The sequence below is a fragment of the Microbacterium sp. Root280D1 genome, from assembly GCF_001428975.1.
Classification (GTDB): domain Bacteria; phylum Actinomycetota; class Actinomycetes; order Actinomycetales; family Microbacteriaceae; genus Microbacterium.
Window position 1 is genome coordinate 220,739 of the sequence record NZ_LMJK01000001.1, and the last position, 56,658, is coordinate 277,396.

At 66.4% G+C, this 56,658-nt stretch carries 54 protein-coding genes and 2 tRNA genes (2 of these 56 only partly in view); 24 read left to right on the top strand and 32 right to left on the bottom strand.

The features are described from left to right. The 4 genes from ASE34_RS01170 to ASE34_RS01185 all read right to left on the bottom strand — a co-directional run. Positions 1-1,436: the 5' portion of an aldehyde dehydrogenase family protein gene (locus ASE34_RS01170; RefSeq protein WP_053098219.1), read on the bottom strand. 115 nt of this gene lie to the left of the window's left edge; 1,436 of the gene's 1,551 nt are visible here — the first part of the coding sequence; it begins with the start codon at positions 1,434-1,436; its stop codon lies off the left edge, out of view. A gap of 137 nt (positions 1,437-1,573) precedes the next feature. Further along, on the bottom strand, positions 1,574-2,899 hold the full coding sequence (locus ASE34_RS01175) for a transcriptional regulator (RefSeq protein ID WP_056275638.1): 1,326 nt from the start codon (positions 2,897-2,899) through the stop codon (positions 1,574-1,576). Positions 2,900-3,115: 216 nt separating this feature from the next. After that, complete coding sequence (locus tag ASE34_RS01180) at positions 3,116-4,543, bottom strand: CCA tRNA nucleotidyltransferase (RefSeq protein ID WP_056275640.1); 1,428 nt, start codon at positions 4,541-4,543, stop codon at positions 3,116-3,118. A 61-nt stretch (positions 4,544-4,604) separates the two neighbouring features. Further along, positions 4,605-4,898 (bottom strand): hypothetical protein, encoded by a 294-nt coding sequence (locus ASE34_RS01185; RefSeq protein ID WP_056275643.1) that lies wholly within the window; start codon positions 4,896-4,898, stop codon positions 4,605-4,607. A gap of 79 nt (positions 4,899-4,977) precedes the next feature. Here ASE34_RS01185 and ASE34_RS01190 point away from each other — a divergent pair, with 79 nt between their 5' ends. After that, positions 4,978-6,738: an alkaline phosphatase family protein gene (locus ASE34_RS01190; RefSeq protein WP_056275647.1), complete on the top strand. Its 1,761-nt coding sequence runs from the start codon at positions 4,978-4,980 to the stop codon at positions 6,736-6,738. 168 nt (positions 6,739-6,906) lie between these two features. Here ASE34_RS01190 and ASE34_RS01195 read toward each other — a convergent pair whose 3' ends face one another. The 3 genes from ASE34_RS01195 to ASE34_RS01205 are packed head-to-tail and all read right to left on the bottom strand — an operon-like array spanning position 6,907 to position 10,007. Continuing rightward, positions 6,907-7,338 (bottom strand): carboxypeptidase-like regulatory domain-containing protein, encoded by a 432-nt coding sequence (locus ASE34_RS01195; protein ID WP_056275651.1) that lies wholly within the window; start codon positions 7,336-7,338, stop codon positions 6,907-6,909. 31 nt (positions 7,339-7,369) lie between these two features. Then, entirely contained in the window at positions 7,370-8,410 is a 1,041-nt protein-coding gene (locus ASE34_RS01200) for an LLM class flavin-dependent oxidoreductase (RefSeq protein WP_056275654.1), read from the bottom strand. A gap of 40 nt (positions 8,411-8,450) precedes the next feature. Beyond that, positions 8,451-10,007, bottom strand: coding sequence for a methyltransferase (locus tag ASE34_RS01205; RefSeq protein WP_082586456.1), 1,557 nt, complete (start codon positions 10,005-10,007; stop codon positions 8,451-8,453). A gap of 74 nt (positions 10,008-10,081) precedes the next feature. Here ASE34_RS01205 and ASE34_RS01210 point away from each other — a divergent pair, with 74 nt between their 5' ends. The 4 genes from ASE34_RS01210 (at position 10,082) to trxA (ending at position 15,331) form a co-directional block, all read left to right on the top strand. Beyond that, on the top strand, positions 10,082-12,265 hold the full coding sequence (locus ASE34_RS01210) for a DUF6049 family protein (RefSeq protein WP_056275663.1): 2,184 nt from the start codon (positions 10,082-10,084) through the stop codon (positions 12,263-12,265). Further along, complete coding sequence (murJ, locus tag ASE34_RS01215) at positions 12,258-13,877, top strand: murein biosynthesis integral membrane protein MurJ (RefSeq protein ID WP_056275665.1); 1,620 nt, start codon at positions 12,258-12,260, stop codon at positions 13,875-13,877. The genes ASE34_RS01210 and murJ overlap by 8 nt, the downstream gene beginning before the upstream one ends. An 88-nt stretch (positions 13,878-13,965) precedes the next feature. Continuing rightward, on the top strand, positions 13,966-14,940 hold the full coding sequence (gene trxB / locus ASE34_RS01220) for a thioredoxin-disulfide reductase (protein WP_056277582.1): 975 nt from the start codon (positions 13,966-13,968) through the stop codon (positions 14,938-14,940). Positions 14,941-15,007: 67 nt separating this feature from the next. Then, positions 15,008-15,331: a thioredoxin gene (gene trxA, locus ASE34_RS01225; protein ID WP_042541543.1), complete on the top strand. Its 324-nt coding sequence runs from the start codon at positions 15,008-15,010 to the stop codon at positions 15,329-15,331. Between the two features lie 90 nt (positions 15,332-15,421). On the opposite strand, the gene ASE34_RS01230 is transcribed toward trxA, so the two are convergent. The 12 genes from ASE34_RS01230 to rpmH all read right to left on the bottom strand — a co-directional run bounded on the left by ASE34_RS01230 (position 15,422) and on the right by rpmH (position 26,507). Beyond that, positions 15,422-15,940 (bottom strand): GrpB family protein, encoded by a 519-nt coding sequence (locus tag ASE34_RS01230; RefSeq protein ID WP_056275668.1) that lies wholly within the window; start codon positions 15,938-15,940, stop codon positions 15,422-15,424. A gap of 18 nt (positions 15,941-15,958) precedes the next feature. Then, the gene (locus ASE34_RS01235) at positions 15,959-16,294 is read right to left on the bottom strand and encodes a hypothetical protein (RefSeq protein WP_053098229.1); all 336 of its coding nucleotides are present in this window, start codon (positions 16,292-16,294) and stop codon (positions 15,959-15,961) included. A gap of 9 nt (positions 16,295-16,303) precedes the next feature. Beyond that, positions 16,304-17,752 carry a sugar porter family MFS transporter gene (locus ASE34_RS01240; RefSeq protein WP_053098230.1) on the bottom strand — a complete coding sequence of 483 codons (1,449 nt, stop codon included), beginning with the start codon at positions 17,750-17,752 and terminating at the stop codon, positions 16,304-16,306. A 61-nt stretch (positions 17,753-17,813) separates the two neighbouring features. Beyond that, on the bottom strand, positions 17,814-18,782 hold the full coding sequence (locus ASE34_RS01245) for a ParB/RepB/Spo0J family partition protein (RefSeq protein WP_082586457.1): 969 nt from the start codon (positions 18,780-18,782) through the stop codon (positions 17,814-17,816). Next, positions 18,782-19,657, bottom strand: coding sequence for a ParA family protein (locus ASE34_RS01250; RefSeq protein ID WP_321163929.1), 876 nt, complete (start codon positions 19,655-19,657; stop codon positions 18,782-18,784). The genes ASE34_RS01245 and ASE34_RS01250 overlap by 1 nt, the downstream gene beginning before the upstream one ends. A 587-nt stretch (positions 19,658-20,244) precedes the next feature. Beyond that, the gene (locus tag ASE34_RS01255) at positions 20,245-20,688 is read right to left on the bottom strand and encodes an AAA family ATPase (protein ID WP_056275676.1); all 444 of its coding nucleotides are present in this window, start codon (positions 20,686-20,688) and stop codon (positions 20,245-20,247) included. A 2,763-nt stretch (positions 20,689-23,451) separates the two neighbouring features. Next, complete coding sequence (gene rsmG, locus ASE34_RS01260) at positions 23,452-24,072, bottom strand: 16S rRNA (guanine(527)-N(7))-methyltransferase RsmG (protein ID WP_056275678.1); 621 nt, start codon at positions 24,070-24,072, stop codon at positions 23,452-23,454. Positions 24,073-24,109: 37 nt separating this feature from the next. Continuing rightward, positions 24,110-24,604, bottom strand: coding sequence for a protein jag (locus ASE34_RS01265; protein WP_056275682.1), 495 nt, complete (start codon positions 24,602-24,604; stop codon positions 24,110-24,112). Further along, positions 24,601-25,671 (bottom strand): membrane protein insertase YidC, encoded by a 1,071-nt coding sequence (yidC, locus tag ASE34_RS01270; protein ID WP_056275685.1) that lies wholly within the window; start codon positions 25,669-25,671, stop codon positions 24,601-24,603. The genes ASE34_RS01265 and yidC overlap by 4 nt, the downstream gene beginning before the upstream one ends. A gap of 3 nt (positions 25,672-25,674) precedes the next feature. Next, complete coding sequence (gene yidD / locus ASE34_RS01275) at positions 25,675-26,025, bottom strand: membrane protein insertion efficiency factor YidD (RefSeq protein ID WP_056275688.1); 351 nt, start codon at positions 26,023-26,025, stop codon at positions 25,675-25,677. Then, the gene (gene rnpA / locus ASE34_RS01280; protein ID WP_072592158.1) at positions 26,022-26,363 is read right to left on the bottom strand and encodes a ribonuclease P protein component; all 342 of its coding nucleotides are present in this window, start codon (positions 26,361-26,363) and stop codon (positions 26,022-26,024) included. The genes yidD and rnpA overlap by 4 nt, the downstream gene beginning before the upstream one ends. 6 nt (positions 26,364-26,369) lie before the next feature. Then, complete coding sequence (gene rpmH, locus ASE34_RS01285; protein WP_022889115.1) at positions 26,370-26,507, bottom strand: 50S ribosomal protein L34; 138 nt, start codon at positions 26,505-26,507, stop codon at positions 26,370-26,372. Positions 26,508-26,825: 318 nt separating this feature from the next. Between rpmH and dnaA the strand changes: the two genes are divergently transcribed. The 13 genes from dnaA (at position 26,826) to ASE34_RS01350 (ending at position 40,565) form a co-directional block, all read left to right on the top strand. Beyond that, a complete protein-coding gene (dnaA, locus tag ASE34_RS01290; RefSeq protein ID WP_053098239.1) occupies positions 26,826-28,217 on the top strand; it encodes a chromosomal replication initiator protein DnaA in 1,392 nt (463 codons plus the stop codon). A 495-nt stretch (positions 28,218-28,712) separates the two neighbouring features. Continuing rightward, positions 28,713-29,855 (top strand): DNA polymerase III subunit beta, encoded by a 1,143-nt coding sequence (gene dnaN, locus ASE34_RS01295; protein WP_053098240.1) that lies wholly within the window; start codon positions 28,713-28,715, stop codon positions 29,853-29,855. Between the two features lie 63 nt (positions 29,856-29,918). Beyond that, a complete protein-coding gene (gene recF, locus ASE34_RS01300) occupies positions 29,919-31,079 on the top strand; it encodes a DNA replication/repair protein RecF (protein WP_056275690.1) in 1,161 nt (386 codons plus the stop codon). Further along, on the top strand, positions 31,072-31,575 hold the full coding sequence (locus tag ASE34_RS01305) for a DUF721 domain-containing protein (protein WP_056275693.1): 504 nt from the start codon (positions 31,072-31,074) through the stop codon (positions 31,573-31,575). Before recF ends, ASE34_RS01305 begins: the two co-directional genes overlap by 8 nt. A 118-nt stretch (positions 31,576-31,693) precedes the next feature. Continuing rightward, positions 31,694-33,763, top strand: a complete 2,070-nt coding sequence (gyrB, locus tag ASE34_RS01310; RefSeq protein WP_171821963.1) for a DNA topoisomerase (ATP-hydrolyzing) subunit B — start codon at positions 31,694-31,696, stop codon at positions 33,761-33,763. Between the two features lie 51 nt (positions 33,764-33,814). Then, on the top strand, positions 33,815-36,376 hold the full coding sequence (gyrA, locus tag ASE34_RS01315) for a DNA gyrase subunit A (protein ID WP_053098243.1): 2,562 nt from the start codon (positions 33,815-33,817) through the stop codon (positions 36,374-36,376). Further along, complete coding sequence (locus ASE34_RS01320; RefSeq protein ID WP_053098244.1) at positions 36,373-36,777, top strand: DUF3566 domain-containing protein; 405 nt, start codon at positions 36,373-36,375, stop codon at positions 36,775-36,777. Before gyrA ends, ASE34_RS01320 begins: the two co-directional genes overlap by 4 nt. Before the next feature lie 136 nt (positions 36,778-36,913). Further along, complete coding sequence (locus ASE34_RS01325) at positions 36,914-38,182, top strand: sensor histidine kinase (protein ID WP_056275695.1); 1,269 nt, start codon at positions 36,914-36,916, stop codon at positions 38,180-38,182. After that, positions 38,170-38,856 carry a LuxR C-terminal-related transcriptional regulator gene (locus tag ASE34_RS01330; RefSeq protein ID WP_056275698.1) on the top strand — a complete coding sequence of 229 codons (687 nt, stop codon included), beginning with the start codon at positions 38,170-38,172 and terminating at the stop codon, positions 38,854-38,856. Before ASE34_RS01325 ends, ASE34_RS01330 begins: the two co-directional genes overlap by 13 nt. Further along, entirely contained in the window at positions 38,853-39,794 is a 942-nt protein-coding gene (locus ASE34_RS01335; RefSeq protein WP_235567404.1) for a DUF4097 family beta strand repeat-containing protein, read from the top strand. The genes ASE34_RS01330 and ASE34_RS01335 overlap by 4 nt, the downstream gene beginning before the upstream one ends. A gap of 85 nt (positions 39,795-39,879) precedes the next feature. Continuing rightward, a tRNA-Ile gene (locus ASE34_RS01340) sits at positions 39,880-39,953 on the top strand. A gap of 26 nt (positions 39,954-39,979) precedes the next feature. Continuing rightward, a tRNA-Ala gene (locus tag ASE34_RS01345) sits at positions 39,980-40,052 on the top strand. Positions 40,053-40,283: 231 nt separating this feature from the next. Continuing rightward, positions 40,284-40,565, top strand: a complete 282-nt coding sequence (locus ASE34_RS01350; RefSeq protein ID WP_056275701.1) for a hypothetical protein — start codon at positions 40,284-40,286, stop codon at positions 40,563-40,565. 22 nt (positions 40,566-40,587) lie between these two features. Here ASE34_RS01350 and ASE34_RS01355 read toward each other — a convergent pair whose 3' ends face one another. The 3 genes from ASE34_RS01355 to ASE34_RS01365 all read right to left on the bottom strand — a co-directional run bounded on the left by ASE34_RS01355 (position 40,588) and on the right by ASE34_RS01365 (position 42,881). Further along, entirely contained in the window at positions 40,588-41,118 is a 531-nt protein-coding gene (locus tag ASE34_RS01355) for a DUF3253 domain-containing protein (protein ID WP_056275704.1), read from the bottom strand. A gap of 154 nt (positions 41,119-41,272) precedes the next feature. Further along, on the bottom strand, positions 41,273-42,388 hold the full coding sequence (locus ASE34_RS01360; RefSeq protein WP_082586524.1) for a M24 family metallopeptidase: 1,116 nt from the start codon (positions 42,386-42,388) through the stop codon (positions 41,273-41,275). A gap of 43 nt (positions 42,389-42,431) precedes the next feature. Continuing rightward, positions 42,432-42,881 (bottom strand): DUF1801 domain-containing protein, encoded by a 450-nt coding sequence (locus ASE34_RS01365; protein ID WP_056275709.1) that lies wholly within the window; start codon positions 42,879-42,881, stop codon positions 42,432-42,434. 189 nt (positions 42,882-43,070) lie between these two features. On the opposite strand from ASE34_RS01365, the gene ASE34_RS01370 reads away from it, so the two are divergent. Further along, positions 43,071-43,493, top strand: coding sequence for an NUDIX hydrolase (locus tag ASE34_RS01370; RefSeq protein WP_053098257.1), 423 nt, complete (start codon positions 43,071-43,073; stop codon positions 43,491-43,493). Position 43,494: 1 nt separating this feature from the next. Here the strand turns inward: ASE34_RS01370 and ASE34_RS01375 are convergent, their stop codons facing one another. Together ASE34_RS01375 and ASE34_RS01380 are read right to left on the bottom strand one after the other, a co-directional pair. After that, positions 43,495-43,956 carry an aminoacyl-tRNA deacylase gene (locus ASE34_RS01375; RefSeq protein WP_053098258.1) on the bottom strand — a complete coding sequence of 154 codons (462 nt, stop codon included), beginning with the start codon at positions 43,954-43,956 and terminating at the stop codon, positions 43,495-43,497. A 50-nt stretch (positions 43,957-44,006) separates the two neighbouring features. Next, on the bottom strand, positions 44,007-44,507 hold the full coding sequence (locus ASE34_RS01380; protein WP_053098260.1) for a hypothetical protein: 501 nt from the start codon (positions 44,505-44,507) through the stop codon (positions 44,007-44,009). Positions 44,508-44,652: 145 nt separating this feature from the next. Between ASE34_RS01380 and ASE34_RS01385 the strand changes: the two genes are divergently transcribed. Further along, the gene (locus tag ASE34_RS01385) at positions 44,653-45,210 is read left to right on the top strand and encodes a peptidylprolyl isomerase (RefSeq protein ID WP_053098262.1); all 558 of its coding nucleotides are present in this window, start codon (positions 44,653-44,655) and stop codon (positions 45,208-45,210) included. Positions 45,211-45,231: 21 nt separating this feature from the next. Beyond that, positions 45,232-46,134 carry a rhomboid family intramembrane serine protease gene (locus ASE34_RS01390; protein ID WP_056275712.1) on the top strand — a complete coding sequence of 301 codons (903 nt, stop codon included), beginning with the start codon at positions 45,232-45,234 and terminating at the stop codon, positions 46,132-46,134. 145 nt (positions 46,135-46,279) lie between these two features. Here the strand turns inward: ASE34_RS01390 and ASE34_RS01395 are convergent, their stop codons facing one another. Then, the gene (locus ASE34_RS01395; RefSeq protein ID WP_042541028.1) at positions 46,280-46,519 is read right to left on the bottom strand and encodes a cell division protein CrgA; all 240 of its coding nucleotides are present in this window, start codon (positions 46,517-46,519) and stop codon (positions 46,280-46,282) included. Between the two features lie 86 nt (positions 46,520-46,605). Between ASE34_RS01395 and ASE34_RS01400 the strand changes: the two genes are divergently transcribed. Genes ASE34_RS01400 through ASE34_RS01405 form a run of 3 tightly spaced genes read left to right on the top strand, consistent with a single transcriptional unit; the run spans position 46,606 to position 48,242 of the window. Next, positions 46,606-47,400: a class E sortase gene (locus tag ASE34_RS01400; RefSeq protein WP_056275716.1), complete on the top strand. Its 795-nt coding sequence runs from the start codon at positions 46,606-46,608 to the stop codon at positions 47,398-47,400. A gap of 21 nt (positions 47,401-47,421) precedes the next feature. Further along, complete coding sequence (locus ASE34_RS17950; RefSeq protein WP_167947501.1) at positions 47,422-47,577, top strand: hypothetical protein; 156 nt, start codon at positions 47,422-47,424, stop codon at positions 47,575-47,577. Further along, a complete protein-coding gene (locus ASE34_RS01405; protein WP_056275719.1) occupies positions 47,574-48,242 on the top strand; it encodes an anthranilate synthase component II in 669 nt (222 codons plus the stop codon). The genes ASE34_RS17950 and ASE34_RS01405 overlap by 4 nt, the downstream gene beginning before the upstream one ends. On the opposite strand, the gene pknB is transcribed toward ASE34_RS01405, so the two are convergent. The 7 genes in view from pknB to ASE34_RS01440 are tightly spaced (at most 54 nt apart) and all read right to left on the bottom strand, a layout consistent with a single transcriptional unit that may run on beyond the window. Beyond that, a complete protein-coding gene (gene pknB, locus ASE34_RS01410) occupies positions 48,221-49,915 on the bottom strand; it encodes a Stk1 family PASTA domain-containing Ser/Thr kinase (RefSeq protein WP_053098267.1) in 1,695 nt (564 codons plus the stop codon). The genes ASE34_RS01405 and pknB overlap by 22 nt on opposite strands. Positions 49,916-49,969: 54 nt before the next feature. Next, a complete protein-coding gene (locus ASE34_RS01415) occupies positions 49,970-51,721 on the bottom strand; it encodes a protein kinase domain-containing protein (protein WP_082586459.1) in 1,752 nt (583 codons plus the stop codon). After that, entirely contained in the window at positions 51,718-53,172 is a 1,455-nt protein-coding gene (locus tag ASE34_RS01420) for a peptidoglycan D,D-transpeptidase FtsI family protein (RefSeq protein WP_056275724.1), read from the bottom strand. The genes ASE34_RS01415 and ASE34_RS01420 overlap by 4 nt, the downstream gene beginning before the upstream one ends. 1 nt (position 53,173) lies before the next feature. After that, on the bottom strand, positions 53,174-54,559 hold the full coding sequence (locus ASE34_RS01425) for an FtsW/RodA/SpoVE family cell cycle protein (protein ID WP_053098270.1): 1,386 nt from the start codon (positions 54,557-54,559) through the stop codon (positions 53,174-53,176). Next, positions 54,556-55,851: a PP2C family protein-serine/threonine phosphatase gene (locus tag ASE34_RS01430; protein WP_053098271.1), complete on the bottom strand. Its 1,296-nt coding sequence runs from the start codon at positions 55,849-55,851 to the stop codon at positions 54,556-54,558. Before ASE34_RS01430 ends, ASE34_RS01425 begins: the two co-directional genes overlap by 4 nt. Positions 55,852-55,858: 7 nt before the next feature. Then, positions 55,859-56,389, bottom strand: a complete 531-nt coding sequence (locus ASE34_RS01435; protein WP_053098272.1) for an FHA domain-containing protein — start codon at positions 56,387-56,389, stop codon at positions 55,859-55,861. Continuing rightward, positions 56,386-56,658, bottom strand: partial view of an FhaA domain-containing protein gene (locus ASE34_RS01440; RefSeq protein WP_053098273.1) — the 3' end only. Its footprint extends 456 nt past the window's final position; only the last 273 of its 729 coding nucleotides appear in the window; its start codon lies off the right edge, out of view — the gene reads right to left on this strand; its stop codon occupies positions 56,386-56,388. Before ASE34_RS01440 ends, ASE34_RS01435 begins: the two co-directional genes overlap by 4 nt.

Sequence of the window (56,658 nt, forward strand, 5' to 3'; positions counted from 1 at the left end):
CCGAACGCCGCATGCGCCGGGTACTGGTGGTAGGTGTTCGTCCAGACACGACCGGCCTCGATCGCCCGTCCCGCGCGATAGGCGGTGTCGCCGCTGCGGCTCCACACTCCCGCACCCAGTCCGTAGAGGGTGTCGTTCGCGATCGAGATCGCATCGTCGAAGTCATCGAACGAGGTGACCGAGAGCACCGGGCCGAAGATCTCCTCCTGGAAGATGCGCATGTCGTTCGTGCCCTCGAACACGGTCGGCGCAACGTAGAAACCTTCGCTGAGGTCGCCGCCGAGATCGACGCGGTCGCCACCCGTGAGCAGTCGCGCGCCTCCCTGCTTGCCGATGTCGATGTAGCTGAGGATCTTCTCCAGCTGATCGTTCGATGCCTGCGCGCCGATCATCGTGGCCGGATCCAGCGGGTTTCCCTGCACGACCCTGCCGACGCGTTCGAGGCCGTCGGCGAGGAAGCCGTCGTAGATCGAGCGCTGGATGAGCGCCCGCGAGGGGCAGGTGCAGACCTCTCCCTGGTTGAGAGCGAACATCGTGAAGCCCTCGAGCGCCTTGTCGTAGAACGGGTCGGCAGTGTCGCGGGCGACGTCCTCGAAGAACACGTTCGGGCTCTTGCCTCCCAGCTCCAGCGTGACCGGAATGAGGTTCTGCGACGCGTACTGCATGATCAGACGCCCCGTCGTGGTCTCACCCGTGAACGCGACCTTGCGGATGCGCTTGTGCTGCGCGAGCGGTGCACCCGCCTCGATGCCGAAGCCGTTCACGATGTTCACGACGCCGGCGGGCAGCAGATCGCCGATGATGTCGAAGAGGAACAGCAGGGATGCCGGCGTCTGCTCGGCCGGCTTGATGACGACGCAGTTGCCTGCGGCGAGCGCCGGCGCGAGTTTCCACACGGCCATGAGGATCGGGAAGTTCCACGGGATGATCTGTCCGACCACGCCGAGCGGCTCGTGGAAGTGATACGCGACGGTGTTCTCGTCGAGCTGGCTGATGCCGCCCTCCTGCGCCCGGAGCACTCCGGCGAAATAACGGAAGTGATCGACAGCGAGTGGGATGTCGGCGGCGAGCGTCTCGCGCACGGGCTTCCCGTTCTCCCAGGTCTCGGCGACGGCGATCTCCTCGAGATGCTGTTCGATGCGGTCGGCGATCCTGTTGAGGATCACGGAGCGCTCCGCGGGGCTGGTCTTGCCCCAGCTGGCGAAGGCCTTCCAGGCGACGTCGACCGCGCGGTCGATGTCCTCGACGGTGCCGCGGCCCACCTCGGTGAAGGGCTTGCCGTTGACGGGGCTCACGTTGTCGAAGAACTGGCCCTTGACGGGATCCACGAACTCTCCGCCGATGTAATGGCCGTACCGCGGACGGTAGGTAGCGAGGGCGCCCGGCTGACCGGGAGCGGCGTAGGCGGTGGACACGTCTTCTTCGACGATGGTCATCGGGACTCCTTCGACGGGCCGCGGCGTCGGTGCTGCGGGCTGTGTCTCGAAGGTAGGTCGGCAGAGGTTGCGCCCCGATGCGCAACGTTGCGGATGGTTGCACGCCGTCGCGAGATGTCCGAGACAGACCGGACGGTTCAGCTCTCCTCGATGCGTTCGATGCGGGCGACGAGCCCGGCGCGCTTCGGCGAGCGCGCCGGAAGCATCTCCAGTGCGAGGCGCAGGGCCGCGGCATCGCTCTGTCCCTCCGGGATCTCGGCGTACTCCAGGAGGACGTCGAGGCTTGCCTCCGACAGCATCGTCTCGCGCAGCGCCGCTCTGACGGACTCGCGGAACTCCTCGACTCCCGGCGATGTGGATTCGGGAAGGACCGGACCTCGGTATGCGGTGAGGGCGACCCGATGGGCACCTCGGTCGAGCAGCGAGAGGACGTCGTGCGCGTCCGTCTCGAGCACCACCGGCAGTCGATACGGCCGCGACTCGGGGACGAGGCTGGGGGCGTGCTTCTCGAGCACCTTGCGCAGACGCACCATCTCCGGCCGCAGCGTGTCGGCCGACGCGTCCGGTCCGTAGACGAGTTCGCTGAGTCTCTCGGCCGACAGCCCCTGGCGATGCACGGCGAGCATCAGGAGGATCGCGGCATGACGAGCGCTGAGCTCGATCACGGATTCCTCGAGTTCTGTCTCGGTCTCGAGGCGCGCACGATCGCGTCCCAGGACGTGCAGCGTCGCCCGGGTCGTGGGCTTGGCTCGCGAGGAGATGGTGATCGGACGATGCGACTCGCTGCGGGCCCGCAGTCTCGACACGAGCAACTCCGACTCGACCGCGCGCGCTGTCGCATCGACCAGCAGCCTGGCCTGCATCGAGACGACCTCGTCTCCTCCGGTGATGTCGATGACCCCGAGGACACGCCGCGTCTCGGGGTCTCGCACCGGAGCCGCCGTGCACGACCACGGATGCACCAGCCTGTTGTAGTGCTCAGCACCGCGGATCTGCACCGACTGTCCGAGCGCCAGCGCTGTGCCGGGAGCTGTCGTGCCGACGGCGTCCTCGGCCCAGTTCGCGCCGGCCACGAAGCCCATGCCCTCGGTGAGCGATTGCAGCTTGCGATCGCCTTCGATCCACAGCAGCCGTCCGGCCTGATCTCCGACGGCGACGACGACACCGGAGTCCCCCTCGGTTCCCGGCAGCAGCAGGGCTCGGATCATGTCCATCGCGGACGCGAGCGGATGCGCGAGTCGATAGGCCTCGAGCTCTTCGCTCACGAGTTCGATCTGCGGGGCCCCTTCGGGGCCGACGCGCCCTCGCCAGGATCGCACCCACGATTCGCGGACGAGAGGTCGCACCTCCTGCAGGCGCTTGTCATCGAGATTGCCGGCGATGAGCTCTTCGTGTGCACGCTCGATCAGAAGACGAGAGGCCTCAGGCGGCCCTTCACGTGACACCTGCCACGACGCGACCACGGGCGTCTCCGATCGTCGATGGTGGAGCGTTACCTCAGTGTAGGAGCCGGATGCCGTCGGCGGTACCCGCGATATTCCGGTCACGCGTTCCGGGTGCAGGCTTTCGCACAGGCCGCCGAGGTCGCCGAACCGGAAGAGTGACGAGTCGTCCTGGGGGATCCCCATGGGGATGCCCGCGCCCGACCGCCGCATCGCTGTCGATGCGGCTCGATCGGCTCAGACCCGGGCTGCCCACCATTCACGGAGCCGCTGCTCGGCGGCATCCGCTCCGATGACGCCTTCGTCGAGGCGCAGCTCGAGCAGGAACTTGTAGGCCTCGCCGACCTCACGACCGGGCGAGATGCCGAGGATCTTCTGGATCTGGTTGCCGTCGAGCTCGGGCCGGATGGAGTCGAGCTCCTCCTGCTCGCGCAACGCCGCGATGCGCGATTCGATGTCGTCGTAGGCAGACGCCAGTCGTCCGGCCTTGCGCTTGTTGCGCGTCGTGACGTCGGCGCGGGTGAGGATGTGCAGCCGCTCGAGCAGGTCGCCGGCGTCGCGCACGTAGCGCCGCACCGCGGCATCCGTCCACGCGCCCTCGGCGTATCCGAAGAACCGCAGATGCAGCTCGATCAGCGTCGATACCGACTCGGTCGTGTCGGTGTCGAAGCGCAACGACTGCAGGCGCTTGCGTGCCATGCGCGCCCCGACGACGTCGTGATGGTGGAAGGTGACGACTCCGCCGTCCTCCAGCTTGCGGGTGCGGGGCTTGCCGATGTCGTGCAGCAGCGCCGCGATCCGCAGGGCCACATCGGGCTCGGCACCGGGGTGACGCGAATGCTCGAGCGAGATCGCCTGGCGGAGGACCGTGAGGGAGTGCTCGTAGACATCCTTGTGATGATGATGCTCGTCGACCTCTAGTCGCAGCGCACTCACCTCTGGCAGGAACTCCTCCATCAGACCGGTGTCGACCAGCACGCGGATGCCGCGCACCGGGTCATCCGTCTGCATCAGCCGCACGAGCTCCGATTGGATGCGCTCGGGACTCACGATCTCGAGGGTGGCGCGCAGCTGCGTGATCGCGTCGGCGGTGTCATCGTCGATCCGGAAGCCGAGCTGGGCGCTGAAGCGCGCGGCGCGGAGCATGCGCAGCGGGTCATCGCCGAACGAGACCTGAGGGTCGGCCGGGGTGCGCAGTACCCCGGCGACGAGGTCTTCGACTCCCCCGGTGGGGTCGACGAGCGTGATGGCCGGCACCAGCAGAGCCATGGCGTTGACGGTGAAGTCGCGTCGGTGCAGATCCGCGTCGATCGTGTCGCCGAACTCGACGGTGGGCTTGCGGGTCACACCGTCGTAGCTGTCTGCGCGATAGGTCGTGACCTCGACCTGCTCACCCTGCACACGCGCGCCGATCGTGCCGAACGCCCGTCCGATGTCCCACTGGGCCGTCGAGATCGGCTTCACGATGCGCAGGATGTCGTCCGGCATCGCATTCGTCGTGAAGTCGAGATCGTGGGTCGGCCTGCCGAGCAGCGCATCGCGCACGGGCCCCCCGACGACGGCGAGGTCGAAGCCCGCCTTCTCGAAAGCCTCCGCGAGGGTGCGGACGACCGGATTCTCGGCGAGCGCGCCGAGACGGGCGAGGCCGTCAGCCATGTTGAGCATGGGTTCCAGCGTACCGGGGTACGGGTGTCACCCGCGGGTCGCAGTCCCCGTCGAGCGGACGTCAGAACAGCGGGTTCTCACCCTTGGCCTGCGCGACCGCGCGAACTCGCGCCTGCACGAGCCGCACGAGGAGCGTGCTCAACAGGAACCCGCCGACGACGGCGACAGCGACGATGAACCAGATCCCGATCTCGGGATCGATCAGCTCGAAGCCGTAGATCGCGACAACGAGCAGAAGCAGCACCGGCCCCTCGATCAGCGCGAATGTCACGAACAGCCGCGTCTGACGGCGGCCGAAATCGGCGTTCACGGCACGGACGCGCGATTCGATCGACGACTCACCTGCGTAGCTCATGCCCCCACGCTACCGGCGTCGAATCGCCTCACAGTCCCCGCTCTCGTGCTCGGCATCGCCCGAGTCCTAGGATCGGCACGTGGCCGCAGAAGCGAACGAGTCCCCCTCAGCGCCTGACACGTCCCGGCGCGGGTTCCTCAAGATGGGCGGCGCCGCACTGGCCGGCGTCGTGGTCGGCGGCGCGGCTGGCGCTGCGATCGGCGCGAACGTCGCGAACCAGCGGAAGGGTTTCGCCACTGAACCTGATCCGTTCGCCGCACTGACTCCCCGCAGCGAACCCGGATTCGATCATCTCGTCGTGGTGATGGGTGAGAACCGCTCGTTCGACAACCTGCTCGGGTACCTCTACTCGAAGGAGTCGCTTCCGACAGGCGAGAAGTTCGAGGGTCTCGCGTTCGGGACGCACAGCAACACGGCATCCGACGGCACGGTCGTCGACGCGCACGTCTACACCGGCGACACCGACCGGATCATGAGCCTGCCCGATCCCGATCCGGGCGAGGAGTACCCTCACGTCAACACGCAGATCTTCGGCACCGTCGACCCGAAGGACAACGCCGACCTGTTCGTCGACCAGATGACGGCCCCCTTCAACGCACCCACCCACGGCGAGAAGGCGACGATGTCGGGGTTCCTCGAGGACTACATCATCAACTTCCGCCGTCTGCGCAAGGGCGTCGAGCCGGCCCCCGACGAGGCCGCGCACATCATGGGGTCCTTCTCGCCCGAGATGCTCCCTGTGCTCTCGACCCTCGCAGCGGAGTTCGCGGTGTTCGACCACTGGTACGCCGGGGTGCCGTCGCAGACGTTCTGCAACCGGTCGTTCTTCCACGCGTCGACGTCGCACGGCTTCGTCACGAACCAGGCCGGCGGCGGGTACCGCAAGTGGCTCGATGCGCCCGCGGCCCCGACGGTGTTCAACCGTCTGGAAGACGAGAAGGTCAGCTGGAAGATCTACATCGACAAGCTCCAGCTGGTGTCGTTCACCGGGATGCTGCACGCTGCCGTGCTGGAGAAGTACTGGCGCACCGAGCACTTCGGCACGATGGAGGACTTCTACGCCGATGCGAAGAACGGCACCCTTCCGGCGTATGCGTTCATCGAGCCGCGCATGGTCTACGACCACAACGACTTCCACCCGCCGTTCGGGTCGCCCCGTGAGAGCGAGGTCGACGGCGAAGCGGTCTACGACAGCGCCATCTCGGACGTCCGGGCCGGCGATCGGCTGATCCACGACATCTACGAGGCGGTGCGCACGAGTGCGTCGCCGCAGGGGTCGAACGCCGTCAACACCCTGCTGCTCATCACGTTCGACGAGCACGGCGGATGCTACGACCACGTGCCTCCGCCCGCGGCGACGAAGCCCACGAAAGACACCGGGGCGGGTGAGATGGGCTTCACGTTCGATCGACTCGGATGCCGAGTGCCCGCCATCGCCGTGTCGGCCTATACGAAGCGCGGCACGATCGTCCACGACGAGATGCACCACGGATCCGTCACGGCCACCCTCTCGCGGCTGCACGGATTGAAGCCGCTCAACGACCGCGACCAGTCGGCGAACACACTGTTCACCGCTGTGAACCTCGACGCACCCCGGCATCCGGCCGACTGGCCCGTGACCACGCCCGCCTACACGCCGCCGAATCCCGAGCAGCGCGAGCCGAAGCCCGGTGAGGCCGACCAGATGAAGCCGCTCACCCCACCCGCCCGCGGGCTGCTCGGGCTGCTCCTCGCCAAGTACGGCAAGCCGGGTGAGCCGGAGCCCGAGACGTTCGCCGACGCCTATCGCCTGCTGCACGAGCACGGCGACGAGCTGTTCGGGCCCGCGAAGGGTTCCTGATCTCGGGGGGTGGCTGCGGCCGTCGGCATCGCGCCGACAAGCACTGCGACGAGGACGATGGCTCCGGCCAGGAATCCGCTCTTGGGCGCTCGCATGCGGCCAGGCTATCGATATATCGGCTCGCCGTTCGAGGAAAAAGAAGGGCGGATGCAGTTCGCATCCGCCCCTTCATCCGCCGTTGCGGTCGATCGTCAGACCGGATCTCCCTGCACGGGACCCTCGGTGTTCGGCTTCCAGCCCTCCCGCAGCCGTCACGACGAAGGTGGCCGTCGCCGGACCGATGATCGTGCGGCCCTCCGGAGCGGTGATCGTCAGGTCATACGTGTCCGGCGGCAGGTCGACGATTGCGTAGGCGCCGCTGGCGTCGGTGGTCACCTCCTGCGAGATGTCGTCCGATTCCACCGTGAGGACCACGCCGGCCAGAGGGTCGCCCTCGTCCGTGAGCACCGCGCCCGAGATCGATCCCGGGCGGGCGAGCTCGAAGTCGATGCCCGCGAGGTCGTCCGTGGTGAGCTCTTCGGTGCGAGTCGTCGGTCCGGTTGCGATGTACCAGCGTGATCGTGATCTCGTACTCTCCCGCCGGGCGGATGCAGTTCGCATCCGCCCCTTCATCCGCCGTTGCGGTCGATCGTCAGACCGGATCTCCCTGCACGGGACCCTCGGTGTTCGGCTTCCAGCCATGGGTCGCGAACGCCTCGAGCACGTGGAGGTTGTATGCCGGCCCCAGCTGGTTCGGGATCGTCAGCAACAGAGTGTCTGCCGACATGACGGCCTCGTCAGCCAAGAGCTGCTGGATCAGCACGTCGGGTTCGGCCGCATACGTCTTGCCGAAGGTCGAGCGGAAGCCGTCGATGATGCCGATCTGGTCGGCGTTCTCCTCGCTGCGCAGACCGAAGTACGCCCTGTCCATGTCCGAGACGAGCGGGAACACGCTGCGGCTCACCGAGACGCGAGGTGCTCCGGTGTGTCCTGCCTCCTTGTAGGCGGAACGGAACAGGTCGATCTGCTCGCGCTGCAGCTGATGGAACGGCACTCCGGTCGCCTCGGTGAGCAGGGTCGAACTCATCATGTTGAGACCCTTGCGGCCGGTCTCCTCCGCGGTGGCGCGGGAACCCGAGCCCCACCAGATGTGGTCGCGCAGGGTGGGCGACTGGGGCTCGATCGCGAGGTATCGGCCGGCTCCCACCATGCGGGGGTCGCCGGGGGCGAGACCCTCGCCGTCGATCGCACGGAGGAAGAGGTCGAACTTCTCGCGAGCGATGACACTGCCCCGCTCGGGGTCCTCCTCGTCGTGGAACCCGAAGGTCTCGTATCCGCGCAGAGCCGTCTCGGGTGACCCGCGGCTCACGCCGAGCGCGATGCGACCGTCGGCGATCAGGTCGAGTGCCGCCGCCTCCTCAGCGAACTGGAACGGGTTCTCGTACCTCATGTCGATCACGCCGGTGCCGACCTCGATGCGCTTCGTACGCGCAGCCATGGCTGACAGCAGCGGCATGGGCGACGCCGCCTGGCGAGCCCAGTGGTGCACGCGCACAGAGGCGCCGTTCACGCCGATCTCGTCGGCACCCTCCGCGATCTCGATGGTCTGCTTCAGCATGTCCCCCGCAGTGCGGGTCGCCGAACCGGGCACGTCTGCATAGTGCCCGAAGGAGAGGAATCCGAAAGCCTTCATGGTGTATTCGAACGCATATATGCGAGCGGGTATTCCTGCATCACTCCCCCGGGATCAGCAGACCGTCGAGCACGAGCTGGCGGATGCGGGGCTCGAGGTCGGCCCACAGGTCGACGAGCGGCACCTCGAACAGGTCGGCCAGAGCTGCGACGATCTGCATCACCGTGAGCTCGCCGTCGCAGGCCCCGACGAGAGCGGCGAGCGCCGGGTCGACCGCGATGGTCCGTGCGAAGCCACCGCCCTGACGCAGTTCGATGATGCTCGGATCGTCGTTGCCCGGAAGCAGATGTCGTGCCTCGGTGACATCCGGAGCGACGATCAGCGTCGTAGGCAGTCCTTCTGCGAGCACGTCGTGCGCCGCGAGACCCGAACGCAGCGCCCCGCCCACGTTCGAGACGGGCTGTGCGACGCGCTCGAGACGACGCAGGGGCGCTCCGCCGCCCGCCGGCCGCCGCACCAGGATGTAGCCGAATCCGACGGCGGTGACGCCACGCGCGGCGAAGTCATCGAGCCATGCGGTGAGCAGCGGGGTGAACGCGGCATCGCGGGGCGTCGTGCCTCCGTCTCGGATCCACAGCTCTGCGTAGCCCAGCGGCGACAGCTCTTCGCGCTGGATGACCCACAGATCGAGGTCGCCAGGAACCCACGACGAGAGGCGATCGAGACCCGCGCGTCCACTCAGCGATGCCTGGCCACCGCACGACTCCCAGTTGCCGAGCAGCTGTGCCACGCCTCCCGGGGTCAGGAAAGACGGAACCGCACGGAGGAACTGCTCGACGAGCGCGTCACCGACGAGTCCCCCGTCGCGATACTCGTACTCGGGGACCCCTTCCGCGCGCGGGGTGATCACGAAAGGCGGGTTCGACACGATCAGGTCGAACGCCTCTCCCCCGACCGGCTCGAACATGCTGCCCAATCGGAACTCGATGTTCGAGACGCCGTTCAGCTGGGCATTCAACTCGGCATAGGCGAGCGCTCGCGCCGAGATGTCCGTGGCGACGACGGATCCTGCGTGACGAGCGACGAGCAGTGCCTGGATGCCGCATCCGGTGCCGAGATCGAGGGCACGGTCGACCTCGATCGGCATGATGACCTCGGCGAGCGTGCGGGAGGCGCCGCCGACTCCGAGCACGTGATCCGCGGGCAGCGCTCCGTCGAGCGCCACCTCGTCGAGGTCGCTGGCGATCCACCATTCGCCGATCCCGTCGGCGTCGACGAACGACTGGGGACGCAGCAGCGCAGTGGGGATCACCTCGTCGCCCTCGATCCTCGCGAGGCCGAGGGCCACGAGGCCGTCTGCTCCGAGTCTCGGGAGAGCCGTCGTCACCGCGGCGATCGGCTGCGGCATCCCGAGCACCAACAGCCTGCCGAGAGTCGCGAGCACACCGTCGTCACCGGCGATCGCGCGCAGGATCGGCTCGCGCATGCCTCTGGCCAGCGCGTCGTCCTCCTCCTCGCCCCACAGGCGACGGAGCGGCTCCGAGCGGAGATCCGCGGCGTCGAGATCTGCGGCGAGCGCGGTGCTGCGGAGCGGATCGGGCGTGGGGGCGAGGGTGTCGGACACGGCCGTCACTCTACGCGTCTTCAGGGTTCTCATTCAGCCAGCGGCCTAGAATCACAAGGTCACCACTCACGAGCAGCCTGGGATCCCGGCGTTCGAGGAAGACCTTCATGACCGCGACCATCTTCGAGAACGGCCTCCGCACGCGCCTGCAGCGCCTGGCGCGCGGGTCCGTCATCTCGGCGATCGTACTCGGCCTGGTCAGCACGGGCGCAGGCAGCGCGGTCGCAGCCGCCGATGACGAGTCAGAGGCGTCCTCCGTCGAGCTCCTGTTGTCGGCGGGGGTGCGCGGAACGGTCGCCCCTGGCACAGCGACGACGGCCTCGATCACCGTGCAGAACGACGCGAAGTCCGAACTCTCCGCCGGACGAGTCACTCTGGAGATCAACCGCACTCCGCTCGCGGACGAAGCCTCGGTCACGACGTGGCTGAATGACTCCGACGCCACAGGGGGTTTCGACCAGCTCGGAACCGACACCGTCGCACCGGTCGACGCCGAGACCTCCGCGACCACGAGCCTCTTCCTCCCTCCCGAAGTTCTCGGCGACCTCGCACCGGGTGTGTACCCGCTGCGCGCGACGCTCAGCGGAGCGCAGAACGAGGGTCAGGATGCCGCGCGAACGGTGACGTCGACATCCGTGCTCGTGGTGACCGCTGCCGCGAATCCGCCCGTCGCCGTGATGGTGCCGATCACGGCGACGCCCTCCGACGGCGCCCTTCTCACCGCGGACGAGCTCAGCGCTCTCACCGCGCCCGACGGCGCACTCACCGCGACGATCGAGGGTGTCCGAGGGACGTCCGCGACCCTGGCGATCGACCCGGCGATCCCCGCCGCCATCCGCGTGCTCGGCTCTTCGGCGCCGCAGAGCGCGCGCGAGTGGCTGCGACTTCTCGACGCTCTGCCCAACGAGCGGTTCTCTCTGCAGTTCGGCGATGCCGACGCCACCACACAGGCGCAGGCGGGTCTTCCGGGACTGCTGCAGCCCACGACGCTCGCGCCGTTCCTCACCCTCAGCAGCTTCACCGAGCCTCCGGACGAGACCCCCACCGCGACTCCCGCGCCGACTCCCGCCTCGCTGCCGACGGATGGCAGCGCACCGACTCCCGTGCCGACACCGAGTGATGAGCCGAGCCCTCAGCCCACCGACGGTCCGGTGCTGCCCGACGATGCGCAGCTCATGGCCGTCGAGGGGTCGACCCCCGGCATTCTGTGGCCCCGCAGCGATGTCTCCGCCGCCGATCTCGACACGTTCTCGACGTACCTGAGCGGCGGCGCGGTCACTGTCCTCTCCTCTGCAGCGGTCGGCGGTGCGGTCGGCGCGCACGCCGCGATCGATTCGCACAGCGTGCTGGTCGCCGTGGATGCCGCATCGGATGCTCTGTCGCAGGCGGCGAGCGAAGACGACGACGCCGCCCGTCAGCAGTCGCTGGCCGGGGCGAGCGCTTATCTCGCCCTGTCGGCTCAGGCGAGTCCGACGACGCCGCTTCTGATCGGACTCGACCGCGACGAGACCCGCACCGCTGATGCGCTCAGAGAGGCCGTCTCATCGGTCGACTCCCTCGGGTTCGGTCTCTCGGAGGTTCTCGCGATCCCGGCGACACCGTCGACCCTCTCGACCGAGCCCGACCCGGCACGAGCCACGGCCCTGCAGGGGATGCTCGACAGCGAGGTCGTGCTCGGCGAGTTCTCCACGATCCTCGACGACAGCCAGCTTCTGCTGAGCCCCAAGCGCATCCAGATCATGCGGGCGACCGCGGTCGGCCTGACGGACAAGGGCTTCTCAGAGGCCGTCGCCGACGTGAACGAGCTGACGACCGAGACGCTGAACGCGGTCGACATCCCTCCGGCGAGCACCATCCAGCTGCTCTCCGCCAACGCCGACCTCCCGTTCTCGGTGCGCAACGACCTGCCGTGGCCGGTGAACATCGAGCTCACGGTGAAGCCGAGCGACCCGCGCCTCGAGGTGCAGTCCGTCACGCCGTGGACGATCCAGCCCGGCACGACGACGAGGGTGAAGGTCCCCGTGTCGGCCCGAGTGGGCAGTGGCGAGGTCACCCTGACGCTGTCGCTCTCGAGCCCCACCGGTGTGCCGATCAGCCAGCCCGAGCGCGTGCGCGTCTCGGTGCGGGCCGAATGGGAGACCATCGGGCTCGCCGCATTCGGCGGTCTGATCGTGCTGCTGCTCGGTCTCGGCATCATCCGCACCGTCCGACGCCGGCGGCGTGAAGCCCTCGCCGGCGACGAAGAACAGACGACCTCCTCACCGGATGCCGTCGAGGAGCTGAATGAGTAGTCTCGGCCGCGCCAGCGCACTGATCGGGGCCGGAACGCTCATCTCGCGCGTCACCGGGCTCCTGCGAACCATCGTCCTCGTCGGCGTGATCGGCTCGGTCGGTGCGGGCGCCGCAGACGCCTTCGCGATCGCGAATCAACTGCCGAACAACGTCTTCTCGCTCATCTCGGTGGGCGTGCTGACGGCCGTGATCATCCCGCAGATCGTCAAGGCGACAGCGGATGCCGACGGTGGCAACGCCTTCATCTCGAAGCTCTTCACGCTCGGCACCGTCGTGCTGGTCGTCATCACGGGTATCGCCACGATCGCCGCGCCCTGGCTCGTGTGGCTCTACGCCGGCAAGGAGGGTTCCGCGGAGTTCCTCGCGCTCGCGACGGCGTTCGCGTACTGGTGCATGCCGCAGATCCTCTTCTACGGGCTCTACGCGCTGCTGGGCGAGGCGCTCAACGCACGGCGGATCTTCGGGCCCTTCACCTGGGCGCCGGTCGTCAACAACATCGTGTCGATCGCAGGCTTCCTCGTCGTGGGAGCGCTGTTCGGCGGCCCGCTCACCCGGGTCTCCGACTGGACTCCCGAGATGATCGCCGCTCTCGGTGGAACGGCCACGCTCGGCATCGTGATCCAGGCCGCGATCCTTCTGATCTTCTGGCGCCGCACGGGTCTCGCGCTCCGCCCCGACTTCCGTTGGCGCGGCGTCGGACTCGGCAACGTCGGACGGCTCGCCGGATGGACGTTCCTCATGGCGCTGACGAGCCTCGGCGCCGGACTCGTGCAGACCCAGATCCTCACCGAAGCCTCCGGACGAGGCGCGTCCGTCGCCACCTTCCAGTACGCCTGGCTGATCTTCATGCTCCCGTACTCGATCATCGTGCTGTCGATCGGCACGCCCTACTTCACGCAGATCAGCGAGCACGCGGCGGCCGGCAGACATGCCGAGGTCCGCGCAGACATCGCCCAGAGCATCCGCACCCTGCTCTTCTTCATCGCCGTCGCCGTCGCCGCGGTCGCCGCGGCAGCGATTCCCGCCTCGAGAGTCTTCACCAACCAGGCGTCGCACGCCGAAGAAGCGGCGCTGGTGCTGCTCGCCTTCCTCGTATGCCTGGTTCCGCTGACGATCCTCTTCATCGTGCAACGCACGTTCTACGCCTACGGCGACACCCGCACGCCCTTCTGGTTCACGCTGTTCCAGTGCGGTCTCGTGGTCGTCACCGCTCTGGTCGCGCAGTGGCTGCTCGCCGCCGAGATCATCGAGGTGACCATGCTGGCCGCAGCCATCGCGCTGGGCCAGTCGATCGCGAGCACCCTGCAGATGATCGTGGCCAGCTGGCTGCTGAACCGGAAGATCGGCGGACTCCAGATCCGCACCTGGATGACCGCTGTCGTCCGCTACGCCGTCGCTGCCGTTCCTGCCGGGTTCGCCGGGTGGGGCGTCTTCCTGCTGCTCGGCGGTCCGACCGGGTGGACCACGTCCGACAAGATCCAGGGAGCCATCGGCACCTGCATCATCGGCCTCGCCGTCGTGGTCGTCTACATCGGCATCCTGGCTGTCCTGCGCGCTCCGGAGCTCAAGGTCGCGAGCGGCATGCTGCGGCGTTTCCTGCCGGGCCGCTGAGCCACCTCGCGCGGGAATGTCGCGCGGTTACCATTGGTTGAAGCAGTCGAACGTCTTTCGGCGTCTCAGCATCTACGACGGAGAGCACATGCGTCAGGTCATCATCATCGGTTCCGGTCCCGCCGGATTCACCGCCGCCATCTACGCGGCGCGCGCGAACCTCAAGCCGCTGCTCATCGCGAGCACGGTCGAGGTCGGCGGAGAGCTGATGAACACCACCGAGGTCGAGAACTACCCCGGCTTCCCCGAGGGCATCCAGGGCCCCGAGCTCATGGCGAAGTTCCAGGAGCAGGCTGAGAAGTTCGGCACCGAGGTCGTCTATGACGACGTCACCGAGCTCGACCTCGCCGGCCCCGTCAAGAAGGTCACCCTCGGCAGCGGGACGGTGCACGAGGCCCAGTCGCTGATCTACGCGACCGGCTCCGCCTATCGCAAGCTCGGCATCGAGGGCGAAGAGCGCCTGTCGGGCTACGGCGTCTCGTGGTGCGCCACCTGCGACGGCTTCTTCTTCCGCGAGAAGACGATCGCCGTCGTCGGCGGCGGCGACTCGGCGATGGAAGAGGCCACGTTCCTCACCCGCTTCGCCGAGAAGGTCTACGTCATCCACCGCAAGGACACCCTGCGCGCCTCGAAGATCATGCAGGAGCGGGCCTTCGCGAACGAGAAGATCGAGTTCGTGTGGAACAGCGAGGTCGCCGAGATCCTCGGTGGCGACTCCGTCACGGGCGTGCAGCTGCGCAACACGGTCGACGGCACGCTGAGCGACCTCGCGCTCGACGGCCTGTTCATCGCGATCGGCAACGACCCGCGCACGCACCTCGTGCACGACAAGCTCGAGCTGACCGCCGAGGGCACCATCTGGGTCGACGGCCGTTCGTCCGTCACCTCGGTCCCCGGTGTGTTCGCCGCCGGCGACGTGATCGACCCCACCTACCGTCAGGCCATCACGGCCGCTGGCTCGGGCACGGTCGCCGCTCTCGACGCCGAGCACTTCCTGGCGGACCTCGAAGACGCCTCGGTCGAGTTCCCGGCCGCAGAAGCCGCTGAGATCATCACCGCCTGAGCGGACGGGAACACTTTCACCTCGCCCGCTGTTGTAGCAGGCGAACCTCGAATCAAGGAGAACTCTGATGAGTGCAAAGGCTACGAGCCAGGCGACCTGGGAGCAGGACGTTCTGCAGGCCGAAGGTCCCGTCCTCGTGGACTTCTGGGCCGAGTGGTGCGGACCGTGTCGTATGGTCGCCCCCGTTCTGGACCAGATCCAGGCGGACAACCCCGACAAGATCACCATCCTCAAGCTGAACGTGGACGAGAACCCGCAGCTGGCGATGAAGTACCAGATCACCTCGATCCCCGCGATGAAGGTGTTCCAGGGCGGTGAGGTCAAGACGACCATCATCGGCGCCAAGCCGAAGCCGGCCCTCGAGCAGGACCTCGCGGCTTTCATCGGCTGATCCTGCAGTCTTCAGGGCCGTCACTCCTCCGGGTGGCGGCCCTTTCTCGTACCCAGCCGCTTCCGTCCCCATTCCTGAGACGAGAGCCGACTACTTGTCGGAGATCCGCACCGGAGGAAGTCCTCGAGACGCTCGAGCGCGGTCGACGAGCTCTTGGATGATGGGGGACTTCGCGGCGTTGTAGGTCGTCCTCCCCCTCGCCTGGGCGGCGACGGCGTCGCACTTCGCATGCGAGTAGCGATCGGCATCCTCCGGATGCTCCAGAAGCCAGTCCCGCAGGATGCGCTGGTGCACCGCATCCCACTCCTCCTCGACGAAGAAGTGCGCGATCGCGATCCGCACGCCGTCAGATTCGCGGATCATGACCGGGTGCGTGCGCACAGCGCTGCCCGGGCGCCATCCTGCGGCTTCCAGAGCGGCCCTGCGCGCGTCGAAGTCGCTGCGATCGACGATGCGGACGGCCAGGTCGATGATCGGCTTCGCGCGCATGCCGGGGATCGCCGTCGATCCGATGTGCTCGATCAGCCAATCCGCGTCCGCGACCGCGTGAATCTCAGCGGCGAACGCCTCGAACTGGTTCGGCCACTCCGGGTCGTAGGAGACGAGCATTCGCGGCACAATAGCTGCCTAGGAGGCGTCGGCGACGGACGGGTCCCAGCGTCGATGCCGCTGCTTCTCGTCGAGAAGGCCCCAGACCGCCGGCGTGAGCTCGGGGTACTCCAGCGCGATCTGGCGCAGCACCCGGTAGTGCCGAGCCGCGTTCGGTCGCACACCGTCGTTCGCGGTGATGTTGTCGGCTCGCAGCAGGTAGACGACGAGCTCATCGACGCTCGGCAGCTCCTCCATGAACTCCCACGGATCTTCCCCGCCGAGGAGCCTCTCCTGGATGAGCACGGCGAGTTCGTCCGACGCTTCTGCTCTCAGCACTTCGAGGCTGGCGCGGCGCGGAACTGACTCGGTCATGCTTCCAGCCTACGTCGCCCTGCGGGTGCCCCGGCGCTCCACCTTCAGCTCGTCCGTCATCTCCTCGAGCTCGCGTCCCTTGGTCTCGGGCACCTTGAAGTACACGAAGAAGAACGACAGCAGCGCGAAGAACGCGTAGAAGCCGTAGGCGAAGGTGAGGCCGATCTCGGCGAACACAGGGAAGGTGGTCGAGATGAAGAAGTTCGCTGCCCACTGGGCTGCTGCCGCGACCGCGAGTGCGCCGGCGCGGATCGAGTTCGGGAAGATCTCTCCCAGAAGGACCCAGACGAGCGGACCCCAGGTGGCACCGAAGAAGACCACGAAGCCGTTCGCGCAGATGAGGGCGACGGTCGCCCAGGGGTCAGGCAGGGTCGCTGTGCCCTCGGCGTTCAGCTCACCGAACGAGAAGGCGAGCGCCATGAGGCCCAGCGTCACCGTCATACCCACAGAGCCGACGAGAAGCATGATGCGTCGGCCGACCTTGTCGACCAGCAGGATCGCGATGATGGTCACCACGATGTTCGTCACCGACGTGATGACGGAAGTCAGCAGGGCACTCGACTCATCGAAGCCGACGGACTGCCACAGTGTCGTCGAGTAGTAGAAGATGACGTTGATGCCGACGAACTGCTGGAACACGGAGAGCAGGATGCCGACCCACACGATCGGCTTGAGCCCCAGACGACTGCCCCGCAGGTCGCTCAGCGACTCCTTGCGCTCGGTGTCGATGGTGCTGGTGATCTCCTGGATCTTCGCGTCGACGTCAACGGCCCCCGTGACCGTCTCGAGCACCTGGGACGCGCCTTTCAGATCGCCCTTGCGCACGAGATATCGCGGCGATTCGGGCAGACGGAACGACATGATCCCGTAGACGAGTGCGGGCACCGCCTCGATGATGAACATCCATCTCCAGGCGGTGAGTCCCCACAGAGGCTGGTCTGCGGCACCCGCGAGGCCCGCCAGCCACGCGTCGGAGAGCAGAGCGGCGAAGATTCCGGTGACGATGGCGAGCTGCTGCAGAGAGCCCAGTCGACCTCGCACCCGGGCAGGCGAGACCTCGGCGATGTATGCGGGAGCGATGACGGATGCCGCACCGACACCGAGACCACCCACCACTCGCCAGATGATGAGGTCGACGACACTGAACGCGAGTCCCGAGCCGATGGCGGAGACGAAGAACATCGCCGCCGCGAAGACCATCACGGGGATTCGCCCGCGTTTGTTCGCAATCGGTCCTGCGAACCACGCACCGACGGCGCACCCGATCAGGGCCGACGACACCGCGAAGCCCTTGAGCCCGACCCCGAGGTCGAACCCCGAGACGTTCCCCGCGAGAGCATCGACGGCGCCGTTGATCACGGCGGTATCGAATCCGAAGAGGAAGCCACCGAGTGCTGCGGCGATACTCACCGCGATGACGCGGCGTTGGAACTTCACTGGACTCGCTGCTCCGGACATGACTCCCCCTCATCGACGAGATGTCGAGAGTCTACGACCGCTCAGGGGTCGAGCGGCGGTATCACGCCGGACCGTACCCCGATTCGCCCAATTCACCGAGGATGCGGTTCAGATCCTGAATCGATGCGAAATCAATGATGACCTGGCCTTTTCGAGCGCCCAGCGACACCTTGACGCGAGTGTTGAGCCGATCGCCGAGGTTGCCGGCCACCTCGTCGAGGTATGCCCGTCGAGCGCCCGGAGTCGGCTTCGCCGTCCGGCCGGGTGCTGCCGGCTCCGTCTTCGCAGCGACCTCGGTCGCGCGCACCGACAGGTCCTCGTTCACGACCTTGTCGGCGAGACGCTGCATGGCCTCGGGTGAGTCCAGGCTGAGGATCGCGCGAGCGTGTCCAGCCGTCAGCACCCCCGCCGCCACACGCTGCTGCACGGGAACGGGGAGCTTGAGCAGACGGATCGTATTGCTGATCTGAGGGCGCGACCGACCGATCCGCGTGGCGAGCTCTTCCTGGGTGATCCCGAAGTCCTCGAGCAGCTGCTGGTATGCCGAGGCCTCTTCGAGCGGATTCAGCTCGGAGCGGTGCAGGTTCTCGAGCAGAGCATCGCGCAGGAGATCTTCGTCGGCAGTCTCGCGGACGATCGCCGGGATCTTCTCGAGGCCCGCCTCCCGCGCGGCGCGGGTGCGCCGCTCCCCCATGATCAGCTCATACTCGCCGTCGCTGTTCTTGCGAACGACCACCGGCTGCAGAACGCCGAACTCACGCACGCTGTGCACGAGCTCTGCGAGGTCCTCGGGATTGAAGTGCGTGCGCGGCTGACGCGGGTTCGGCACGATCTTCTGCGGATCGACCTCGACGAGGTGGATGCCGGGAACGACCTCGAGGTCGCCTTCTGCTGCGGGCTGGTCACTGGTCTGCTCCGTCGCCGGACGCAGGTTGGCTCCGGGGAAGAACACATCCACGGGACGCTCGGACTGATCAGCCGTCGGGATGAGGGCTCCGATGCCCCGACCCAGTCCAGTGCGCTTCGCCATCATTTCTCCTTGCTCTGCGTCGCCGTCCGCGACGCGATCTCGACAGCGGCCTCGCGATACGCGACGGCGCCGGCGGATTGCCCATCGTAGGCGATCACGGTCTGACCGAAACTCGGTGCCTCCGACACCCGCACGGAACGCGGGATGACGGTGTCGAGCACCTGTTCGGGGAAGTGTGTGCGGACCTCGTCCGCCACCTGCTGCGCGAGTCGCGTGCGTCCGTCGAACATCGTCAGCAGGATCGTGGAGAGGTGCAGTCCGGGATTCAGGTGCTTCTGGATCATCTGGATGCTGCCGAGCAGTTGACTCAGACCCTCGAGCGCGTAGTACTCGCACTGGATGGGGATGAAGACCTCGTTCGCCGCGGTGAAGGCGTTGATCGTGAGCAGCCCGAGCGACGGAGGGCAGTCGATGATGACGAAGTCCATACGGTTGTCGACGAGATACTCCTCGAGCGCCCGTCGCAGTCGATGCTCCCGTGCGACCTGCGCGACGATTTCGATCTCTGCGCCGGCGAGATGGATGGTGCTCGGTGCGCAGAAGAGGTTCTCGTCCTCGGGACTCTGCTGCACGATGTCAGCGAGCGGGGTGTCTTCGATCAGGACGTCATAGACGCTCGGAGTCTCGGCGTTGTGCGGCACTCCGAGCGCGGTCGAGGCGTTGCCCTGGGGGTCGAGATCGATCACAAGGACCCGTGCTCCGAGACCCGCGAGTGCAGAGGCGACATTGACGGCGCTCGTGGTCTTACCTACGCCGCCCTTCTGGTTGGAGACCGTCAGGATGCGGGTGTCTCCGGCGAAGTCGATGGACACGGTCTCGAGTGCTCTGCGTCGTGCGGAGAGGTCGGCGAGTTCCCGCGCGAGGGGCGTATCCATCCCGAAAGAGTCCTTCGGTGATGCCTTTTCGGGCTGTTTCACGTGAAACATCCACTCCTTTCGGGGCCGTGTTCCACTCTAATCGCTGCGGCAGACGTTGCCTTCTCGAATCCTTACTGAGTCGTGCAGGCCGGTGATAACTCGTCCGGACGTGCCGTTGCGGAGAGAGTGGCACTTTCGCCTTCTGGCCTGGGTGTTCATTGTGCCGTTGGACGTTCTGACGCACCGGAGATAGGGGTACACGCATGGAGGGACGACGTCCACGCACTGCACCATCTGTCGCGCCGGCGACAAGTTCGTGTCGGTCATTTCGTGGGCGTGAGGAGAGGGGAGGTCTCTGTGCTCGGCCCACACGGATGTCCTGCCCTCTGTGAAAGAGGCTGTCCAAGAGCGGCTTACGGGACTCGACGAGTCTCCGTCGCTGAGGCCCCTCGTTTCGGGGAGACCGACCGGTCGCACAGAACTCGTCAGCGTCCTTCACACCACTATCGCGTGGAACCGGATCCTCCCCCGGTGCGCCGAGGTCCGTGGTGACGGTCGACAGCCGCATGGTTTCACGTGAAACATCTGACGCACCTCGGCCTCGGTCAAGATCGTAGAAGCTGCTCGATCCGGTCGACAACGGCGGTCAGCGGTTGAGTTGCGTCGATCTCGCAGGTGGATGTCGCCCGCAGTAGCGGCTCCACGGTTTCGAGGTTCGTGCGAATCTCGTCTTGCTGCACCGTCGTCGAGCCGTAGGGATTCGAAGATCGCCGACGAACACGATCGAGCATCACCGAAATCGGCGCTGACAGGAGGACCACGTGGTCGAAGCGGTCGTAGAAGGCACCCTGATTCGACACCGTGCCAGACACGATGACTTCGGTGCTCTCCCCGAGTAGCGCACCCATCAAGACCTCGTCCCACAGTCCCGACTCGGTTGTCCATGGTCCATAATCGGTGTCGACGACGGAGTATCCCCGCTCCCCCAGTACCTGCAGCGCGCTGGACTTGCCGACGCCAGACATCCCAGTGATGAGCATGCGCACCATGCATTCACCATATCGATGTTTCACGTGGAACATCGCCGACGTGAGTGACAGGAGCGTTCTACCCGGACCGCGTGCAGGCGGACTAAAGTGCCTCCGCGTCCAGAGCTGCTCCGGCTAGCCGAGCGGTAGCAGGCCCCCACTCTTGCTTCGGGTTCTACGCTGGCTCCAGCCGGTGCATCACCGTGAGCGGCGAGGGGCTTCACTCCGCTGCGTAATCGCCTGCGCTCATTGCCTCAGGGTCGTCTCACCAGTGAACCTCACCCCCGAGGTCACCCACGCGTGAATCACCTAGTCGTCACAGACGCATCGCGCACGCCACGCACGGCTTCAGACAGCCCAGCCAAGTCGATTGACAAAGGGTAGCGCCGTGATCGCGTGAGACCGACCATTCGGGACGGAGCCCCACCCATCTCATCGCGACCTCAGCGGCGTTTCATGTGAAACATCTCCTCAGACGGGCACTAACGAAGTACGTCGTTCGCATGCTGCACAGCTATCAAGGATTGGGCCAAGGCGCGTCGACGGCCTCGGCTCTTCGCTGCAAGCATCGCTCTAGAGTCAGCTCGCCCACCTTGGGTCCAGTGAGGATCTAGTGCGTGGCGTCGATCCGCAAAGGAACCGCAGGCGCGAAACAACACTCGCGGTGTTTCACGTGAAACGTTCGTCCACAGAGTCCCGTCTGCTCTTCCCTTGCGTCATACTGACGGCAAGTCAGCACGAGCCAGGCCCACCGGCTGGCCACATTTGCCGAGCTCGGGTGGTGCACGGATCCGCCCCTGAACTGGGATTTATCCGAGAACCCCGCCCGCGACCGCCGCAACAGACCTCGGGGTGCACCTCGCTGGCATCCGCAGCAGGGGCATCAGCAGCGACCGCGTGCGTCCCATTGCGGGTAGCCCTCCAGAGCGCTGCTGCTCGGGCTCTCGGTGCGATACCGAGCCTCGCGCCAGCTCACGAGTTCTGTCGTGCAAACCGGGGACCGCCGCTTCTCGGGCCAAGAATCCCCGCACCTTCGAGACGCCCGATGACTCGTCACATCAATGAGCTAGCGACTGTCTCGCGAGCGGGGCTTCGCAAACTACTCACTGGGATCGTGACGCGATCACTAGTCTTTGAAACCGTCCACCCGACCGTGTACGGGCACCCAGCAACGACGCGCCACTAGCGCGCCCTCAATCGCCCACGTCGCGGCCGGCCCCGAGACCCTCCCCCTGTTCCTGCTATCGCGCGGTCGCGATCATCCGAAGCCATCACGACCCGCCGCTCGATGTTTCACGTGAAACACTTGTGCCTGCCGCATAGCGCGACGCGGTCGGTCCGAGGAGAGATGTCCATTCGTGCCAGGAAGGCTTCTCGCTCACTCAAGACATGCTGCGAAGAACCCCGGTGAGACTGAGCAGGGTGTTGCCAGGTCACCCTGTCGTCCGGATGTTGTCAGCGGCAGCGGGTCATAGCTGCTGCCTGACAGGTTCCGCCGCGATGCCCCCGAGTGAAAGTTCCAGTTATGTTCGGCGCCCCACCACGCCTGGAGCAGACGGTCCCGCTCCTCGGCGCCATGATCTGGTTGTCAGCTCGCAACGCTCCCCCGGCGGATGGTGTGGACCGGGATGACACCCGTAGCCACGCCAAGGGCACCGCGATCCGTTCCGTGGCAGCGACACAACGATTGTTTCACGTGAAACATACGACTCCCGGGTGGACCGGCTCGCCTGTTCACAAGCTCTGAGTGCCGCACGTGGGTTCCACCACGCGCGGACCTCACTCAGTAGTCAGAACGCCCAACAGACGGCACACGGCACACGGCACACGGCGGAGTAGCGCAGGCCAGATCACGAGAGCGCAGATCAGAACAGGAGAGATCACTGCAGACCGCACGGTGTAGTGCAGTCCAGGGCAGTTCAGTGAGGTGAAGTCTGCTGCTGTGAAGTGACGTAGGTTGAAAAGCAGAGATTCGGACCACGGCGCTACGAAGAGGGGTGGCTCGCAGCACCGCTCACCAGCACGGCGACGAGCATCGCAGCGCGCACCATCCGTCCGCAGTGCCTCGAAGTACGGCTGAGTGGCACAGATCAGACCAGCGAGCGCAACGCCCTCGTGACCCGGACCACCGCAAGTTGTCGGCGGAATCCCTTCACACCACCTCGGCCCGCCTCGGCTTGCCCCCGCATGGCAGTCGTCCACCCATGTTTCACGTGAAACATGGTTAGGACCCCCGCTCCTTCCCCGAGGGGCGAACACTCTCGCTTACGAGCACACGGGGACAGACCCATTCCGGATTCCGACACCGGACACGTCTGCGGTGAAGCCTGATCTGTCGTGCCACACGCCCACGTTCCGTTACCACCGACCGTGATCCCGGGACAGTCTTTGACGGCGAGGGCAGAGTGCCGGCGGCTATCCGGCACTGCTGACCGTATCCAGCAGCGCTTGAGTGCCTCGTCACGTCGCAACGGAGCTCCCACACAGGTGCACGACCAGGGTCGGAAGAAAACCCTTCTCATCAGCCATAAACTCGAATCGTGGCACGATCGTCGAGGGACTCTATCGGCCTCGCGCGGTGACCAGGTCTGGCTCAACCGGACGAGCCCCGACAATAGATCTCATATGCTGCAGAGGCAGATCACAACAGTGCCTGGCCCATGACCACCGTGCGTGGCAAAGTCACCCACCACCTGCGACCTAGCACGCGGGTACACATCTCGAACGTGGAATGTGCGCCCATCCTCGACGAGGCTCAGGTTCCTGAACCGCGGCATCGACCCGTCAGCGGACGACTGCCCTCACCACGCGGGTCGTCTCGGGCAGTACGTTCTCGCCGAGAGTCTCGACGCGGACGTCCGACAGGCGGAACTTCTTGATCTGCTTCTGCGCTGCTTCGATCTCGTTGGCGGCATTCATTCCCTTGAGAAGGGTGAGTTCGCCTCCATCGCGCACGAGCGGCGCGGTGAGCGGGATCAGCGTCTTCAGAGCACTCACCGCACGAGCTGTCACGACGTCGAAGCTCGCAGGAGTCACCTCCTCGGCACGCGCGCGCAGAACTTCGACATTCGTGAGCTTCAGCTCGGCGACCTGATCGTTCAGCCAGATCACCCGGCGCTCCATCGGCTCGACGAGCGTCCAGTGCACATCGGGTCGCGCGATCGCGAGGACGATACCGGGCAGCCCCGCACCCGAACCGATGTCCGCGACCGAACCGTGGAACAACGGGGCGGCGATGACACTGTTCAAGATGTGCCGGGACCACAAACGCGGGAGCTCGAGAGGACCGATGAGTCCTCGCTCCTCGCCATGCTGCGCGAGAGCCGCCGTGAACTGCCGGGCCAACTCGATCCGATCGCCGAAAAGATCGACCGCCACCGACGGTTCGATCTCCAGGTCACTCACGACAGCATCCCGCTGGCCTGACGTCGCATGTGAAACGTCAACGACGACGCAGAACAGTGTGGCGGTCGGCACCCTCGCCGTAGGACTCGGACACGAGACCCTGATCAGCCGCGATGTCGTGCACCAGCTTGCGCTCATAGCTGGACATGGCGGGCAGCGACGCCTGGGTCGCTCCATCGTCGAGCTTGGCTGCGGCGGCGTTCACGAGCGTCTCGAGCTGACGGCGGCGCGCATCGCGCGATCCGCCCACATCGAGGATCAATCGCGAGAACGAACCCGTTTTGCTCTGGACCGCAAGACGCGTGAGCTCCTGAAGCGCCTGCACCGTGTCGGGTGCAGACAGGAGCGCCAGTCCGTCTCCCTCAGCCTCGACCGAGACATATGCGCGGCCCTGCCGCACGTCGAGGTTGAGGTCCCCATCGATGTCGGCGATGTCGAGCAGCTCTTCGAGGTAGTCAGCGGCGACGTCGCCCTCGTTCTCGAGTTCTGCGACCGTGGGCTCCACGGTCTCGGTCACGTTGTCGGTCGTCACGAACCGCTCCCCTTCTTCTTCGAACGCTTCTTGCCCACCGGCTGCTGACGCTTGGGGGCCTGCGCCTTCGCGCGCTCCGCCTCTTCGAGCAGACGCTGCTGCTCTGCTTCGTATGCCGCCATCGGGACGACCTTGCCCGAGGCGTCGATCGCCTTGCCCTTGCGAGCAAGACGCTCTTCACGAGCCTTCGCCGCCTCAGATCCGGGAGTCGGCATCTCACGGATGACGAGGAACTGCTGTCCCATGGTCCAGAGGTTCGAGATGAACCAGTAGACGACCACGCCGAGCGGGAAGAAGATGCCCGAGAAGATGAAGCCGAGAGGCAGCACGTAGAGCATGATCTTCTGCATCTGGTACGCCTGGCCGGTCTTGGCTTCGGGCGACAGGTTCTTCGAGATGATCTGCAGCTGCGTGAAGAACTGCGACGCGATCATGAGCACGACGAGCGTGACCAGGATGATGATCGCTGTGGTGTTCCCCGCGTCGACCGCGTTCCCCAGCGTCTCGTGCAGCGATGCGACACCGAAGAGCTCGGCGTTGTAGAACTGCTCGGTGAGCTCGGCGTTCAGCAGACCGACGCCTCCGACACCCAGGTTGTGGTGCTTCGAGACGTCGCTCAGAACGCTGAACAGCGAGAAGAAGATGGGCATCTGCACAAGAAGCGGAAGACAGCTCGACATCGGCGTCGTGCCGTGCTTCTTGTAGAGCGCCATGGTCTCGCGGCTCATGGCCTCGCGAGAGAGCTGATCCTTCTTACCCCGGTACTTCTCCTGAACTTTTCGCAGCTCAGGAGCAATTTCCATCATCTTTCGCTGGCTCTTGATCTGCTTCACGAAGAGCGGGATCAGGGCAGCACGGACCACGATCACGAGACCGACGATCGACAGCACCCAGGTCAGACCGGATGCGGCAGGAAGACCGACGGCCGTGAACAGCCAGTGCCAGGCGACGAGCACGAGCTCGACGACCCACTTGAGGGGCCAGAGGATGGTTCCGATCAGATCGAAGCCGCCGGAGGCAGGCTCCGGCGAGGGTGTTGCGCTGGCGAGCAGAAGGTCAAGACCCACCGATCAATCCTTTCGGGCAGGGACGACGAAACCGTGAGCGGTCAGGTCATAACGGAAGTGTTCGTGCGGACGGACGTCATCGACGCCGCCGTGGCTCCAGGGATTGCAACGAACGATGCGCCACGCCGAGAGCGCCGCTCCCCGCACTGCGCCGTGCTGTTGCACCGCACCTACAGCGTAAGCGGAACAAGATGGGTAATAGGCGCAGACATCTCCATACATCGGGGAGATCACCTTGCGGTACCCGGCGAGGAACCCCAGGACGAGATTCCGCGGGATCAGCGGGATGCTGCGGATCGCGTCACCGGCATGAAGGTGAGCGGAGCCGATCGAGGATGCCGGAAGAGCGGTCATGGCCGCTGCCCGAGACGATCCAGGCACCGGTTCACGTCCGCACTCAGCTCGGCGTAGGTCGCGGTCGCGGATGCAGGAAGGGCACGGATGACGACATCCGTGCCCTCGGGGACCCGCGTCAGCGCGTCCGCACACACGGCTTTGAGTCGCCGGCGCACGGTGTTGCGCACCACAGCGGTGCCCACCTGCTTGCTGATGATGAATCCGAACCTCGCGGCTCTGCTCTCGCCCGTCGTCAGCATCGAGGTGACGACCTTGGCTCCGCCACAACGGGATCCGCGTCGAACGACCAGTCGATAGTCGCTCCCGCGGGTCACACGATACGGGCGGGCGAGCACAGCGATCTACGCGGAGAGCTCGGTGCGGCCCTTCGCGCGACGAGCCGAAAGGATCGCGCGGCCGGCGCGGGTACGCATACGAAGACGGAAGCCGTGCTTCTTGGCGCGACGACGGTTGTTGGGCTGGAAGGTGCGCTTGCTCATGGAATCACTCCGGGAATGCTGCCACCGGGATCATTTTGACCGGAGACATAGGGATCTGCCGTTCAGGCATAAGTCAACCGATTAAGGGTACGTCTTGACGGCGCGCAGAGCAAATCTGCGCGCTTCGACCACCAGCTCAGGCACGATCCGCACAGCTATTATCCACAACCCTGCGGCATGCACGTATGAGCAACACGCGCGCGGATTCCCGTAGGCAGGTTGCCGTTCCCAGCCGTGGTGACTACCGTGGCATCCGAAGTTATCCACAGGCGGGCCGCGTCATCCAGACGGCCCGTCGTCCCCTCAGCACGGAGCGTCATGTCATCACCTGCCCAGCCCGACGTTCCGATCTGGACCACGGTGCAGGAGCTCCTCGAGGCGGACGACCGAGTCACTCCTCAGCTCCAGGGATTCCTCAGCCTCGCGGTTCCGGCCGGCGTGATGGCGGCCACCCTCTATCTCGAGGTCCCGAACGATCTCACCGCCGCGCAGATCAACAAGAGGCTGAGGCTTCCGATCATGGAGGCCCTCTCCCACATCGGCGACGAGGTGACGTCGTACCGCGTGGTCGTGAATCATGAGCTCGCCGAGCAGCCGACGGCGCCCATCGCGGTCGCCGACTACGGCCGCCAGGAGCAGATCCGCGTCGAATCCCCGATGGAGCAGCCGACGCAGCTGCGGCACGAGTCCCGTCTGAACCCGAAGTACACCTTCGACAACTTCGTCATCGGGCAGTCCAACCGGTTCGCCCATGCCGCTGCCGTCGCCGTCGCCGAAGCGCCGGCCAAGGCATACAACCCGCTCTTCATCTACGGCGACTCGGGCCTCGGCAAGACGCACCTGCTGCACGCGATCGGCGACTACGCCCAATCCCTCTATGCAGGGGTCAAGGTCCGGTACGTCTCCAGCGAGGAGTTCACGAACGATTTCATCAACTCGATCGCGAACAACCGAGGTGCAGCCTTCCAGGCCCGCTACCGCGATGTGGACATCCTCCTGATCGACGACATCCAGTTCCTACAGGGTCGCGCGGAGACCCAGGAGGCGTTCTTCCACACCTTCAACACGCTGCACGACCACAACAAACAGGTCGTCATCACGAGCGACGTCGCGCCGAAGCATCTCACCGGCTTCGAGGATCGCATGCGCAGTCGGTTCGAATGGGGCCTGATCACCGACGTGCAGGCGCCCGACCTCGAGACGCGCATCGCGATCCTCCGCAAGAAGGCGCAGAGCGAGGCGCTTCATATTCCCGACGAGGTACTCGAGTACATCGCCACCGTGGTGTCGTCGAACATCCGTGAACTCGAGGGTGCGCTGATCCGCGTCTCCGCATTCGCCAGCCTGAACCGTTCGGCCCTCGACATCTCGCTCGCCCAGACGGTGCTCCGCGACATCATCGACACGGCAGAGGACAACATCATCTCGCCGACCGACATCATCACTGCGACCGCGCAGTACTTCAAGCTGACGGTCGACGACCTGTACGGCTCCAGCAGGTCTCAGCAGATAGCCACATCGCGCCAGATCGCGATGTACCTGTGCCGCGAGCGGACGAGTCTGTCCCTGCCGAAGATCGGCCAGCTGTTCGGCAACCGCGATCACACCACCGTCATGTACGCCTACAAGAAGATCAGCGAGCTCATGAAGGAGCGCCGTTCGATCTACAACCAGGTGACCGAGATCACCACGCAGCTCGGTCGACGCTGAGTCCACGTCGCCTCGAAAAAGGGGGTCGTAGCTTCCGATAGGAGGCTACGACCCCCTTTGCGTGCGTGTGAGCGGCATACGACGGAGCAGATCGATGCCAGTTTGCACATGTGGATAACTTGTGGATGACTCGCCTGCAGGTCGGGACGAATGTGTGTGAAACCGTCGAACCTGTGGATAACTGTGGGAGACGGTTCGACCCGACGGATGCCGTCCACCCGCGGATTCCTCAGGGATTCCACAACTGACAACCGTGTAGTTCCCTACTCGCGTCTGCTTTCCACCGAGTTATCCACAGTATCCACAGGTGTTAACACCGTTAAGGAGTTAATTCAATTCAGGGGCGATCCGATCACCAGAGGGTGGGGGAAAGTCCGACAGGCCCGAGCTTTGATCCGGTCGTAGGGATAGTCCCGAGTTGGGGGCTAGCATGGGAAGCCCTGCACTGGCAGGACCGATGACGACACGTCTCAGAACGACGACAAGGGAGCACCCGTGAGGTTTCAGGTCAACCGCGATGTCTTCAGCGAGGCCGTGTCGTTCGTGGTCAAGCTGCTTCCGCAGCGCAACCCGCAGCCGATCCTCGCCGGCGTCCTGATCGAGGCAGACGGCTCCGGTCTCACGCTCTCGGCGTTCGACTACGAGGCATCCGCGCGCACGACAATCGAAGCCACCGTCGACACACCGGGCACGATCCTGGTGCACGGTCGACTGCTCTCCGACATCGCCAGCCGCCTTCCCAACGCGCCGATCGAGATCGCCGTCGAGGACGACGGCAGCATCACGGTCACCTGCGGCTCGGCGCGGTTCACCCTCGCAGCCATGCCGGTCGAGGAATATCCGTCGATCCCCGAGGTGTCCGGTTCCTCCGGCGTCGTGCCCGCCGACGATTTCGGCACCGCGATCAGCCAGGTGGGTTTCGCCGCCTCGCGCGACGACGTCACCCCGGTCCTGACCGGAGTGCAGCTCGAGGTCTCCGGCCAGACGCTCAGCCTCGTGGCCACCGACCGCTACCGCGTCTCCCTCCGTGACGTGCCGTGGGACGGTGAAGCGGTCGAAGCCAGCGCACTGGTGCCCGCACGCACTCTTCTCGAGGTCGGAAAGACCTTCGGTCATGCAGGCACCATCCAGATCGCGTTCTCGGGAGCGGGCGACCGCGAGATCATCGCGTTCACGGCCGGCAACAAGACGGTCACTTCACTGCTGATCAAGGGAAACTTCCCTCCGGTCCGCCGTCTCTTCCCGGAGCAGACCGAGCACTATGCGGTCGTGAACACCGCAGACCTCGTCGAGGCCGTGCGCCGTGTGTCGCTCGTGCTCGACCGAGCAGCTCCGCTGCGCTTCACGTTCACGTCCGACAGCGTGACGATGGATGCGTCGGGCAGTGAGCATGCGCGTGCATCCGAGTCCGTCGACGCGATCCTCTCGGGTGGCGACGACGTCACGCTCGGCCTCAACCCGCAGTACCTCATCGAGGCGCTCGGCGCGGTCAAGAGCGAGTTCGTCCGCGTCACCTTCACGTCGAGCGACAACGCGAACAAGCTCAGCCCCGTGCTGATCACGAGCCAGACCTCGGTCGACCAGGCCGGTCTGGATTCGTTCAAGTACCTGCTGCAGCCGAACCTGCTGCTTCGCTGATCCTGCGACGGGCGCGCTCCGCGCGGCGACGGCAGTGTCAGAGCCCGAAGGTAGGCTGACAGCGTGATTGTGGAACACCTGAGCCTGGTCGACTTCCGCAATTACGCGACCGCGGATCTCGCTCTGCACAAGGGTCCCAACGTCCTCGTCGGGCGCAACGGCCAGGGCAAGACCAACCTTGCCGAGGCTGTCGTCTTCCTCGCCACTCTCGGTTCGCACCGCGTCTCGTCGGATGCGCCGATGGTGCGCGAGGGTCAGGATTTCGCGATCATCCGCGCTCGCCTCTCTCACGGCGAACGCAAGGTGCTCATCGAGGTCCAGCTCAACAAGCAGGGCTCGAACAAGGCGCGGATCAACGGCTCCCCCTCGAAGACCAATGAGCTGCCTCGCTACGCCCATGTGGTGCTCTTCGCTCCCGAGGATCTGCAGATCGTCCGCGGCGACCCCTCGTCTCGGCGTCGTTTCGTCGACCAGCTGCTGATCCAGCGCACGCCCCGCATGTCTTCGGTCCTCGCCGATTACGACCGTGTTCTCAAGCAGCGCAATGCGCTTCTGAAGTCGGCCAGGGCGCGTGGCATCAAGGGCGAGGCCCTGAGCACCCTCGATGTGTGGGACGACAAGCTCGTCTCCCTCGGTGCCGAGATCATCACCGCGCGACACCGTCTCGCCGCAGATCTCCAGCAGCCGGTGGCCGAGGCGTACGCGGCGATCGCGGGCGAGGATCATCGCCCGCAGCTCGAGTGGGCTCTGTCGGTGCGAGGAGCGGATCCCGAAGAGGGTGTCGACGCGCCGGCCGAGACCTCCGGAGACATCGCCGAGATGTTCCACGCCGCACTTCTCGCGAAACGGTCGAACGAGCTCGACCGCGGTCTCACTCTCACCGGCCCTCATCGCGACGACCTCGTCCTGCGCGTTCGTGGTCTTCCGGTGAAGGGGTATGCGTCCCACGGGGAATCCTGGTCGGTGGCCCTCGCGCTGCGTCTCGCTTCCGCAGAGCTGCTGCGCAGCGAGTCTCCTGCCGGCGATCCCGTCCTCATCCTCGACGATGTGTTCGCCGAACTCGACGCCGATCGCCGTCAGCGGCTGGCAGCTCTCACCGCGGGCTATGAGCAGGTGGTCGTGACGGCAGCCGTGGAGGAGGATATCCCCGAGGTGCTCCACGCCCATGTGGTGCGGATCTCGGCGGGAACGATCAGTGATGAGAGGGAGGTGGCAGATGAGTGAGATCGCACCCGATCCGGCATCCGAGACTCCCGAGACCGTCGCGACCTATCTGCGCCTGCGCGGACTCGCGCCGAGTTCGAAGACGTGGAAGCGCAAGCGACGCATCGTCACCGACGACGACAACGCGCCGTTCACGCCCGGCCGCGACCCCGGACCGCTCGGAGCCGTGCTCGACAAGCTGACGCGGGACTCCGGCTGGCAGAAGACTCTCGCCCGTGAGGACCTGGTCAGGCAGTGGTCCGACCTCGCAGGCACGGACACCGCCAAGCACTCCGAACCCGTCTCCCTCGAGCGCGGTGTGCTCACGGTGAAGTGCGACTCGACCGCCTGGGCGAAGAACCTGCAGTACATGCGGGGAACGATCCTGACGGAGATCGGCCGACGGTATCCGGACGCGGGTGTCGAGAACCTCCGCTTCATCGGACCGGACGTACCCTCCTGGAAATGGGGTCCCAGAGTCGTTCCAGGACGGGGCCCGCGCGATACCTACGGGTAGGACACCACGGATGGGGTCTGAAACGCTCAGAGGGCCACACGCGGCCGCTGAGCCGCATCTCGCCACGAAAAGCCGCTAGACTGGGGATTCGTGATATCGATGTGGAGAATGCCCTCTGATGACGCCTGAATCCCCCGCTGACGAGACGGAATCGACCAACGGGGGAACCCCCGCGACCGAGGGCAAGATCTCACCCAAGGTGAAGCAGCCCGGTGAGTACGGTGCCGACTCGATCCAGATCCTCGAAGGTCTCGAAGCCGTCCGCAAGCGCCCCGGTATGTACATCGGTTCCACAGGACCGCGTGGTCTGCACCACCTCGTCTACGAGATCGTCGACAACTCGGTCGACGAGGCTCTCGCCGGTTACGCCGACACCATCTTCGTGACGCTGCTCGAAGACGGCGGCGTCCGCGTGGTCGACAACGGCCGCGGCATCCCGGTCGATCCCCACTCCTCCGACCCGACGAAGTCCACGGTCGAGGTCGTTCTGACCATCCTGCACGCCGGCGGAAAGTTCGGCGGCGGCGCGTACGCCGTCTCCGGCGGTCTCCACGGCGTCGGCTCGTCGGTGGTCAACGCCCTGTCGACGCGGTTCGACGTCGAGGTCAAGCAGAAGGGCTTCGTCTGGCGGCACAGCTTCGCGAACGGCGGCGTCCCGCAGCAGCAGCTCGAGAAGGGCGAGGCGTCCGACGACACCGGAACCAGCATCACGTTCTGGCCGGACGCCGAGATCTTCACCGAGACCACGAACTTCGAGTACGACACCCTGCGCACGCGCTTCCAGCAGATGGCGTTCCTCAACAAGGGCCTCCGCATCGAGCTGTCCGACGAGCGTCCCGATTCGGCTTACCAGGTCGAGGTCGACGGGCAGCCGACCCTCACCCAGCCGAACGACGTCTTCTTCTACGAGCGCGGTCTCGTCGACTACGTCGAATACCTCAACAAGGTGCGTCACGCCGAGGTCGTCAACGACGAGATCATCGCCTTCGAGTCCGAGGACACCGAGCGCAAGATCTCTCTCGAGGTCGCGATGCAGTGGACCACCTCGTACACCGAGAACGTCTTCACCTACGCGAACACGATCAACACCCACGAGGGCGGCACGCACGAAGAGGGCTTCCGTGCAGCGCTCACCACGCTCGTCAACAAGTACGCCAGGGCGAACAACCTTCTCAAGGAGAAGGACGACAACCTGTCGGGCGACGACGTGCGTGAAGGTCTGACCGCGGTCATCTCGATCAAGCTCGGCGAGCCGCAGTTCGAAGGGCAGACCAAGACGAAGCTCGGCAACACCGAGGCCAAGGCGTTCGTGCAGAAGGTCGTCGGCGATCAGCTCGGCGATTGGTTCGACCGCAACCCGATCCAGGCGAAGAACGTCATCCGCAAGGCGATCGATGCGGCCACCGCTCGTCTCGCCGCGCGCAAGGCCCGCGAGACCGCTCGTCGAAAGAGCGTCTTCGAGTCCGCCGCGATGCCCGACAAGCTCAAGGACTGCACGAGCAAGGATCCCTCGATCAGCGAGATCTTCCTCGTCGAGGGTGACTCGGCAGGTGGCTCCGCTGTGCAGGGTCGCGATCCGCACACGCAGGCGATCCTCGCTCTGCGAGGCAAGATCCTCAACGTCGAGCGCGCGCGTCTCGACAAGGCACTGGGCAACAAAGAGGTCCAGGCGATGATCCAGGCCTTCGGCACCGGAATCGGCGAAGAGTTCGACATCGAGAAGGCGCGCTATCACAAGATCGTGCTGATGGCGGATGCCGACGTCGACGGCCAGCACATCACGACGCTGCTGCTCACGCTGCTGTTCCGCTACATGCGCGGACTGATCGAGGCCGGCTTCGTGTACCTCGCGATGCCGCCGCTCTACCGTCTCAAGTGGACGAACCAGCCCCACGAGTACGTGTTCAGCGACGCCGAGCGCGACGCGCTGCTCAAGTTCGGACTCGACAACGGCAAGAGGATCCCGAAGGATGCCGGCATCCAGCGCTACAAGGGTCTCGGCGAGATGAACGCCAAGGAGCTGTGGGAGACCACGATGGACCACAGCACCCGGACGCTCCGCCAGGTGACCATCGAGGATGCCGCAGCGGCCGATGAGATCTTCAGCGTGCTGATGGGTGAGGACGTCGAATCGCGACGCAGTTTCATCCAGCGCAACGCCAAGGATGTCCGCTTCCTCGACATCTGACGCGTCCCGCGCCTGCATTCGTTCCCATAACGACCGGAATCGACAACACACATGACTGACGAAGTACGCCCCGAGCCGGCACACGACCACGGCAAGATCGACCAGGTCGACCTGCAGTCCGAGATGCAGCGCAGCTATCTCGACTACGCGATGGCCGTGATCGTCGGCCGTGCGCTGCCCGACGTGCGCGATGGACTCAAGCCCGTCCACCGACGCGTGATCTACGGCATGTACGACGGCGGATTCCGCCCCGACAAGTCCTTCTCGAAGTGCGCTCGCGTGGTCGGCGAGGTCATGGGTCAGTACCACCCGCACGGTGACTCGGCGATCTACGACGCCCTCGTGCGTCTCGTGCAGCCCTGGTCGCTGCGCTACCCGCTGGCCCTCGGCCAGGGCAACTTCGGGTCTCCCGGCAACATGGGTGCCGCGGCGCCCCGGTACACCGAGACCAAGATGGCCCCCCTCGCGCTCGAGATGGTTCGGGACATCGAAGAGGACACGGTCGACTTCACCGACAACTACGACGGCCAGACTCAGGAGCCGACGGTTCTTCCGGCCCGCTTCCCGAACCTCCTCGTCAACGGGTCGGTGGGTATCGCGGTCGGCATGGCCACCAACATCCCTCCGCACAACCTGCGCGAGGTGTCGTCTGCCGCCCTCTGGGCGCTCGACAACCCCGGCCTCCCCCGCGAAGAGCTGCTCGAGGGTCTCATCCAGCGGATCCCCGGCCCCGACTTCCCCACCGGCGCGCAGATCCTCGGCACCAAGGGCGTGCACGAGGCGTACCGCACGGGTCGCGGCTCGATCACCATGCGCGCGGTCGTCAACGTCGAGGAGATCCAGGGCCGCACGTGCCTCGTGATCACCGAGCTGCCGTACCAGGTGAACCCCGACAACGTCGCGGTGAAGATCGGCGACCTCGCCCGTGACGGCAAGATCACCGGCATCGCCGACATCCGCGACGAGTCGTCCGACCGCACGGGTCAGCGTCTCGTGGTCGTGCTCAAGCGCGATGCGGTCGCGAAGGTCGTGCTCAACAACCTGTACAAGCACACGCAGCTGCAGGAGAACTTCGGCGCGAACATGCTCGCGATCGTCGACGGCGTGCCGCGCACGCTCGCGATCGACGGATTCGTGACCCACTGGATCACGCACCAGCTCGAAGTGATCGTCCGACGCACGCGCTTCCGTCTCGCCAAGGCAGAGGCTCGCATGCACATCCTGCGCGCCTACCTCAAGGCGCTCGACGCTCTCGACGAGGTCATCGCTCTCATCCGTCGATCGCAGACCACGCAGGATGCGAACGAGGGACTGCAGAAGCTCCTCGACATCGACGACATCCAGGCCCAGGCCATCCTCGACATGCAGCTGCGCCGACTGGCCGCCCTCGAGCGTCAGAAGATCCTCGACGAGGCCTCGGAGCTCGAGCGGCTGATCGGCGAGTACCAGGCGATCCTCGTCGACGAGTCGCTGCAGCGCGACATCATCCGCGAAGAGCTCACCGGCATCGTCGAGCGCTTCGGAGACGACCGTCGCACGCACATCCTGCACGGCTTCGACGGCGACGTCTCGATGGAAGACCTCATCGCCGAAGAGGAGATGGTCGTCACCATCACTCGCGCCGGCTACATCAAGCGCACGCGCAGCGACAACTACCGGTCGCAGCACCGCGGCGGCAAGGGCATCAAGGGCGCCCAGCTGCGGGCCGATGACATCGTCGAGCACTTCTTCGTGACGACGACGCACCACTGGCTGCTGTTCTTCACCGACAAGGGTCGCGTCTACCGTTCGAAGACCTACGAGGTTCCCGAGGCCGGCCGCGATGCGAAGGGAACGCACGTCGCGAACCTCCTCGCCCTGCAGCCCGACGAGAACATCGCGCAGGTGCTCGACATCCGCGACTACGGGGTCGCCGACTATCTCGTTCTCGCGACGCGCGACGGTCTGGTCAAGAAGACGCGTCTCGACGCGTATGACACCAACCGCCAGGGCGGCGTCATCGCGATCCGCCTGAACGACGAGGACGAGCTGGTCTCGGCTCTCATGGTGAACGCTGAGGATGACATCCTGCTCATCAGCCGCCGCGGCATGTCCGTCCGGTTCAGTGCGACCGATGATGCGCTGCGACCGATGGGACGCGCGACCGCCGGCGTGAAGGGCATGAAGTTCCGTGAGGGCGACAGCCTGCTGTCGGCATCCGTCGCCGCCCTCGGCCAGTTCGTGTTCGTGGTGACCGACGGCGGCTATGCGAAGCGCACCGCCATCGAGGAATACCGCGTCCAGGGACGCGGTGGATTCGGCATCAAGGTCGCCAAGCTCAACGACGATCGGGGCACTCTCGCGGGTGGTCTGATGGTCTCCTCCGACGATGAGGTCCTTGTGGTTCTGTCCAGCGGCAAGGTGGTACGCTCTGCCGTGGCCGAGGTGCCCGCGAAGGGCCGAGACACCATGGGAGTGGTGTTCGCACGGACGACGGAAGCCGACCGGATCCTCGCCATCGCCCGCAACGGTGAGCGGGGCCTCACCGAAGAAGACGAATCGGATGAGGCTGCGGTGGACTCCGAGTCCACGGCCCCCGAGACGAACGAGAACCCTGAGGAAGCAGACGCATGAGCACAGTAGCCGACAAGCTGGCGAAGAAGTCCACGCGCAAGACCGGTGGCAAGCAGGTGCGCCTGCGCCTCGTCTACGTGGATTTCTGGTCGGCCGTGAAGCTGTCGTTCCTGGGCGCTGTGGCGCTCGCGATCGTGACGATGGTGTCGTTCTTCCTGATCTTCCTCGTGCTGCAGGCGACCGGCATCCTCACGCAGGCGGATGAGTTCATCGGAACCATCACCGACAACTCCGTGCGGATCTCCGAGGTCGCCGGCCTGCCGCAGGTGATGGCATTCGCCGCGGTGGTCTCGATCCTCAACCTCATCGTGTTCACGGTGCTGGGTGCGGTCATCGCCGGGATCTACAACGTCGCCGTGAAGGTGACCGGCGGACTGCTGGTCGGGTTCATGTCGAACTGATCGTCAGGATTCGAGGAGGGGCGGATGCGAACAGCATCCGCCCCTCTTCTGTTCTCCGACGGAGTAGGGAAAACCCGAACCCGGGTCTCCGGTTGCCTCGGTGTCGGCCGGATCGGGGCCGCCGTACCTTTGAACCATGACGACACACACTGCCACGCCACCACCGGCGACGGCCACGAAGCCGCCGTTGCGCATCGTGCTCTCTATCCTGCATCTCGCGGGAATCGGAGTCATCGGCGGCTTCATCTTCGCGACTCTTTCCGGACTCCTCGGCACCGGCCTCGGCCTGCTCTTCGCGGCGGGCGTCGGCATCGTGCTGCTCGTCGGGCTCGTGTACGCCCTGTTCGGCGTCGGCTGGTTCGAGGTCGCGCGAGTCAGCGCTCTCTACAGGTCGCCCATCACGCCGCTCAGATGGCGCCCTCGGGATCGCCCCGGGTTCACGGGCTGGCTCCGCTCGCTCGGCCGCCAGGCCATCGACGGCCGCATGTGGAGGGCCCTCGCGAACTTCGCGATCACCGCCGTTCTCGGCTGGATCGTGCTGCGGCTCGCCTTCGGCCTCGTCTGGTCGATCGCCATCTCGTTCGCTCCTCTCACGGGAACGGATGCCGTGATGGGTCCGTTCGGCGGGGGCGGCATCGACCCCGCGTGGGCACCGCTCATCGGGATCCTCGGAGTCGCCGCGTGCCTCGCCGGAATGATCGGACTGGCGCTCCTCAACCGCGTGCTCTCACTCGCCATCGTCGTTCGCAGCCGCGAGGCCGAGCTCACCGAGCGAGTGCGCACCAGCACTGCTCAGCGTGAGGGCGCTGTACGTGCCGCGGATGTCGAACGCACACGTATCGAGCGTGACCTGCACGACGGCGTCCAACCGCGACTCGTATCGGTGGGCATGACCCTCGGGCTCGCCCAGCAGAAGATCGACAACGACCCGGATGCCGCGAAGGAGCTGATCGCCGAGGCGCACACCTCGACCAAGGCCGCGATCACCGAGCTGCGTCAGCTGGCCCGTGGCATCCATGCATCGGTCCTCGACGACCGGGGCCTGGACGCGGCGCTGTCCGCCCTCGCCGGCCGCTCGCACATCCCCGTCCATCTCGATGTGCGCATGGACGGCCGCTGCAGCCGCGAGGCCGAAGCCGCTGTCTACTTCTCGATCGCCGAGTCGCTCACCAACGCCGCGAAGCATTCGCGGGCCAGCGAGGCGCGTGTCACTGTCCGCCTCCGCGACGGAGGGGTGCTCTGGGCCCGCGTCGAGGACAACGGCATGGGCGGCGCCCAGGTGCAGCCCGGCGGAGGCCTCGACGGCATCGCGAATCGCATCCTCGCAGCGGGCGGAACCTTCCGCCTCGAGAGCCCCGTCGGCGGACCGACCAGCCTGGAGGTGAACGTGCCATGCGCATCCTGATCTGCGAGGACTCCGTCCTGCTGCGCGAGGGGCTCGTGCGACTGCTCGAGGACGCCGGACACAGTGTGGTCGCGGCTCTTCCCGACACCAGCGGGCTCAGCGAGGCCGTCATCGAGACGGACCCCGAGCTGTGCATCCTCGACGTACGGCTCCCCCCGACCTTCACCGACGAGGGCATCCGCGCGGCGCTCGGACTTCGGGACACCAATCCCGCGCTTCCGCTGCTCGTGCTCTCTCAGTACGTCGAGGAGCGGTACGCGTCGGACCTCATCGCCGCACAAGGCGGGCCTCTGGGCTATCTGCTCAAGGACAGGGTCGCCGACGTCTCTGAGTTCCTCGCCTCCGTGCAGCGGATCTCCGAGGGTGCCACCGTGCTCGACCCCGAGGTCGTGGCTCAGCTGCTCACCCGCCGCAACCGCGACGACCGGATGCAGCGTCTCACCGAGCGCGAACGGACCGTGCTCGCACTGATCGCCGAGGGCAAGTCGAACCAGGCCATCGCCGGTCTGCTCTTTCTCTCGGAGGCGAGCGTCGAGAAGCACATCACCGCGATCTTCCAGAAGCTGGGCTTCGAACAGGGCGAGTCGGGCAACCGACGCGTGCTGGCGGCCCTGGCACACATCGAGAACACGGGCGGCTCGACGCCGACCGGACAGACAGGACTGGGACGATGACCACGAACAACGACGACTACCAGGGCGGGCACACGCCCCTTACTCCCCCGCCGGCATCCGCGCCGCAGGGACAGGAGCCCACACCGGCGCCCGCGCAGGCGCAGGCGCAGGCGGCACCGGCCGATGCCGGCCGCTCTTCGGGGACGACGGCGATCATGATCGTCACGGCGATCGTCGGAGGCATCGCGCTTCTCGGAGCGGGCGGGTCGGCGGCTGTCGCCGCCACCGGCAGCATGATGGCCTCCACTCAGGGCAGCGACGCCGTGCTGACCGAGGATGCGTCCGGCATCGACACGCTCGACCTCGACGTGGATGCCGGCAACATGCGCATCGAGTTCGGTGACGTCGATGAGGCCGAGCTGGCAGTGACGAACGCTCGCGGCCCTGCCTGGAGACTCGAACGCGAGGGCGACGAGCTGATCGTCCGCAGCCCGGAGTTCCGCTTCGGATGGTGGTTCGGCGAGTGGTTCGGCGACGACCAGTCGGCGGTGCTGACCCTGCCTGAAGAGCTGAGCGACGCGCAGCTCGATGCCGACCTCACTCTCGATGCGGGCAGTCTCGATGTGGTCGGAGACTTCGGTGCCCTCGACGTCACGGTCAACGCCGGTGCGCTCGATGTCGAAGGTGCGGCGAGCAGCCTCAGCATCGACATGAGCGCGGGTCGTGCCGATGCGATGCTCGACGGCGTCGACGCGGCCGATCTCAGTGTGTCGGCGGGCGACCTCACCGTCGAGCTGACGGGCCGGGCACCGTCTGAGACGACGATCGACGTGAGCGCGGGCTCGGTCGATCTCACGGTTCCGGATGAGTCGTACTCGATCATCCAGGACGTCAGCGCCGGATCGCTCGACGCGAAGGTCGATCAGTCATCCGGCACCCGGAACACGATCGACGTCACACTTGCGGCAGGCAGTGTGACGATCCGTCCGGGCCGCTGATTCCGATCGAGGGCGAGGGCGCGCCGGTGCCCTCGCCCTCGATTGGGTATTTCGGGAAATCTCCGGTAAAGTTTCGGAGGTTGACGGGCCCATAGCTCAGGCGGTTAGAGCGCTTCACTGATAATGAAGAGGTCCCAGGTTCAAGTCCTGGTGGGCCCACTCCTCAACTAAATGAATACCCTCACGGGGCCTTAGCTCAGTTGGTAGAGCGCCTGCTTTGCAAGCAGGATGTCAGGAGTTCGAATCTCCTAGGCTCCACACTGTGTTGAGACAGTTCGAGAAGGCCCCGCCATGTGCGGGGCCTTCTCGTTTTCGCATGTCTCCACAGGTGTTAACAACCCTGTTAACAACTGCTCGCGCGGTGCCATCTGAGTGCACAGCTGTGGATGGACCTGTTAACAAGGGGGCGATGCGGCACCCGCCTCTCACTAGACCTCCTAGATATCAACCCCCCTCCGTATTCTCAGGTCGAGGGCGTAGCGTGCTGGCATGACCGACGGGAAGACGATGATCCAGACCGAGATCGTGTTCGATGGATCGAGCTACTTACTCGCCCAGGATCAGAACATCGATGATCTGCGAGAACGTATCGAGTCAGCCACGAAGACCGCCGGCACCTTCGTCGACATGGTCGTCGTCGGCAACCGGGCAGTCAGCGTGCTCATCACCCCGACGACGCAAGTGACGATCAGTGTGGCGACTGTGGCATATGACCCCCGCGATACCGGTGACGTCGACTTCCCGTACACCGGTTTCTACGACGAGCTCTGACTCCACGCGTCTGAGCGGGTGATCAGAGGTTCGGCCCGCGGATCATCCGCACCGGTCCTCTGGCGTCGTCGATGGACACCTTCTCGCCCTTCTGCGTCACGACGATCTCATCGCGCTCGGCGAGTGCAGCCGCGATTCGGCGGACATCCGACATGGTCGAGCGCCACGAGTCCCCGCCCACAGTCCGGGCGACGTCACTCGGACAGATCGAAGACTCGCCCCGCTTGCGGATGAGCGCGCGCATCGCGGCCGCGATCCTCTCGTCGAAGTCGTCGCCGGTGCGGTCCTCCCACCAGGGCGCCCCTCGTTCCCCGAGCGCGGTCTTCGCGTCCTGCACCCGACGTCGTGCGTCCGGCTCCTGCGCCTTCACCGCGCGCCGCGCAGCCATCAGCTCGTTGACCAGCTCCTGGCGGAACGTCTCGGGGATCGAGGGGTCGGTCGCGCGCCAACGCCGGCCCTCGATGACGACGTGATGACCGTCGGGCGTGCGCTCCGGACCGCTCGCACCGCCGCCGTTCGCGCTGTCGTCCTTCGCGCTGTCGTCCGAGGTCATGCCGCCAGTCAAACCGACCATGATCAGGTCGACCAGGGGCTTGACCGCACCTGGGTACCCCCGATCGGGAGGAGATCTGCGATGCGGAGGACGAGTCGACGGACAAGCGCCCTCCCGTGTGCGGATCTCCTCCCGAACTGCTCTCGGTCGGGGGTCAGACGGCGCGCAGGTCGTGCGGGGCGACGTTGAGACGCTCGCACCCGTCGGCGGTCACGACGACGATGTCCTCGATGCGTGCGCCCCATCGGCCGGCGAAGTAGATCCCGGGCTCGATGCTGAACGCCATGCCCTCACGCAGCACGAGATCGTTGCCGGGCGCGATGTAGGGCTCTTCGTGTACCGAGACGCCGATGCCGTGACCCGTGCGGTGCAGAAAGGCCTCGCCGAGCCCCGCCTCGGCGAGTACGGACCGCGCCGCGGCATCGACAGCCTCGGCCGTCGCGCCGGGGCGCACGGCATCGACAGCGGCCTGCTGAGCGCGGACGAGCACAGCGATGTGGTCGGCGGCCTCACGGTCGGGTGTGCCGACGACGTAGGTGCGGGTGCTGTCGGAGTTGTAGCCGCTCGGCACGGCACCGCCGATGTCGACGACGACGATGTCTCCGTCCTCGATCATGCGGTCGGACACCTCGTGGTGGGGATCCGCGCCGTTGGGTCCCGAGCCGACGATGACGAACTCGACGGTGCGGTGGCCCTCGGCCACGATGGCCTCAGCGATGTCGGCCGCCACCTCGCGCTCGGTGCGCCCCGCCCGCAGCCACTCGGGCACTCGACGATGCACGGCGTCGATCGCGGAGCCGGCACGCCGGAGCTCGGCGACCTCTTCTGCATCCTTGATCATGCGGCCCTCACGCAGCACCGGGGTGGCGAGCTCGACGCGCACGTCGATCCGATCGGAGAGCGGGATCACGTGCAACGCCGGCAGAGCGTCTGAAACTCCCACTCGCGTGACTGCGCCCAGGGCGGCGGCCACGAGGTCGTAGGGATTCTGTCCGTCGACCCAGTCGGAGACGGCGAGGCCGAGCTCACCCACCGCCGTGGTCCTGACCTTCGCCAACTCCATGCGCGGCACGATGACGGTGGGAGCGATGCCGGGTCCGAGCACGAGTGCGGTGAGGCGCTCGATCGTGTCTCCCTCGACGCCGACCAGATACTCCAGATCAGGGCCAGGACCCACCACTATCCCGTCGAGACCGGCGTCAGCGGCAAGCGCTGCTGCGCGGCCGAGTCGAGCGGCGTACACGGAGGCGGGGAACGGCAGTGTGCTCACGGCATCCACGCTACTGCGCCGGCCGTTCCCCGGGAACGGCGACTCAGCTGACGGCGAGGCGGATGCGCTCGGTGAGAACCTTGCGGTTCGCGGCAGAGAGATCGAGCAGCGCGTATGCGGTCGGCCACATCGTGCCGTCGTCGAGGTTCGAGATCGGCTCGAAACCGAACGTGCCGTACCTGACCTTGAACTTGCTGGCCGGCTGGAAGAAGCAGAGCACCTTGCCGTCCTTGCCCCAAGCGGGCATGCCGTAATACGTCCGCGGCATGAGCTCGGGAGCGACCTCGGTCACGAGGTCGTGGAGCGCCTTCGACAGCTCTCGATCGTTGTCATCGGGAAGCTTTGCGATCGCCGCCTCGAGGTCTGCGACACCCTCGGCCCGCACCTCTTCCGGGGTCTTCTTGGCACGAGACCGAGACTTGCGCTTGTCGGCCGCGGCCTCCTTCATCGCCTCGCGCTCTTCGGCACTGAAGTTCTTCTCGTTGTCAGCCATGGCCGACTCCTTTCACTGTGTGATCTGCGATGAATCTCACACTACGGATGCAGCGCACTGCTGTGCTTCTTGATTCGTGATCGATGTCTCGGGTCCGAGCATGACGAGCCGGACGCCTCTCGAGGCGAGGTTTCGTCCAGGATCGTCACGCGCGTACCCTCCCTGAACCCCGGCCACTATGGTGGACGCATGGATATGCGGGTCGCGGCATACGCGGTCGTCACCGATGACGACGGTCGCATACTTCTCGCGCGCTGGACCGAGGGTCGTCGAGTGGCATGGACGATGCCCGGCGGAGGGCTGGAACCGGGTGAGGCTCCCGAGGACGCCGTGCGGCGTGAGCTCCGCGAGGAGACCGGCTACACGGTCAAGGTCGGCGAGCTGCTGGGCATTCATTCGAGGGTGATCCCGGCGAGCCAGCGGGTGAACCAGTCGGATCAGCCTCTGCACACCCTGCGCATCGTCTACCGGGCGTCGGTGACGGGCGGCAAGCTGACATTCGAGGCCGATGGCTCGACCGACATGGCCGAGTGGTTCCCACTGAAAGCCGTGAAGGAACTGCAGAGGGTCAAGCTGGTCGACATCGCCCTGCGGATGGCCGGCATCCTCTGACTCAGTCGCGGGCCTCTTCGGGTACCGAGATGTCGGCGACTGTGGCACCGTACGCGGCGATGAGGTCATCGGCATCGACGAAGAGGCTGTAGCCGTGAGCGCCGGCACCCATGGCGATCCGCTGCCCGACGATCGACTCGTCGGCGAAGACCGGCCAGTCCGTGGTGCTGCCGATGGGCACGATTGTTCCGCGCTCGTAGCCGGTCGCCGCGAGGGCGAGATCAGGCTCGGGCAAGCGGAGCTTGTTCACTCCGACGACCGCACGCAGCTTCGGCCACGAGATCGACCTGCCGCCGGGAACCAGCGCGAAGAGATACGTGTCGTCCGACCGCTTGACGACGAGCGTCTTGACGATGCCGGAGGGAGGGATACCGAGCAGCTCAGCCGCCTCGAAGAGACTGCGGGCGGCAGGACGCTCGCGGATCTCGATGTCGAGTCCGCGAGCCGCTGCGGCGTCCCTCACCCGGGCATGGAGATCCCCCGGCTCAGTGGCCGGGGGCTCCGATGTCGAGGTCACGCGTCAGGTGCGGAGAGCGGGTCGTCGGCGACCCAGAGCTCGTCGTCTGCGCGCAGTGCCTGCCAGGCGGCGTAGAGAACGCCGGCCGCTGCGGCGACTCCGAGGATCAGGGCGATGACCGAACCGACGCTCGGGCCCTTCGGCTCGGGCTGAGTGGCCTTCCTGACCTTCTTCACGACGCCTTCGCGCTTGGCGTTCGCGACATCCCACGCGGTGAGCGCGGTGCCGACGACTCCGCCGACGATCGGGACGACCTTGTCGTCCACCACGTGGTGACCGAAGCGGACGCCGCGGTCGACGACCGGTGCGACGCGACGGTTGTAGGTGTCCTGGACGACAGGACCGACCTGCTCGCGACCGAAGTGGCCGAGCTGACGTCCGGCTTCACGCGCGACGTCGGCGGCGTGGCCGACGAGGACCTGCTGGTTCTCCCAGAGCTGGTTGGCGTCGTTCTGAAGACGACGCAGCTCCTTCTTCCGCTTGCGGCTGATGCTCACGATGCTCTCCTGTCGATTGGAGTACGGATTCCCCATCTTGCCACGCGACCGTGTATGGGGCGAGGGAATCGCCGAACCCTTGCGTCGCAGGCCGATGAGCGCTAGACGCGGGCCAACTCATGGGAAGCTCTGCGAGAATGGACCCATGGCTCACGCTTCTCATGTCGCAACCCTGCACACCAACCACGGTGACATCGTCATCAACCTCTTCGGCGACCACGCCCCGAAGACGGTCAAGAACTTCGTCGGCCTCGCCGACGGCACCCAGGAGTGGACGCACCCCGCCACCGGCAAGCCGGGCGAGGGTGCTCTCTACAAGGACGTCATCTTCCACCGCATCATCCCGAACTTCATGATCCAGGGCGGCGACCCGCTCGGACAGGGCGTCGGGGGCCCCGGATACAACTTCGACGACGAGATCAACATGGAGCTCAACTTCAACGAGCCCTACATCCTCGCCATGGCCAACGCCGGTCTGCGTCGCAACGCCATCACGGGCAAGGCCGAGGGCACCAACGGCTCGCAGTTCTTCATCACGACCGACCCCACCCCCTGGCTCCAGGGCAAGCACACGATCTTCGGCGAGGTCGCCGATGACGCCTCCAAGGCTGTCGTCGACGCGATCGCCGCTGTGCCGACGGCTGCGGGCGACCGTCCCATCGAGCCGGTCGTGCTGCAGTCGATCGACATCGTCGCGGCCTGACGCCGACGCTGGCCGATCCGGATGACGACGCCTGAGTTCGCGGACAACCGCGACAACTTCTGCTACCGGCATCCGGATCGGCAGAGCTTCGTGCTCTGTCAGCGGTGCCTGCGCACGATCTGCCCCGAATGCCAGACGCAGGCGGCTGTCGGGGTCATCTGCCCCGAGTGCATGGCCGCAGAGCGAAAGAACCGCACTCCCGCCCAGAAGCGCGCCGAGCGTCGCTGGGGCGGGCGCGGCGCCGCACTCGCCTCGCGTGGCAGCGGCAAGCCCGTCGTCACGTACTCGCTGCTGGCGATCACGTCGTTCATCGGGCTCCTTCAGCTCATCCCGGGTGTGGGCCAGGCGATCACGGGCCAGCTGCTCTTCGCGGCGGGCTATCTGTATCCGGATCTGTCGCTGATGCCGTTCGAACCGTGGCGGCTTCTCACGGCGGTGTTCGTGCATGGCGGTTTCCTGCATCTCGCGCTCAACATGCTCGCGCTGTGGATGCTGGGTCAGAGTCTCGAACCGATGCTCGGCCGAATCCGCTTCCTGTCGCTGTACCTGATCAGCGGGCTCGGTGGTTCCGTCGCCGTCGCATTGCTCGCGCCCGGAACCGCGACGGTGGGCGCCTCCGGTGCGATCTTCGGCCTGATGGCCGCCCTGCTGATCATCGGACGGCACATCGGCGCGAACGTGACCGGCATCCTCGTGATCCTCGGCATCAACTTCGTCGTCGGCTTCGTGTTCTCTCAGAACATCGCCTGGCAGGCGCACCTCGGCGGGGCGATCGTCGGTGCGCTCGTGGCGTTCATCCTCACGAGGACCCGACGGCGTGAGCAGCGGACGCTACAGATCGTGCTGCTCGTTGCCGTCGTCGTCGCGCTCGTCCTGATCGTCGCCCTGTTGGTACCGTTCCTGATCACGACGGTTTACTCCTGATCAGAAGTTGTTAACAGGTTTGTTGACCGATGTGAATAACATCTGTGTAATTCTCCCCATGTTGGGGATAACCTGTGGATAACTAAGAAGAAGGCCCCTCTCGCCAGCGCGAGAGGGGCCTTCTTCGATATCGGTGGGGCGGGCGTCAGCGCCAGCGTGTGGTCATCAGGAAGCCGATCAGGGCGATGCCCAGGCCGATCGCAAGGTTCCAGTTGTCGAGCCCCGGGATCGGGAACTGCATGCCCGAGATGTAGAACACGAGGATCCACACGAGACCGAGGAGCATGAAGCCGACCATCACCGGCTTGAACCACACGGCGTTGGGTGCGGCTTCGCCTTCGCTGCGCGGAGCTTCGGGTTCTTCGGTCTTGCGGTCGCGTGCCATTCCCACAGTGTACCCAAGAGTGTCATATCGCGCGGAAAACCAGGGCCGCAGGGCGGGAGTACAGGTCTGGCGGATAGCATGTCGCCATGACTGCATCCGTCGTCTCGGGGGAGCGACGTGCACACCGCCGCCGCCCCCGGTCGCGCGCGACCTTCACCAGCGTGCTCGGCGAGCTGCTGCTCACGGGTGGAGTGATCGTGCTTCTCTTCGTCGCGTGGCAGATGTGGATCGGCGACATCATCATCGCGGCCCAGAAGAACGAAGAGGGTGCGGCGGTCTCGCAGGAATGGGCGAACGCACCCACTCCCGAGCTCCCACCGGTCGTCAAGACCGACGACGGAGCGACAGTCTTCGAGCCCGTGATCCCCGCCGCTCCGGCCGACACCGAGCTTCTCGGCCAGATGCACGTGCCGCGCTTCGGTGCCGAGTACAACGTCGGCATCTACGGCGGTACGACGCGCGCGCGCACGCTCGACAAGCTCGGGATCGGCGTCTACACCGACTCGAAGATGCCCGGTGAGGTCGGCAACTTCGCGATGGCCGGCCACCGCACCACCTGGGGCAAGCCCTTCAACCAGCTCGACAAGCTCCAGGTCGGCGACGCGATCGTCGTCGAGACGCCTGACGGATGGTTCACGTACCGCTTCCGGACGCTGGAGTACGTCAAGCCCACGCAGACGGACGTGCTGCTCGATGTGCCGCAGATGCCCGGCGTCGCGACGGGGGAGAAGTACATCACGCTGACCGCCTGTTCGCCGCTGTACTCCCTCGCCGAGCGCATCGTCGCCTACGGCGTGTACGAGAGCTTCCAGCCCCGCGCCGAGGGTCCGCCCGCAGCGCTCACCGATCCACCGCCTCCGCCGGCCGCGCCGTCGATCTAGCCGAACGGAAAGAGACGACCCATGTACGCCGCACTCTGGCGCATCCTCCCCGGCCCGTGGTGGCTGAAGCTCTTCATCCTCCTCGTGCTCGTCGCAGCGGTGCTCTACGGGCTCTTCTGGTACGTCTTCCCCTGGGTGAGCCCGCTGATCACCCCGGGCGAGGTCGACCTCGAATGACCCGCGTGCTCGTCGTGGACAACCACGACAGCTTCGTGCATACGCTCGTGGGTTATCTCCGCGAGCTCGGTGCCGACGTCACGCTGATCGAGGCGGATACCATCGATGCCGCTGAACTCGCGGTGATGCTGTCGGACTTCGACGCGCTGCTGCTCTCTCCCGGCCCGGGCACCCCTGACGATGCCGGCGTCTCCGTCGACGCCGTGCGGCTCGCCGCGAGGATCCGGATGCCGCTCCTCGGCGTCTGCCTGGGGCATCAGGTGATCGGCGCCGCGTTCGGCACCACCGTTTCAGAGGCGCCTGAGCTGATGCACGGCATGGTGTCGCCGGTCACGCACGACGGATCAGCGCTCTTCGCCGGCATCCCGTCGCCGTTCGACGCGGGCAGATATCACTCCCTCGCTCTCGCGGAGACCAATCTGCCGGCTGACGTGGCCGTCACAGCGCGCACCGCGAGCGGCACCGTCATGGCACTGGAGCACACCCGTCTGCCCATACTCGGGGTGCAGTTCCACCCCGAGAGCGTGCTGACCGAAGGCGGATACCGTCTGCTCGCCAACTGGCTCGAACTGTGCGGCGACGCGCACGCCGTGGCACGCTCAGCGGCACTGCACCCGCTGTCGGGCCCCGACGCTCGTGTGGATCAGCCGGCGGCGACGCAGTAGCGCAGTTCGACCGTCGAGCCGATCGCCACGTCTCCCGGCGCGGCCGACATCGATGACACGGTGGGCGGTTCGGTCGGCGTGCAGTCGATCAGCTCGACCGGACTGGGCGTGAGGCCGATGCGTTCGAGCTCAGCCTGAGCCGCTTCCATCGTCCACCCGGTGACGTCGGTGAGGGTGACCCGGCCGCTCGCGACGACGAGATTCACGATGGTCTGCGGTGCGACCTCGGTGTCGGCCGCCTCGCTGGCCTCCATCACCGTCTCGGCCGCCAGCCCCTTGTCGTTGCGCTGGATGACCGTGCCCAGTTCGAGTCCTGCCGCCGCGAGTGCGTCTTTGGCGGCCGTCAGAGACAGGCCCTCGAGCATCGGGACGACGACCGTCTCCTTGCCGGAGGACACGTAGACCGTCACGGAATCGCCCTCGCTGACGGCGGTGCCGGACGCAGGGTCTGTGCGGGTCACGTTGCCCTCGACGATGTCGTTGCTGGACTCGAGCACCAGCTTCGAGGTGAGATCGAGCTTGCCGAGATCATCCTGGGCGCGCTCGGACGAGACATTGACGAGATCAGGCACCACGCGCGAGCTCGACGGCACGTCGTCCGGGCGCATGCTGAGCGTCCAGACCCAGAACAACACCGAGGCGAGAAGCACGGCAAGCAGTGCCACACCCGCCCAGATCCACGCGACGGGCGGACCCGACTGCGTGCGAGCCATGGTGGTGTCGGTGCTCAGCTGGCGGAGCGACCGGGCGGTCTCCTGCGCGGCACGCGGATTCGGTCCGTACAGCTCGCTCGTGAGCGCGCCGAGCTCCTTGCGGCTCGGCGCATGGCCGGAGACCGCCGAGTCGAGCGCAGCGCGGAAGTGCGCGGCATCCGGGTATCGCTGGTAGGGATCCTTGGCCAGCGCGCGCAGGACGATCGGGTCGAGCGCGCCGGGGGAGTCCTCGTTCACCTCGGTCGGAGGGACCGGAGTCTCGCTCACGTGCTGGTAGGCGACGGCCACGGGGGATTCGCCGCGGAACGGCTGACGGCCGGTGAGCAGTTCATAGAGCACGACGCCGGTCGAGTAGAGGTCGGCGCGTGCGTCGACCGGTTCGCCCTTGGCCTGCTCGGGTGAGAAGTATGCCGCGGTGCCGATGATCTGGGTGGTCTCGGCGACCGTCGATGACGAGTCGGACACGGCTCGGGCGATGCCGAAGTCCATGACCTTGACCTGGCCCTTGTCGGTCACCATCACGTTGCCCGGCTTGATGTCGCGGTGCACGACACCCGCACGATGCGAGTAGTCCAGCGCTTCGAGGATGCCGTCGACATAGCGCACGGCGTCGTCGACGGGCACCGGGCCCTTGGCGATGATGTCCTTCAGCAGCGTGCCGCTGATCAGCTCCATGATGATGTACGGAGGCTCATCCGTGCTGCTGTCGGTCGTCGAGGGGTCGCCGGCGTCGTAGACGCGGACGATCGACGGGTGCGACATGCGCGACGCGGACTGGGCCTCGAGACGGAATCGCGTGCGGAACGCGTTGTCGCGTGCCAGCTCGGGGTCGAGGATCTTGATCGCCACCGCACGACCGAGCGTCAGATCGTACCCGCGGTACACCTTCGCCATGCCGCCGTGCCCGATGAGCTCGTCGACGCGATAGCGACCCGCGAGAACGCGTGGCTCTGTCGACACGTAGTGACCCCCTGATACGACCTTGTGGATGCTCCAGCCTACGGCGGGAGCGGGTTATTCGCCTGAGTCTCCGCCGTCTGCGTCGCCTTCATCGGCGCCCGGCGCGGCGGGCAGGATGACGACGCCCGGCATGGCATCCGACTGCTCGGACGGCATATCACTGCCGCAGAAGACGCGGAACGTGGCGGTGATCGACTGTCCGGCCGTGCCGGGCACGATCTGCGTCGAGAGCACGCTGGGTCCGAAGCTGCGGATGGACTCGCCGGCGCTGCCGCCGGAGAACGTCGCGTTGGTGAGCGTCACCTCGAAGGCCGATCGCGCCGGGGTGCCCGAGGGGCACTCGAAGCTCGGCCAGTTGAGGGTCACGGGCTCGCCCTCGGTGGCGGTGCCGGCGATGGTCGGGGTGCCCGAGGGCTTGCCCACCTTCACCTGCTCCTTGAAGGTCGTCAGCGTGATGGCCGTGCCCTCGGGAACGTTGCCGCCGGGCTGCACGGACTCGACCGTGCCGACCTGGTTCGCGTTGGGAGCGATGGTGTTGCCCACCACGCACTCGGCCTGGAGTCCGGCGTTGACGGCAGCGGTCTGCGCGGCATCGCACTGCATCCCCACGAGACCGAGAGCATCGACGTCCACGAGCTCGGGCTCGGGCGTCTCGGTCTCGGTCGGTGTCGGCTTCGGGGTCTGCGACACGGTCTCCGACTGAGTCGGCTCGGGATCGGGGTCGCCCTGATTCATCAGGGCGAACACGGTTCCACCGAGCACGATCACGAGCAGTGCGATGAGAGCGATCAGCGGCCACGTCCAGGGGCTGCGCTTCTTCTTCTTCTCGGCTTCCTCCTCGGCCTGCTCGCCGGTGGGCAGCTGGGCCGTCGTGGGGAGGATGCGCGTCGTGCCGTCGTCGCCCGATGCGGTGAGCAGCCGGGTGGCGTCGTCGGAGGCGACACCGCCGGTCGCGATGGCCGGCACCGCGATGGCCGCGGAGTTCAGGTCGCCTCGGCGCAGAGCCTGGGCGGCGCGTGCGACGGTCGCCGACGACGACGGGCGGTCGGCGGGCTTCTTGGCGATCATCGCCATGACGAGGTTCTGCACCGGGATCGGCACGGTCGGCGGCAGCGGCGGAGGCTGCTCGTTGATCTGCGCCATCGCGATCGCGACCTGCGACTCACCCGTGAAGGGCCGCTTGCCTGCGAGGCACTCGTAGGCGACGATGCCGAGCGAGTACGTGTCGGTCGCGGGTGACGCCGGGTGCCCCGACGCCTGCTCGGGCGAGAGGTACTGCACGGTGCCCATGACCTGGCCGGTGGCCGTCAGCGGCACCTGGTCGGCGATGCGGGCGATGCCGAAGTCCGTGATCTTGACGCGGCCGTCCGGCGTGATCAGCAGGTTTCCCGGCTTGATGTCACGGTGCACGAGACCTGCCGCATGCGCGGCCTGCAGAGCGGATGCCGTCTGCGCGACGATGTCGAGGGTCTTGTCGGCGCTCAGGGCGCCGTCGCGCTCGAGCACGGTCGAGAGGGCCTCGCCGGGAACGAGCTCCATGACGAGGTAGGCGCTGCCGTTCTCCTCGCCGTAGTCGAAGACGCTCGCGATGCCCTCGTGGTTGACGAGTGCGGCATGGCGCGCCTCAGCGCGGAACCGCTCGAGGAACCCGGGGTCCCCCATGTACTCGTCCTTGAGGATCTTGATGGCCACGGTGCGACCGATGACGTGATCCGTCGCCTCCCACACCTCGCCCATGCCGCCGATCGCAATACGCGACTGCAGCTCGTAGCGACCACCGAACGACACACCCTGCGTCGGTCTCATCTGCCCAGCACCGCCTCTATGACCTTCTTTGCAATCGGAGCGGCGATGGTGTCGCCGGATCCTGACTGCCCTTGTCCACCGCCGTCTTCGACGAGGACCGCTACTGCCACCTCGGGGTCGTCCGCCGGCGCGAAACCGGTGAACCACAACGTGTACGGCTTGTTATCGTTCTCGGTCGTGCCGGTCTTCCCCGCCACATCGACCCCGTCTATTCTTGCACCCTGCGCAGCGCCGTTTGAGACGCTCGCGACCATCGACGCCGTGATCTGATCGGCGATCGTCGCATCGGTCGTCTGACCGAACTGGGTGTCGTCGTACGAACGGATGACCGAGAGGTCGTTGCCGATCACCGTGTCGACCAGACGGGGGTTCATCACGACGCCGTCGTTCGCGATGCCGGCCGCCACCATCGCGATCTGCAGCGGCGTCGCGGTGACCTGTCCCTGGCCGAATCCGGTGAGGGCGGTCTGCGCGTCGTCGAGGGCACGCGGGTAGCTCGACGGAGTCGATTCGAGCGGCGTCGAGAAGCTCCGGTTGAAGCCGAACTTCTCCGCCATCTCGCGGATCGCGTCATCGCCGAGCTCGACGGCGAGCTCGGCCATCGGGATGTTGCAGCTCAGGCGGATGGCTTCGGAGATCGACACGGTGTCTCCGCTGCCGCACGTGCCGCCCCAGGCGTTCGCGACCGTGTTCGTCGAGCCGGGCAGCTGATAGCGGGCCGGGTTCGGGAGCGTCGAGTCGGGCGTCCAGTTGCCCGACGCGTAGGCCGCGGCCGCCACGACGAGCTTGAATGTCGAGCCGGGAGGGTTGAGGTCGCCGGCGATCGCTCGGTTCGAGAGGGGCTTCGTGGGGTCTTCGTCGAGCTGGTCGTAGGTTGCGTTCGCGGCATCCGCGTCGTGCGTCGCGAGCTGGTTGGTGTCGAACCCGGGGGTCGACACCAGTGCGAGGATGCGCCCGGTCTTCGGCTCGATAGCGACGACCGCGCCGTTGAGGCCCTGCAGAGCGTCGTATGCGGCGCGCTGCGCGGCCGTGTCGAGGGTCAGCTCGACGCTGAATCCGCTCTGCGGCTGACCCGAAAGGATCCGCTCGATCTCGGCGAAGAAGGCGCTCGATCCCGTTCCCGACAGGTCGGCGTTCATCGCCCGCTCGATGCCGGTCGCTGACTGCAGCGCCGGGTTGAAGTACCCGGTGACAGGGGCCCACATCGCGGCATCCGTGTAGACGCGCTGGAACTGGTAGCGGTCATCCGAGGGGGTCGAGGAGGCGATCGCGACGTCGTCGACGATGATCGACCCGCGCTGGATCTCGTAGCTGTCGAGGAGCGTGCGCCTGTTGTTCGGGTTCTGCCCGAGGGCGTCGGCCTCGACGACCTGGATCCAGCTGGTCGCGGCGAACAGCGACAGGAACATGAACAGCATCACGATGCTGAGACGGCGGAGTTCTTTGGTCATGTCAGCCGATCACCGCCCGGGGTTGGCTGCGGACGCCGTCGGAGATGCGCAGCAGGATGGCCACGATCAGCCAGTTGGCGATGAGCGAGGATCCACCGGCGGCGAGGAACGGCGTGGTCAGACCGGTCAGCGGGATGACCCTCGTCACGCCGCCGACCATGATGAACACCTGCAGCGCGATGGTGAACGAGAGGCCGATGGCGAGCAGCTTGCCGAAGTCGTCCTGACCCGCCAGTCCGATGCGCACGCCACGGCTCACGAAGACCATGTAGAGGCAGAGGATCGCGAACAGCCCGATCAGGCCGATCTCCTCGCCGAGGCTCGTGATGATGTAGTCGCTGTGGGCGAGGGGCGTGACGTCGGGGCGTCCCTGACCCCAGCCCGTGCCGAGAAGGCCGCCGTGCGCCAGCCCGAACAGGCCCTGCATGGGCTGGAAGCCGGCGCCGTCGGGGTCGACCTTCTCGGGGTCGAAGAGGAACAGCCAGTTGACGAAGCGGCCCTGCACGTAGCTGAGGATCTGTGTCGCCACCGCGACACCCGCAGCCACGAGGGCGAGGCCGATGAGCACCCAGCTGGTCTTGCCGGTCGCGACGTAGAGCATTGCGACGAACATGCCGAAGATCAGGGTTCCGGTTCCGAGGTCGCGCTGGATGACGATGATGCCGAGCGAGATCGCCCACACCACCAGAACCGGTCCGAGTTCGCGCATGCGCGGCCACATGATGCCGAGGAACTTCGTGCCGACAGACGTCAGGCTCTCCCGCGTGCGCACGAGATAGCCCGCGAAGAAGATCGCGAGGCAGATCTTGGCGAGCTCGCCGGGCTGGAAGGCGAACATGCCGCCGAGCGACACCCAGACCTGGGCGTTCGCATCGGGGATGCGCAGGCCCGGGACGAAGGGGAGCAGCAGGAGCAGGATGCCGGAGAGGCCGAAGATGTAGGTGTAGCGGAACAGCACCCGGTAGTTGCGCAGCAGGATCACGCACGCGATCGCCCCGGCGAGAGAGATGCCCGTCCACGCGAGCTGCTTCGTCGAGTAGGCGTCCCACCCTGTGAGGGACTTCGCGATGTCGATGCGATAGATCATCGCGATGCCGAGGCCGGTCAGCAGCGTGGCGATCGGCAGCAGGAACGGGTCGGCAGCCGACGCGACGGCACGCAGCACGAAGTGCACGGCGAAGGCCAGAACGGCGAGGCCACCGCCGATCGCCAGGATCATGGGGTCGATCAGACCCAGAGCACCGAGCTGCACGAGCGTGAGAGCGCCGCCACTGAGAGCGACGGCGAAGAGCAGCAGCCAGAACTCGCGGTTGCGCTGCGTCTGCGGCATCCGCATTCTCTTGAGGGCCTTGATGACGCTGGTGTCGGCCGTGACGTCGGCGGTCATCCTGCGTCCTCCGTCGGCGTCGCGGTGGGCAGGGGAGTGGGCAGCGGGGTCTCGCCGATCACGCGGTCGGCGCCGGCCTGGAGTCGCGCGACGATGGCCTCGGCATCCGAGAACGACCGCGCCGTGATCGTGCGCTCCACGGAGTCACGCTGGTACGGCGGAAGGTTGGCGAGCAGGATGTCGGTGTCGCGGAGCGGAGTCGACAGGGTGATCGGGCCGATGTTCTGCTGCACGCCCTGGTAGATCACGACACTGTCGTCGTCGGCGCCGACGAAGTAGCGCGTCTGCGTCCAGCTGTAGGCGGCGAAGGCGGCGAACACGAGCATCGCGACGACCACCAGCATCCCGGCGATCCATCCGAGACGGCGGCGCTTGGCGCGTCGACGGTCCTCTTCGATGAGCTCTTCGAGGTATTCGGGGGCCGGCTCGAAGTGGCTGGGCTCGTTCGCGGCCTGGCGTACCGGGTGCAGCCAGTTGCCGCGGGGCGCGCGCACCGGAGGAACGGTCACGTTGGCGGGGTTCGATGCCGAGCCGACGATCGTCGCCGTGCCGGAGTGCATCGCGTGCTGACCGCCGACCTCGACGAGGACGATCGTCACGTTGTCGGGGGCTCCGCCGTCGAGCGCCTGCTTGAGCAGGTTGTCGGCCGTGCGGCCAGGCGCCATCCCCATGCGCATCGCCTTGAGGATGTGCGCCTCGTCGACGACGCCCGAGAGGCCGTCGGAGCACAGCAGCCAGCGGTCGCCCGGCTGGGTGTGCATCACGAACATGTCGAGCTCGGGATCGGCGTCCATGTCGCTCAGCACGCGCATGAGCACCGAGCGACGCGGGTGGTATCGCGCCTCTTCGGGCGTGATGCGGCCCGAGTCGACGAGTCGCTGCACGAAGGTGTGGTCGGCCGTGATCTGCGTCACCGCGTCGTCGCGGTAGAGGTAGATGCGCGAGTCGCCGATGTGGCCGATGACCGCGTAGTCGTCGACCATGATGACGGCGCTGAGCGTGGTGCCGAGGCCGGCGAGCTCGGGACGGTCCTTGGCGGCGCGGATCAGATCGCCGGCCGCGGTGGTCGCGGCGGCCTGCAGTGAGGCCTGTGCGTCGTCGACCGACGAGTACGGCTGGTCGAGCGGCTCCATCCGGTGGATCGCGATGCTCGAGGCGACGTCACCGCCGGCGTGACCGCCCATGCCGTCGGCGACGACGAAGAGATTCGCCCCGGAGTACCCGGAATCCTGGTTGTTGGAGCGGACCTTCCCGGTGTGGGAGATCGCGGCGCTCGAGCCTTCGAAGACCATGCCGGGGTCAGGCTCGCAGCTCGAAGGTCGTGGCGCCCACCTTGATGGGGGTGCCGAGGGCGAGGGCGACGGGACCGCCGGTCACGCGCTGGCCGGCGACGAAGGTGCCGTTGGTCGAGTCGAGGTCCTGGATGGCCCAGCTGTCGCCGCGCAGCATCAGACGTGCGTGGTGACTGGACGTGTAGTCGTCGCGGATCACGAGGGCGGATTCGCTGGAGCGTCCGATCGTCAACGTCTCGTTGCCGAGGGGGAGCTCGAGCCCCGCCTTCGGACCGGAGGTGATGACGAGCCGCTTGGCCGTCGCGACCGTGGCGGGACCGGTGCTGGGCTTCGACGACGCGGGGCGCGAGGCCGGGGCGGATGCGGGCGACTGCGTCGGAGCAGGCGTCGCCGCGGCGACCTCGGCCGGGAGCTTGCGGACCTTCATGCCGAACAGATCGGCGCGCAGCGAGTAGACGACGCCGAACACGAAGAACCACAGCAGCAGCAGGAAGCCCACGCGCAGCAGCAGCAGGACGAGTTCACTGGGTGTGCTCACGAGATGGCCCCGAACGCGCGGGTCGCGTCGTCGTCGCGCGGCCGGGGCGGGCGCGACGGGGTGGCGACGGGAACGATGCGGAACACCAGGTCGGTGCGTCCGATGGTCAGGGTGGTGTCGGAGGGGAGGGCGGCTTCGCGCACCTTCTGGCCGTCGACCTTGGTGCCGTTCGTCGAGCCGAGATCGCGCATCATGGCGCGCTCTCCGTCCCAGAGGACCTCGACGTGCTTACGGCTGGATCCGGCGTCGGCGATAGTGATGTCGGCATC

Excerpts from the sequence above, each read along its gene's own strand:
- ASE34_RS01180 (WP_056275640.1), bottom strand. The coding sequence starts at position 4,543 with ATGCTCAACATGGCTGACGGCCTCGCCCGTCTCGGCGCGCTCGCCGAG.
- ASE34_RS01185 (WP_056275643.1), bottom strand. The coding sequence starts at position 4,898 with ATGAGCTACGCAGGTGAGTCGTCGATCGAATCGCGCGTCCGTGCCGTG.
- ASE34_RS01195 (WP_056275651.1), bottom strand. The coding sequence starts at position 7,338 with ATGCGAACTGCATCCGCCCGGCGGGAGAGTACGAGATCACGATCACGC.
- ASE34_RS01200 (WP_056275654.1), bottom strand. The coding sequence starts at position 8,410 with ATGAAGGCTTTCGGATTCCTCTCCTTCGGGCACTATGCAGACGTGCCC.
- ASE34_RS01205 (WP_082586456.1), bottom strand. The coding sequence starts at position 10,007 with ATGAGAACCCTGAAGACGCGTAGAGTGACGGCCGTGTCCGACACCCTC.
- ASE34_RS01210 (WP_056275663.1), top strand. The coding sequence starts at position 10,082 with ATGACCGCGACCATCTTCGAGAACGGCCTCCGCACGCGCCTGCAGCGC.
- murJ (WP_056275665.1), top strand. The coding sequence starts at position 12,258 with ATGAGTAGTCTCGGCCGCGCCAGCGCACTGATCGGGGCCGGAACGCTC.
- trxB (WP_056277582.1), top strand. The coding sequence starts at position 13,966 with ATGCGTCAGGTCATCATCATCGGTTCCGGTCCCGCCGGATTCACCGCC.
- trxA (WP_042541543.1), top strand. The coding sequence starts at position 15,008 with ATGAGTGCAAAGGCTACGAGCCAGGCGACCTGGGAGCAGGACGTTCTG.
- ASE34_RS01230 (WP_056275668.1), bottom strand. The coding sequence starts at position 15,940 with ATGCTCGTCTCCTACGACCCGGAGTGGCCGAACCAGTTCGAGGCGTTC.
- ASE34_RS01235 (WP_053098229.1), bottom strand. The coding sequence starts at position 16,294 with ATGACCGAGTCAGTTCCGCGCCGCGCCAGCCTCGAAGTGCTGAGAGCA.
- ASE34_RS01240 (WP_053098230.1), bottom strand. The coding sequence starts at position 17,752 with ATGTCCGGAGCAGCGAGTCCAGTGAAGTTCCAACGCCGCGTCATCGCG.
- ASE34_RS01245 (WP_082586457.1), bottom strand. The coding sequence starts at position 18,782 with ATGGCGAAGCGCACTGGACTGGGTCGGGGCATCGGAGCCCTCATCCCG.
- ASE34_RS01250 (WP_321163929.1), bottom strand. The coding sequence starts at position 19,657 with ATGGATACGCCCCTCGCGCGGGAACTCGCCGACCTCTCCGCACGACGC.
- ASE34_RS01255 (WP_056275676.1), bottom strand. The coding sequence starts at position 20,688 with ATGGTGCGCATGCTCATCACTGGGATGTCTGGCGTCGGCAAGTCCAGC.
- yidD (WP_056275688.1), bottom strand. The coding sequence starts at position 26,025 with ATGACCGCTCTTCCGGCATCCTCGATCGGCTCCGCTCACCTTCATGCC.
- rpmH (WP_022889115.1), bottom strand. The coding sequence starts at position 26,507 with ATGAGCAAGCGCACCTTCCAGCCCAACAACCGTCGTCGCGCCAAGAAG.
- dnaA (WP_053098239.1), top strand. The coding sequence starts at position 26,826 with ATGTCATCACCTGCCCAGCCCGACGTTCCGATCTGGACCACGGTGCAG.
- ASE34_RS01305 (WP_056275693.1), top strand. The coding sequence starts at position 31,072 with ATGAGTGAGATCGCACCCGATCCGGCATCCGAGACTCCCGAGACCGTC.
- gyrB (WP_171821963.1), top strand. The coding sequence starts at position 31,694 with ATGACGCCTGAATCCCCCGCTGACGAGACGGAATCGACCAACGGGGGA.
- gyrA (WP_053098243.1), top strand. The coding sequence starts at position 33,815 with ATGACTGACGAAGTACGCCCCGAGCCGGCACACGACCACGGCAAGATC.
- ASE34_RS01320 (WP_053098244.1), top strand. The coding sequence starts at position 36,373 with ATGAGCACAGTAGCCGACAAGCTGGCGAAGAAGTCCACGCGCAAGACC.
- ASE34_RS01325 (WP_056275695.1), top strand. The coding sequence starts at position 36,914 with ATGACGACACACACTGCCACGCCACCACCGGCGACGGCCACGAAGCCG.
- ASE34_RS01330 (WP_056275698.1), top strand. The coding sequence starts at position 38,170 with ATGCGCATCCTGATCTGCGAGGACTCCGTCCTGCTGCGCGAGGGGCTC.
- ASE34_RS01335 (WP_235567404.1), top strand. The coding sequence starts at position 38,853 with ATGACCACGAACAACGACGACTACCAGGGCGGGCACACGCCCCTTACT.
- ASE34_RS01350 (WP_056275701.1), top strand. The coding sequence starts at position 40,284 with ATGACCGACGGGAAGACGATGATCCAGACCGAGATCGTGTTCGATGGA.
- ASE34_RS01355 (WP_056275704.1), bottom strand. The coding sequence starts at position 41,118 with ATGACCTCGGACGACAGCGCGAAGGACGACAGCGCGAACGGCGGCGGT.
- ASE34_RS01365 (WP_056275709.1), bottom strand. The coding sequence starts at position 42,881 with ATGGCTGACAACGAGAAGAACTTCAGTGCCGAAGAGCGCGAGGCGATG.
- ASE34_RS01370 (WP_053098257.1), top strand. The coding sequence starts at position 43,071 with ATGGATATGCGGGTCGCGGCATACGCGGTCGTCACCGATGACGACGGT.
- ASE34_RS01385 (WP_053098262.1), top strand. The coding sequence starts at position 44,653 with ATGGCTCACGCTTCTCATGTCGCAACCCTGCACACCAACCACGGTGAC.
- ASE34_RS01390 (WP_056275712.1), top strand. The coding sequence starts at position 45,232 with ATGACGACGCCTGAGTTCGCGGACAACCGCGACAACTTCTGCTACCGG.
- ASE34_RS01395 (WP_042541028.1), bottom strand. The coding sequence starts at position 46,519 with ATGGCACGCGACCGCAAGACCGAAGAACCCGAAGCTCCGCGCAGCGAA.
- ASE34_RS01400 (WP_056275716.1), top strand. The coding sequence starts at position 46,606 with ATGACTGCATCCGTCGTCTCGGGGGAGCGACGTGCACACCGCCGCCGC.
- ASE34_RS17950 (WP_167947501.1), top strand. The coding sequence starts at position 47,422 with ATGTACGCCGCACTCTGGCGCATCCTCCCCGGCCCGTGGTGGCTGAAG.
- ASE34_RS01405 (WP_056275719.1), top strand. The coding sequence starts at position 47,574 with ATGACCCGCGTGCTCGTCGTGGACAACCACGACAGCTTCGTGCATACG.
- ASE34_RS01415 (WP_082586459.1), bottom strand. The coding sequence starts at position 51,721 with ATGAGACCGACGCAGGGTGTGTCGTTCGGTGGTCGCTACGAGCTGCAG.
- ASE34_RS01420 (WP_056275724.1), bottom strand. The coding sequence starts at position 53,172 with ATGACCAAAGAACTCCGCCGTCTCAGCATCGTGATGCTGTTCATGTTC.
- ASE34_RS01425 (WP_053098270.1), bottom strand. The coding sequence starts at position 54,559 with ATGACCGCCGACGTCACGGCCGACACCAGCGTCATCAAGGCCCTCAAG.
- ASE34_RS01430 (WP_053098271.1), bottom strand. The coding sequence starts at position 55,851 with ATGGTCTTCGAAGGCTCGAGCGCCGCGATCTCCCACACCGGGAAGGTC.